This window comes from Lysinibacillus sp. NPDC096212, from assembly GCF_044763105.1.
Taxonomy (GTDB): domain Bacteria; phylum Bacillota; class Bacilli; order Bacillales_A; family Planococcaceae; genus Lysinibacillus.
In genome coordinates this window covers 83,664-141,334 of record NZ_JBIWFQ010000002.1, presented here as the reverse complement: position 1 = coordinate 141,334, position 57,671 = coordinate 83,664, and the positions used below count along the sequence as shown (strand labels likewise).

The window sequence follows — 57,671 nt, the reverse complement described above, 5'->3', positions numbered from 1 at the left end:
CAAAACCAAAAACACGGGCAACATCTCTAGCAACCGCCTTAGCAGATAAAGTGCCAAACGTAATAATTTGCGCTACATTTGCCTTCCCATATTTTTGAGTGACATAATGGATAACTTTTTGTCTTTTACTGTCGACAAAATCGATATCTATATCTGGCAGTGTAACACGTTCAGGGTTTAAAAACCGTTCAAATAATAAGCCGTAAACTAATGGATCTACTTGCGTAATAGATAAGCTATAAGCAACAAGAGAACTTGCCGATGAACCACGACCAGGACCTGTTAAAATACGATTTTCTTTAGCAAAACGCATGAAATCTGCAACAATTAAAAAATAATCTGCAAAGCCCATTGAACAAATAATTTCAAGCTCATATTGAAGTCGCTCCCGATAAACTTGAGGAATTTCAGTTTGCTTTAAACGTTCTGCCAATCCTGCAAAAACCTCTTTGACAAGCAAGCTTTCAGCCGTTTCCCCTGTTGGCACAGGAAATTTAGGCATTTGAACGTGCATTTCAGGAATTTCCGCCGTACAGCTAGCAAGCATCATTGCACTAGACTCAAGCCATTCTGGATGATCAGCAAACCAACTTCGCCATTCCTCTTTCGTTGGAGCGAAATAACCTTGTAAATGAGCTGATAACATTGTATCGGTAATCTTGTCACCTGAATCTATCGCTCTTGCAACCTCAAAGGCAAAATGATCTTCTGGGCGTAAAAAATAGCAGCTCTGAGAGGCAACCAGTGTTATGTTCATAGTTTCACACCATGCTACATACGTTTCCTCTTTTTCAGTTATCATCCCTGCAGGTCTTGCTATCCCCATAAACAAACGCTTACCAAACACCTTGTTTAGAGCACTTGCTACTTCTGTCCAATCCTCAATTTCTATTAAGTCATCCGAAGAAAGTAATGCCACACAGCCCGCTGCATATCCTTCAAGCCATTTCCAAGGAAGTGCATCGTCCTCTCGAATTGAAACTGCGCTACTAATCTTTAAAAGATGCTGGTAGCCTTCTTGGGTCTGAGCATAGAGCACAAGTGGAACCTTTCTTGCTTGCCACTGTACATTTATCGCGAGCCCTAATACAGCATGAATGTTCGCTTGCTGCAATGCTTTACAAAAAGGCAAAAGCCCGTACAATTTTGAATTGACGATTGCACAGGCCTGAGTATTTTGCTCTTGTAAAAAAGGGATCAATTGTTCAAGCCGAATCGTACTTTTCAATAAATCCGCACTCGTATGCATTTTCGTGTATACATGTGTCAAATGAATCCCTTCCTTTCTAGGTATTAAAAAATGTTAATTTCAAAGCTTTATTATTATGGTAGAAGCACGTTCTTATTCTATTGAGTTTACAAATCATCGCCAAATATTGGATAATCACCATAATGAGAGGTTGATTTCCGTTCCGGCTGGGCGCTTTCCTGGGGGCGTCCGATGAGCCGCTTCGCTTCGCTGCAGGGTCTCATCTGTGACGCTAATCCCCAAGGAGTCGCCCAGCCTCCACTCCAATCAACTTATATATGGCATACGTTTAACAAATGTCATCCATAAATTTTAGTGATGAGCCCAAATAATCATGTTTATTGATATGCCTTACAAATTTCCTGTAATCTCGTTATAACATGCTCTGCTTCTTCCCATGTGTAAGCTGTAGCCCCAGATGCAAGCGGATGTCCTCCACCGTTAAATTCCTTCGCCAAAGTGTTAATGATAGGACCTTTTGAACGTAAACGCACACGAATTTGATCGGCCTCTTCAATGAAGACCACCCATGCACAAATACCTTTCACACTTCCAAGACAGCCAACTAACAGTGACGCCTCTGACGGTACAACATTGAATTCTGCCAGCAATTCCTTTGTCAGCTTGATATGTGCTGCTCCATACTCATCCATTTTGAAATTTTGATAAATATAGCCCTGTAAATTTAATAGCTTTTGCTCCATTTCATACATTCCATCGAAAATTTGATTTCGATCAAAATTATATGTAATAAGCTCTCCTGCAATTTTAAACGTTTTTACGGTCGTGCTAGGGAATTGGAAACGTCCTGTATCCCCTACAATACCGGCAAATAATAATCTAGCGGAGGCATCAGGTAGAATCCAGTTTGCTACTTGTTTTCCTTCCTCAAAAAGCTCATAAATCATTTCGCTACATGAGCTCGCATTCGTATCCACCCAAAGTAAATCGCCATACGGATCATCATTTGGATGGTGATCTATTTTAATGATCATTTTACCTTTTGTATAGCGTTGATCGTCTACACGTTCAGTATTAGCCGTATCTGTCACAATAACTAAAGCATCGTCGTATTTATCATCCGTAATATGATCTGGATTTGCTAAAAATGATAAAGATTCATCATGCTCACCTACAGCAAAAACCTTCTTTTCTGGATAATTTGCTAAAATAAGCTCTTTTAACCCTTGCTGAGATCCATATGCGTCTGGATCTGGACGCACATGGCGATGAATAATGATTGTTTCATATGAAGCAATTGTGTCGATGATTTGTCTTTTCAAATTAATTTCCCCCAAAATGATAGTAATAACCGTTAGCATTTTTCTTTAATTATCGTTACAATAATGACTAGTTATGCTAGGAGGTTTACTATGCTCAATTTAATATTTGTGTTTACAATAATCATATCATTTGTTTTTTATTTTTATTTTAAAACAAAACAGTTTCGTTCTTCACTACCAATCGCTAAAAATTGGTACAAAAGTAAAGCTAATGTAAGTTTCGGTGCATTTATTCTTTTATTTGGTTTAAACCAAGCCTATTTATTCCCTGGGTTATATACATTTATTATTGTAGCAATTCTTGTCGTTTTAGGCATCTTTGTTGTTATGGAAAATATTAAAAGGGTTCGTCACTACGGTCAATTTGTTGACGAAGAGTACCGAATTAACCAATAAATAATCAAATATGCCTCCGACGGGTGTTTGGACACCCGCTGAAAGAAGTGAAAGGGATGGTCTAGCATTTACCCTAGACCATCCCTTTTTGTGTTTTCTTAACGTTCCAGTAGTTGGAACATCATCATAGCCTTCCCAACAAGCATTTGTTGATTAAACACTTCGAAGTCCATTTTCACAAACTTACGACTCATGTCTAATATTCGAGGCTTTACAGTAAGTGTACTTTCCATTTGCACAGGCTTGATGAAATAAATCGTCATGTTTTCGGCAACTGCATCCCCACGTTTACGGCGTTTTAATGCGAATGAGCCAACTTCCGCTAACAAAGTTGTAAATGCTCCATAAGAAATTGCCCCATATTGATTTGTCATTTGTGGTGTTACTTTAAATTCTACGATTAATTCTTCATCGCCAAGTACCTTCATCTCGTTTTTCACTAAATCATCAATCGTTTCACCATGCTGCGGTTGTCTTTGAGCAAGCTGAAGCGCTTTTAGTACATCTTGTCGACTAATCACACCTTGCAAAACATTGTCATCATCAACAATTGGTAATAGGTCAATCCCTTCCCAAATCATACGATGTCCTGCAGAGGCAACGCTCATTTTCATCGATCCAGCAATCGGATTTTTAGTCATAACCTTATCAATAAGCTCGTTTTCTTCTCGACCAATAACGTCTTTTACGGTAATCATCCCAACAAGCTTATTGTTTGCTGTCACAACAGGAAATGCACCATGAGTTGTTCGTTCATTTAACTTATGGAAATGTTGAATTGTTTCATCATTTCGAAGAACAGAAGTATCCGTCATTGGCACAAAAATATCTTCAATAAATAAAATATCTTTTTTGATTAATTGGTCATAAATTGCACGGTTAATCATTGTTGCCACAGTAAAGGTATCATAGCTTGTTGAAATGATCGGTAAGTCCAAAGAATCTGCGAGTAACTTGTTTTCCTCGGTTGTATCAAAGCCCCCTGTAATTAAAACAGCTGCACCAGCTCGCAGTGCATTTTCATGTGCTTTAATACGGTTACCAACGATGAGCAAGCTTCCTGCATCTGTATAACGCATCATATCTTCTAATTGCATGGCACCAATAACAAATTTCGTTAACGTTTTATGTAGACCTGTTTTTCCACCTAAAACTTGGCCGTCTATAATGTTAACTATTTCAGCGAAGGTTAATCGCTCAATATTTTCTTTCTTTTTCTTCTCAATACGAATTGTTCCAACACGTTCAATAGAGCTTACTAAACGGCGATTTTCCGCTTCTTTAATGGCACGGTATGCCGTTCCTTCACTCACTTGCATTTCCTTTGCAATTTGACGTACTGAAATTTTATCACCCACGGGTAATGATTCGATGTATTGCAAAATTCTCTCATGTTTTGTAGACAAAATATCACCTATTTCTCAAGCATCAAATTCTGCTCTTAGTGTACCATATTTTTTATAAAAATATTTAATATAAAGTGATGAATTTGTTTTACTTTTCCCATCGTTTCAACTACGCACGTGGTGCCAACTCATATAGTACAGCAGTGTCACTAATTAGGAACAGTTTACTTTTTCACCCGCTTTTAATATTTGAACCTCTGCATTTTGCACTAAATCCGCAAAAATTTGTGGATCCTGCTCGATTGGAGGAAATGTATTGTAATGAACTGGTACGACAATTTTCGGCTTCAAAAATGAAACTGCACAAGCTGCATCTTCTGGTCCCATCGTGAAATTGTCACCAATTGGTAAAAACGCAATATCAATAGGATGGCGTTCTCCAATTAATTTCATATCACTAAACAAAGCTGTATCCCCTGCATGATAAATTGTTAATCCTTCGATAAATAATAAAATTCCAGCAGGCATTCCCATATAAATAATTTCATTATTTTCTGTTACATATGACGAACCGTGGAACGCTTGAGTAAACTTCACTTTACCAAAATCAAATTCCTTAGCTCCCCCTATATGCATTGGATGCGCTTTCACTCCTTGCCAAGAAATCCAATTGGCTAGCTCATTTGGTGCAATGACCAGCGCATCTTTTTTCTTCGCAAGCTCCACTGTATCACCGACATGATCATTATGGCCGTGTGTCAGTAAAATGATATCTGGTGCTTCATCAGCTACCTTTAAATCTGTTAGCCCATTCCCATTAATGAATGGATCTATTAATATTGTTTTCCCATTTGATTGAATTTTAACAACTGAATGTCCATGATAACTAATTTCCATCTAAATTTCCTCCTAGCAGTACATATTGTGCTACATCATTTTTATTCGCTATCCATGCGATTTTTCCCTTTTTTTGATATGCTAGTACAGAGAATAATAGATTCTTTCCCAACAGAGGTATACCTTGTAGGAAACAATTATTCATTCCGTTGAAGCCCCATACCGGGGAGGCTATAAATTTAGCCAAGCACTTGAAATTTTTTTCAATGCAAAAAGAGGAGGAACTGTGTATGTCAAAGGTTGAAGAAATTCAAAACTATTTACAACAAAACCAAATTGATGCCGCTTTCGTAACGACACCTGACAATGTTTTTTACGTTTCAGGCTTTAAAAGTAATCCGCATGAGAGATTACTTGGCGTGATGATTTTTAAAGAGGCAGAACCTTTTTTAATTTGCCCCAAAATGGAAATCCCAGATGCGAAGGATGCAGGTTGGCCTTATGAGGTCATCGGTCACCAAGATACTGAAAATTCAATGGAAGTTCTTGCCCAAGCTATTAAAGCTCGTAATGTTAACCCACAAACGTTTGCTATTGAAAAAGCTCAGCTCATCGTAGAGCGTTTAGAAGCCCTACAACAATCATTCCCACAGGCAAGTTTTGTTCGTCTCGACGAAAAAATCAATGCTATGCGAGTAATTAAAGATGAAACTGAATTAGAAAAATTACGTAAAGCTGCAGAACTAGCTGACTATGCTATTGAAATCGGTTGTAAAGAAATCGCTGAAGGCAAAACAGAAATGGAAATCTTAACTGCGATCGAAAACGCTATTCAGGATAAAGGCTGCAAGATGTCCTTTGAAACAATGGTATTGAGCGGTCCCAAAACAGCTTCTCCACACGGTAAACCAGGTGCTCGAAAAATAGAAAAAGGCGATATGATATTATTCGACCTTGGCGTAATTTACGACGGTTATTGTTCTGACATTACACGTACGGTTGCCTTTGGTGAACCTAGTGAGGCACAAAAGGAAATCTACAACACAGTACTATCAGCTAACACAAATGCAATTGCAGCTGTAAAACCAGGTGTTCGCGCAATGGATTTAGATAAAATCGCTCGTGATACTATCGCAGACGCAGGCTATGGCGAATATTTCACACACCGACTTGGTCATGGACTCGGCATTTCTGTACATGAATTCCCTTCTGTTACAGGCGCAAACGAAATGACTATGGAAGAAGGCATGGTCTTCACAATTGAACCAGGTGTCTATAAATCCGATGTGACAGGTGTCCGTATTGAAGATGATGTAGTCGTAACAAAAGACGGAGTAGAAGTACTAACAAAATTCCCTAAAGATTTGATTGTACTGTAATTGAAAATATTTACTCAGGTAAAATGAAACTTTAATCAGTGGGGATTTTCTTCATCCTCACTGATTATTAGTCTTCACCAATCGGGCTTTTACGGGCAGTTAATCTCCACCTTACTTTACATACATAAAACATTTGTAGCTGACGCTTCGCTTTCGCTACATAAAATATTTGCTGAAAGAAGTTAAATTAATGCTCCTTAATGCGAAATAAAAAGGAAGCAACCATTATAGCAGTGGTGCTTCCTTTCGTTATGTTCATTTATTATTTTTCCAAATAATCAAGAGTTGCCTGTCCTAAAACATTTGCTGCAATGCGGAGCGAGCGTTCATCAATATCAAATTTAGGATGGTGATGAGGATATACCTCCGTCCAAGAAGGGTTTTGTGCACCTACAAAGAAGAATGCACCTGGTTTTTCTTCTAAATAGTAAGCAAAATCTTCTCCCCCCATCGTAGGATCGACAATTTCAACAGCTTCGACAATAGATATCTTTTCGGCTGCCTTGATAACATGCTCAGTTTCTGCTAGATGATTCACAACAGGTGGATAGCCTCTACGGTATTCATATTCATACTCAGCCTTTGTTAAATAGCAAGTAGCTATTAGTACTTCTTCAATTTCTTGTTCAAGGAGATCACGCTCTTCGTTATGAAATGTACGGACCGTTCCTTTCATATACACTTTATCTGCTATAACGTTAAATGGGTTGAGTGCCTCAATATGTCCAATTGACACTACAGCTGGGCGCAGCGGATTTACTCGGCGTGCTACAAGCTGTTGTAAATTCGTAATAAATTGTGCAGCTAGTACAATCGAATCTTTCGTTTCATTTGGAGTAGAGCCATGCCCACCCTTCCCTTTGATTGTTATATCAATAGAATCTGCCGCAGCCATAAATGGTCCAGATGCAATTTGCACTTTACCAAGTTCTGCAGGAGCCCATAAATGCGTCCCGAAAATAACATCAACACCTTCTAGACAGCCATCCTCAATCATAGACTTTGCTCCACCCGGCGCTAATTCTTCTGCGTGTTGATGGATGAAAACAATCGTTCCTGCTAAATCTGCTTGCATTTTGTTTAATGCCTTCGCTAATACAAGTAGTGTTGCTGTATGACCATCATGCCCACAAGCGTGCATTCGACCCTTGATTTTAGATTGGAATGGTAGCCCTGTCTCTTCCGTAATTGCTAATGCATCGAAATCTGCCCGAAGTGCCACTGTTTTACCTGGTTTGTCCCCAACAAGCTTTGCGACAACGCCATTACCCCCTACGCCTTCTCGCACCTCATGTCCTAATGCACGATGAAATGCGGCAATTGTTTTAGGGGTTTCTACCTCTTCAAAAGAAAGCTCTGGATTTTCATGAAAATGACGACGCAGTGTAATCATTTCCTCCTCAAATTGTTCAAGTAATGTTGAAAGCTGTACGTGTTGTGCAATCATTCAAACCCCTCCTATTATTATCAATTATGCCTTGTCCTAATTGCATCACTCAGTCGTTCCCACAGGACGTGGCGTTCTTAGAGTGAGTTCCTCTATTTCAGCAAATGTCTTTTGTACCGAAAGCGTAGCGACAGGTACAGGTGTTTGGACACCAGCTGAAAAGTAACTTAAACCACCTATAGAGGTGGGATTCTGTTACTTAATGAATATTAATGTAATCTCCTGGTCCAAGTGGTAATCCCAATAAGAACCAAATGGCAAATAATATAATCCAACCAATAGCAAAGAATATAGTATATGGGAATAACGCCGAAATTAGCGTTCCGATTCCGATATTTTTATCGTAACGTCTTGCAAATGCTAATAAAATAGCAAAATATGCAAGCATCGGTGTAATAGGATTTGTAATCGAATCTCCTACCCTATACGCTACTTGTGTAACTGCTGGTGAATAATCAAGATACATAAACATTGGTACAAAAATCGGCGCTAATAATGCCCATTTTGCAGAGGCACTCGCAATCAGTAAATTAACGAGTGCACAGATCACAACAAATCCAATAATCATTGGTAAACCTGTGAAATTCAATGCCTGTAAAAATTCTGCTCCTTTAATTGCAACAATTGAGCCAATATTACTCCAGTTGAAGTAAGCAATCATTTGAGAAGCAACAAATGCAAGTACGATAAACGATGACATATCTGCAATTGATTTAAATATTTTTTCTGCTACATCCTTGTCACTCTTAACCTCTTTTGCTGCAATACCATATGCCAACGCTGGTAATAGGAAAAAGAACAGCATAATTGGTACAATACCCGTCATAAATGGTGAATTTAAAAAGCCGCCTGTTTCAGGATCTCGTAGTAGACCGTTTGATGGTATAACTGTATATGCAATAATTGCAGAATATATAATAGCAACAATCCCTGCCCACCTTAAACCACGCATCTCTAGCGGTGTTAATGGTTCGAGTACGCTAATTTCTCCTTTATAATCGCCAAAGCGGGGTTCTGTAAACTTTTTTGTCACCCATGTACCGATAAATATTAAAACAAATGTTGAAGCAATTAAGAAATAGTAGTTCATTGTAGCGCGGCCTGTATAATCTGGATCTACAATACGAGCAGCGGATTCTGTAATACCTAATAATAATACATCGAGTGAACTAATTAATAAATTTGCACTAAAGCCACCAGCAACAGCCGCATACGTCACAATTAAACCTACTAAAGGGTTACGTCCTATACTCATAAAAATAAGTGCCGCCACTGGAGGTAAAATAATGAAAGCCGCATCTGCAGCCAAATTGCCCACTAAACCTGTTAAAATAATCACTGGTACAATCAATTTCTGAGGTGCGCTCATAACAGTCTTTTTCATAATCGCAGAAATCAGACCTGTCTGTTCCGCCAAACCAATTCCAATCATTGACACAATAACTAAGCCAAGTGGCGGAAATCCTGTGAAATTACTTTGCATTTGTGTAACGATTAAAATTAAGCCCTCTCGACTCAATAAATTAACGACCTCTATCGTTTCATTCGTTCCTGGTTTTACAGCCAAAATACCCATAGCATCTAAAACCCAAGATAAGATGAGTACTAATAATGCCATAATAACAAATAATGTAATCGGATCCGGCAATTTATTACCAGTACGTTCAATTGTGTCGAGCATCTTATCGACAAACGATTTTTTTTGAGTTATTTCATGTTGCATACATATTTCATCCTCTTTAACTTTCAATAATTTATCTAAAACATCAATTAATTTAAATATTCTGTTTTTTTGTATGTACTAAACGATTCACTATACGCTCTTTTAAAGGGAGGAAATCTATTAGTATTGGAATATTATATTGAAATGCTAGAATAATAAGGGAGCGTATCAAATTGAACCGCTCCCTTATTTGCATTTATTGAATTAATTCATCAACATTTATATATGGTAGACCTTGAGAATCTGCAACAGCCTTGTAAACAAGATGTCCATCTATAGTATTAACACCTTTTTTCAGTGCTGCGTTTTCAACACATGCTTGTTTGTAACCCTTATTCGCAATTTGAAGTGCATAAGGAATTGTATTATTTGTTAAAGCAATTGTTGATGTACGTGGTACAGCTCCTGGCATATTTGCTACTGCATAATGCACAACTCCGTGTTTTACATAAGTTGGATCATCATGTGTCGTTACTCGATCAGATGACTCAAAAATACCGCCTTGGTCAATAGCAATATCGACTACTACTGAACCTGGTTGCATTGACTTAATCATTTCCTCAGAAACAAGCTTTGGTGCTTTAGCTCCAGGAATTAAAACTGCCCCAACTACTAAATCTGAGTTTTTCACTGATTCTGCAATATTATAAGGATTGGACATTAATGTTTGAACATCACGGCCAAATAAATCTTCTAATTGACGTAAACGCTCTGGGCTTAAATCAATAACCGTTACATCAGCACCCATTCCGACAGCTATTTTCGCCGCATTAGTTCCAGCTATACCGCCACCAATTACTGTAACTTTACCGCGTGGTACACCTGATACGCCTCCTAGTAAAATACCTTTACCTTCATGGTTTTTCTCTAAGAATTGTGCACCAATTTGCGTTGCCATTTTACCAGCAACTTCACTCATTGGTGTTAAAAGTGGTAAGGAACCATTTGCTAATTGCACTGTTTCATATGCAACCCCTACAACTTTTTTATTTAAAAGTGCCTGCGTTAATTCAAGCTCTGGCGCTAAATGTAAATAAGTAAATAAGATTTGACCTTCATAGAAGTAATCGTATTCTGATGCTACGGGCTCCTTTACTTTCATAATCATTTCTTGTGCCCATGCTTCTTTTGCTGTCTCAACAATATGAGCACCTGCAGCAACGTAGTCTGCATCTGTAAAGCTTGAGCCTAAACCTGCTCCAGATTCAATGTACACTTCATGGCCTGCATTTGTTAATGTAACAACCCCTGCTGGTGTCATGGCTACACGATTTTCATTGTTTTTAATCTCTTTTGGAATACCAATCTTCATCTTCCCTATCCCCTTCCATTACCTAAAAAATAAGCACATTTTGTTACATACTCTTCGATGTATTGATGCACCCCTTGCATTTCCATATTACCAAACATAAACAAAAAATGCTTTAATTAAAATAATAATAGATAAAATTCCTAATATTCTAATAACGGCAAATATTCCAATTAACAAGTTGGTAATTTTCCAACATACAAAAATATAAGTTTATTATCGATTGATAAGAGATTTCCTGAAGAATGCCTTGTAAGAAACAAAAAAATGCTTTTTGATAGTAATATTTATTGTTGGGGTGAATGTAAATGCCTTCACTTCTTCACATTTTTTCTTCCGGAAAGTATTTCCTTTAGAAAATCATTTGGTATAATCAACATATACAAATCTGGGAGGTAATTCAAATGGCTAATAAATATAAAAGCATTGTAGTTGCAGTAGATGGTTCTAAGGAAGCTGAATACGCTTTCCGTAAATCGATTGATGTAGCAAAACGTAACGAAGGTGCTGTATTAAATTTAGTAAATGTTATTGACACACGTTCATTCGCTGCAATCGAAGCATACGATCGTTCAATTGCTGAGCGTGCTCAAGCATTCTCTGAAGAGCTATTAAATGGTTACAAAAAACAAGCTGAAGAAGAAGGCTTAACAAATGTTAACCTTGTAATTGAATACGGCTCACCAAAAAATATCATTACAAAAGAGCTTTCTAAAATTGTAGACGCAGACTTAATCATCTGTGGTGCAACTGGTCTAAATGCAGTAGAACGCTTCTTAATCGGTTCAGTATCTGAAGCAATTGTACGCTCAGCTAAATGTGACGTACTTGTAATCCGTACACCTGAAATTTAATTTTGTCTTACATAAAAGGTATCCAATTTCGGATACCTTTTTCTTATTGTTGAAAAACTATTATGTAATGATATTAAAGTTCCTATTAAATAAAGTATGGCTCTTCTGCAAAACGAGGGGTTGATTTCCGTTCCGACTGGGCGCTTTGTAGCTGACGCTTCGCTTTCGCTACAGAAAACATTTGTTGCTGACGCTTCGCTTTCGCACAGAGCAAAGCTTCCTGGGGGCGTCCGATGAGCCATTTGGGCCAACACGAGGTTGGTCACAAAGGCGTTATCACAGGACGTGATGGTTTTAGCCTTCGTTCCTCTATCGCTGATCCTCAAGAAGTCGCCCAGTCGTAACGAAGATCAACCAATGCACTTATTCTTTTATCAACAAACTAAAGAAGTATATTTTAAAGCAAAATTAAAAAATTTCACATTAGAAAAGCGCGAGAAATCATATTTCAAAATTGATTTCTCACGCTTTTTAAGGTTTTTGACCGGTTTTGCCCCAGCCTGTTTTATGCTTATTTCCCTTCTTGCCACATCTTCACTTTTTCAAAGAACATAGCAAGAGCTTGTTTATTTTGCATGTTTGGTACTTTTGCTAACAGTACTTCTTTTGGAGCATTGAATTCCTTACCTTGCTTTTGCAAAATGACAATGCTCTTTTCAAGTGCTTTATTGGCGAACATTGTATCTGGTAATTGAATAATGGCTTGAATCCAAGCATGCTTTTGAATGTATTTATGCAGTTGTTTCGACTGCTCAGACTCGAAGAGATGGGTTGGTGCTAAGAAAAATAAATAGCCTCCATCCTTCGTGTAATTAATGGACTGCTCAATAAATAAGTGATGTGCATAACTCATTCCTTCTGAAGCGCATAGTTCATAATCTAATGCGATATCTTCATTCGGATAATACCCGACCGGTAAATCACAAACAACAGCATCTGCAGGATTTACTAATAAATCTTGTAAAGCATCTTGACGGAATAAGGAAACTGGCTGCTCTGTCAAATCAGCTGTAGCTGCAGCTATACGAATAAGTAGCTCATCAACTTCTACACCTGTTGCTTCTGTTTTTCCGTCTAATAAATTCATAACTGTTAATAGTAAATTTCCTGTACCTACTGCTGGATCTAAAATAGATATTTTTTCTGTTTCTAGACGCTCCGCAAATAGTTGCTCCACAAAATAACCAACTAATAACCCAAGAGTATCAGGTGTCATTTGGTGATTCGGCTGAGAACCTTTTCTCATCCCCTTTAAAACAGCAATTTGAATCGCTTTGCGCACATCTTCCTTCGTAGCACCTTCTTGTGAAAAATTAACTTCCCCATCTAGCCATGCCTCTAAGCCATCTAAAATACCTTCTAGCAATGTAACATTATGTTCTTTTTCTATTTTTTCAGCATGTTCATTTAGCATACCAAATAACTTTTCGATATTTTCCATACACAACTTCCTTTCACGCAGAAAAGAGCCGTGACAAAAACTTGTCACAGCCCCTTTGTCTAGTAATATCTTAGCCTAAAATCAATAAATTATGCTAGTGCTTTGACAGCTGCAATTGCCGCTTCATAGTTTGGATGGTCTGTTGCTTCAGGAACATATTCCACATATGTCACTTTGTCATTTGCATCCACAACAAACACCGCACGTGTTAGAAGGCGTAATTCTTGGATGTAGACACCATATGCTTCACCAAATGAAAGGTCACGGTGATCTGATACTGTTTGAACAGCATCAATGCCTGCTGCACCACACCAACGTTTTTGAGCAAATGGAAGGTCAACAGATACAGTATAGATAACTACATTGTCACCTAAGTTTGCTGCTTCTTCATTAAAACGACGTGTTTGTGCATCGCAAACACCAGTATCTAATGATGGTACAACGCTAAACAAACGAATTTTCCCCTCTGAATCTTTTAATGTAACAGGTGATAGATCATTCGCTAATACAGTAAAGTCTGGTGCTTTGTCTCCAACTTTTACTTCGTTACCTACAAGTGTTACTGGGCCATTTTTAAATGTTACTTGTGCCATATAAACGCCTCCTAATCTTCATATGTACATAATATTACTAAATAGAGGGAATTAATTGCAACTCAGACAACTTATCAAAAATAGTTTTGAAAAAATCATTTCGAACCTATTCATCCATATTTGATTTAGGTTGCATCATTTTCCAAGCTTATCTCTATAATGTAGGGTTGATTTCCGTTCCGGCTTGGCGCTTTCCTGGGGGCGTCCGATGAGCCGCTTCACTCGCGTTGCTCGCTCCAGGGTCTCGGGCCAACAAGAGGTTGGTCACGAAAGCGTTATCACAGGACGTGATGGTTTTAGCCTTCGTTCCTCTATTGCTAATCCCCAAGGAGTCGCCAAGCCTCCACTACAATCAACTTTATCCATGGTATACGTTATTATAAATGCATCCTAATTATTGGATCTTTTTCCCAACGAACTAACTATTAATCACCTCTATCATCACTAAAATAAAGAGCTGTCTCACCGTAATGAGACAGCTCTAGTCATTATTCTTCGTTATGTTTCTCTAGCTTTTCAGGTTCTGATTTTTCCTCTAGAGGTACAGATTCAACCTTTTCCTCTTTGATTGGCAAAGATGGTTGCACAATATCTTTTTCAATATATATTTTTTCATGAACGACTGTTGTATCCGCAAAAAAATCATGTATACCTTGATTGTTCGGTAGAATGCCTACAAGAATATAAAGTGGCATAAAAATGCTGTTGATGATACGCCCAATCCAATCACGGAATAACACGTCTGACCATGTCAGCTTCTCATGTTTTAATGAAATAACACGTAATCCTAATATCATTTTCCCTAATGTTTGCCCAAAAAATTTCGTCATTAATACGAAATAACTGTAATAAAGAATAGCGGATATAATCGAAATCGGTGCATACCACACTGTGTCAGATAATGACCAATCCATTAAATAAAATATTGGGTTAACGAGAATTCCACCTACTGCTGCAATAATAATTCCGTCTATGAAAAATGCCCAAAAACGCATCCAAAAGCCTGCCGTTTTCAACGCATAATTTTTATTCGTAATTGGCTTATCTATTAGGAACGTATTCTCCATAGAGGGTGAACCTTGCATAACAATATCATTGTTTGTCATTGTACTCCCTCCTTAGTTTTCGCCATATAAGTACATCATTTTTGGTGCTTTATATTCTGCCATAATTTTCATCAGCATTTTTTCCTCTGCTGAGGGACCAAACATGGATCCAATTTTCATCCCAACATATGATGGCCAACCACCCGTATCATATGAATACTCAAATAATTCTGCGTCCTCTAAACCAAAGTCTTTACGCATTGCAGTAATTGCTGCTTCCTCATCGCCAAGCTCATCTACTAAGCCCGATTCAAGAGCCTTCTTACCACTAAGAATTCGACCATCGGCGACTTTTTTCACATCTGCTTCAGACATATTACGGCCTTTTGCCACAATATGAACGAATTCCTGATAAGTTTCATTAATCATGTCTTGCATCATAGCACGCTCTTCCGCTGTCACTTCACGCATTGGGCTAAGCATATCTTTATGTTCACCAGATTTAAACGTTTCATATTTAATACCAACTTTTTCTGCTAACGCCTGATAATTAATAGATTGCATAATGACACCAATCGAACCTGTAATTGTATCACGTTGCGCAAATATTTTATCTGCTGGCGCTGAAATATAATAACCACCTGAAGCTGCCATCGAATCCATAGTTACATAGATTGGAATTTGTCGCTCTTCTTTAATTTTCATGAGTTTTTTATAGATTTCAGCTGATTCCTTTACACCGCCACCTGGTGAATTAACACTTAAGACGATACCTTCCACAGTCTCGTCATTTAAAATATTATCTAATTGATCTAAGAAAAATTGGTGATCATAAGAAACCGATTGCCAAAATGTACTTGAGCCAACATTTTGAATCGTTCCATCAACCTTTAAGTATGCAATACGTTTATCCATATCGCCACCTTCTTTAACCTTTTCCATTACAATTAAATCGTTTCCATCCATTAAGCTATCAAAATTACTAAAGAAATTCGATTTAAATATTGCAAAGATAGTGTTGATCCCTAATGAAAACACTAATAGTACACCTGCAATTATTAAAGCTGTCCACCTTTTACCATTCATATCTTTCCATCTCCTCATAACGTTATACGATTGATATCCTAATTTGTTTCATACTTATTGCAATAATATGGCTTATCACCATAACATAGGGGTTGATCTCTGTTCCGTTTTAACAAATATCACTCCTTAATTTAAGTAAATAACCAATACTATGCAAAAGCTTTAACCAATTTAACCAACTCAACCTATTCAACTTATACTACATTATCTAATATTAAAAAAAAATCAAAGTTCATAAAAAAAGCAGGAACTTTGATTTTCGACATTATTTCCTAGGAAATTAACGATGATTAATATAATGGATTTTTTCTTGCTCACGTAATTCGACACGGCGAATTTTGCCTGATGTAGTCTTTGGTAGCTCAGTAACAAACTCAATAGCACGAGGATATTTATAAGGGGCTGTTAAAGTTTTCACATGGCTTTGTAGTTTTTTAATAAGCGTTTCATCACCAACTACACCATCAGAGAGCACAACAAATGCCTTCACGAGATTTCCACGAATTTCATCTGGACTCGCGACTACGGCAGTTTCTTTTACCGCTGGATGCTTCAATAACGCATCTTCTACCTCAAATGGGCCTATCGTATATCCAGACGAAATAATAACATCATCCCCACGTCCTTCAAACCAAAAATAGCCATCTTCATCTTTATATGCACGATCTCCTGTAATATACCAATCGCCTCTAAATTGTAAATTTGTACGTTCGGGATCGTTTAAATATTTCTTAAATAACGCGGGTGATTCACAGTGTACAGCAATATCTCCAACTTCTCCAATTACAGTGGGATTTCCAATATCATTAATAATTTCAACAGTATTACCCGGAGTAGGCTTACCCATTGAGCCCATTCTAGCCTCCATCCCTACCATTGTTCCAACAAGTAATGTATTCTCTGTTTGTCCATAACCATCACGTACTTGTAAATTAAAGACTTCGGAAAATACTTTTATCACTTCACTATTTAAAGGTTCACCCGCTGACACAGCCTGACGTATCGTACTTAAATTAAAGTCTTGCAAATTTTCAAGACTTGCCATAAATCTGTATTCGGTCGGTGTGCAACACAGAATATTTATATTAAATTTTTCAAGCAATGCAAGGTATGTTGCCGCATCAAAGTGACCTTTGAAAACAAATGCTGTTGCACCACTTCCTAAAGTAGCAAGGAACGGAGTCCAAATCCATTTTTGCCATCCTGGTGCTGCTGTAGCCCAAACAATGTCACCTTCTTGTACACCTAACCAATTTGGAGCAGTAGTTCGCAAGTGCGCATAACCCCAGCTATGTGTATGAACCGCTGCCTTTGGATTGCCTGTTGTACCACTCGTATAAGCTAAAAATGCAATGTCTGTACTCTTAGTCGGCGTAGAACTTATGTAAGTCGTCGGTTGATTTTGCATTTTTTCAAGCAGCGGCTGCCAAGGTTCCTGTGCATGACCAATGACAAATTGCTGTATTTCTTGTAATTTCCCCACATTATCGAATTGTTCAATATAAGGCTCAAATGCTACAACGCCTTTTGCATCGGCATGATTGATTCGATATTCAATATCCTTAGTTCTCAGCATTTCTGAGCTAGGTATAATGATTAAGCCTGCCTTTAAGGCAGCAATATAGACGATATATGCTTCAACTGATCTGGGCACCATGACCAAAATAACATCACCTTTTTTTAAACCTTGAGATGTAAATACATGTGCTGCCTGGTTCGCCTTTTCAAGTAAAGCTCGATATGTTAAGTACTGAATTTCCTCATCTTCGTTATAAACTAATAATGCATTTTTAGTAGAATCCTGTGCATATTTTTCAATTTCCTCTGAAATGTTATACCATTCTGGTGCGATTAAATCTTCTCTTTTCATGGCAAATGCCCCCTTTTGTACGCTCATTATAAAACTCAATTTTTATCATTTTCAATGGAATTCACTCCAATTCATTAAAGTCGTGACAACTATCATGTTCTGCTATATGGCATCAGTCACGTATTAGTACTATCAATTTCGACTTAGCTTTAGTGCCGTTTTCGCAATGAAGAAAAAAACTCCCTATTGAACACGAGTGAATAATATGGTACATTTTGGTCAACTAAAAGCAAGATTGCAGGGGGACTCATTTAGAGTTGAGAAGGTAAAACCTGACCCTTTGAACCTGTTAGTTAATACTGACGTAGGGAGCAACTCACATCTATTTACTGATGAAAGGCTCTTTTGCGTGTTTTTTTCTACACGAAAAAGAGCCTTTTTTGCACGCTTACGTCCATCCAACAAGGAGGACTTAAAATGGTATTTCATACTATCCGTAAACAAAATCCACTTATTCATTGCATTACTAATTATGTTGTGGCTAATTTTCAAGCAAATGGCTTATTAGCAATAGGCGCTTCACCAGTTATGGCAGATGACAGTCATGAGGTTGAAGAAATGGTCGCAATTTCCTCAGGCTTATTGATAAATATCGGTACCCTTAACGAGCGAATGAAAGAATCAATGTTACTTGCTGGAAAAAAAGCAAATGCCCTTGGTATTCCCGTCATTTTAGATCCTGTTGCTGCAGGTGCAACAACTTACCGGAAACAAACGGTACAACAATTACTTGAGGAAATAAATTTTGCGGCTATTCGTTGTAATATCGGAGAGCTTGCAGCTATAGCCGATGTAGAATGGCAACAAAAAGGCGTAGATAGTGGGAGTGGTTCAATTTCTTTAGAAGTTGAGGCACAAAAAGTAGCTCAACTCTACGATTGTATTGTTATTGTGACCGGTGAAAAGGATTTTATTACTGATGGCGAACATCAGCAATGGGTTACAGGTGGAAATTTTCAAATGACAGAAGTTACTGGAACAGGTTGCTTATTGAGCGCCATTTGTTGTGCATCCTACGTCGCAGGAAATAAACCATTCGACCAATTGGTAGAAACATTATCGCTTTATAAAAAAGTGGCTGAACAAGCCGCTTCTTCTACTTCATACATTGGCGATTTTCAAATTGCAGTATTGAACGAACTACATCGCCTTTCCAAGGGTGGTGAACAATAATGCATATTGTAACAACAATTGCTGGTTCTGATAGTGGTGGCGGTGCAGGCATACAGGCTGATTTAAAAACATTTCAGGAATTAAAGGTGTTTGGAACGTCTGTTATTACAGCTTTAACCGCTCAGAATACACTTGGTGTATCGGATGTCTTACCAATTGAAGTTAGTTTTGTTGAGAAACAACTCCAAGCGCTAGTCGAGGATTTTTCAATAAGTGCCGTTAAAACCGGAATGCTGTTTTCCTCTGAAATAATTCAATCAATTGCACAGATTTTAGCTGAAAGAAATATTCCGCTTATAGTAGATCCTGTCATGATTGCAAAAGGCGGTGAAAGTTTATTACAGCAAGAAGCAATTGAGGTATTACGCAGTTGTTTGCTTCCTTTAGCAACAGTCGTAACACCGAACATTCCTGAGGCAGAAACCCTTTCTGGAAGGACAATCAATTCTTTAACAGATATTAAAGAAGCAGCTAAGGTCTTATTACTAATGGGCGTTCAATGCGTCATTATTAAAGGCGGTCATTTAGAGGATAAATGTTATGCTACTGATTATGTATTTTTCCAAGATGGTCGATCATTTTCCATGCAGTCCACTCGTATTGCAACAAAAAATACGCATGGTACAGGCTGTACGTTTTCCGCTGCATTAACTGCTTTTATTGGTCAGGGACTACCTTTAGAAGAAGCGATTGAGGAAGCTAAAAAATTTATTCAATTAGCAATAACTCATAATTTATCTATTGGTAATGGCCATGGTCCTACAAATCATTTTGCTTATCAAAACTTGAAGGATTCCTGTGAGGTGATTATTCATGAAACGTGACGATCTACAGCTATATTTTATAATGGGTACAGGTAATGTTTTCAAACAAGAGCCATTAAACGTTTTAGAGAAAGCTCTGCAATCTGGAATTACTATGTTTCAATATCGTGAAAAAGGACCAAATACATTAACTGGGCAAGCATATGAAGATTTTGCTCGCAAATGTCAAAAGCTCTGTCAACAGTATGATGTTCCGTTTATCGTCAACGATGATGTCGAGCTGGCTATAAAACTTAGAGCGGACGGTATTCATATTGGGCAAGAGGATTTTCCTGTGTCGACGGTGCGTAATAAAATTGGCAATATGATTTTAGGTGTTTCTGTTCATTCACATGCTGAATTACAAACTGCTCTACAATATGGTGCTGATTATGTAGGAATTGGTCCGATTTTTTCAACCACTTCTAAAAGTGACGCCAATCCTCCTAGTGGGACTGATTTTTTACAGCAAGTTAGGATACAATATCCTGAACTCCCTATCGTTGCAATTGGAGGCATAAACTGCTCGAATGCTCCTACGGTATTTAAAGCAGGTGCGGATGGAATAGCAGTTATTTCTGCCATTTGCCAAAGTGAGGATATTTCAAATACAGTCTCTACATTTAAATCATTTGTAGGATAAAGTGAACGTTTTTACCCCACTGATTATTAGTCTTCACCAATCGGATTTTTACGGGCAGTTAGCCTCACCTATTTCTTTGCTCTCATTGAATTGAAATGGGAGGACCTAACGTTTCTCTTTTGATATAGATAAATTACTGCCCGTTAATACGGGATAAAAATTAAAAAATTTAAACAAACTAAAACCAGTGCCTTTTACGGTCACTGGTTTTAATTTTTTGCTGATTAAGCAATTATTGGTTGTTTGGCATACCTTTTAATTGTGATTCAGCCATTTGTACAAGACGTTTAGTGATTTCACCGCCAACGGAACCGTTAGCACGAGCTGAAGCGTCAGCTCCTAATTGAACACCAAATTCTTGTGCAATTTCGTATTTCATTTGATCTAGAGCGTACTCTACACCAGGTACTGCAAGTTTGTTTGAACTGCGATTTGTTGAAGTCATGTGTCTCTCACCTCCTTGTGAATATAGAATGTGCGATATTAGATTTTTAATACAAAAATTTTAAAGGTAAATTGTACCTCCGAAGGAAATGAACAAAAAAAAGCCAACTCAAGACTTTGAGTCGGCTCATTAGCTTACGAAATCGCAAGTTTCTTCTATAGAAGATCTGCAAATTTATCGGCTTCTTGCTCTTTTTTCGGGAAAATATAAACTTCACGGTTTTTCACTGCTCGTTCGATTAGTTCATCAAAATCCGAGAAGCTTTCATAATGCTCAACCTTTTCAAGCTTTGGCTTTGTTTTTGGACTTGCTGGAGTAAAAATTGTACAACAGTCTTCAAATGGCTGGATAGACGTTTCGTATGTGCCTATTTTCTCTGCAATATCGATAATTTCTAATTTATCTGATGAGATTAATGGACGTAAAATTGGTGTGTTAGTTACGGCATTAATAGCTGTTAGACTTTCAAGGGTTTGACTCGCTACTTGTCCAAGACTTTCACCTGTAACAATTGCTAGCGCACCAATTTCTTCACGTACTTTGTCAGCAACTTTTAGCATCATTCGACGAGTTGTTGTCATCGATACATTAGAAGGTACTTTTTCTTTAATAAGAACTTGGATTTCAGTGAAAGGAATAACATGTAAACGAATACTAGCGCCAAATTTCGTTAATTCATTAGCAAGCACCTTTACTTTTTCCAATGAATTTTGGCTTGTATAAGGTGGACTAAAGAAGTGAATCGCTTCTAAGCGCACTCCTCGTTTCATCATTAAATAACCAGCAACAGGACTATCTATTCCACCAGAAAGCATTAATAAAGATTTACCATTCGAACCTACAGGCATTCCACCTGCACCTGGAATAACTTGTGCCATCATATATGTTGCGTCATGACGCACTTCTACACGAAGTTCGATATCAGGCTTTTTCACCTTTACTGATAAATTTTGATATTGTGGTAATACATAACCACCGATTTCGCGTTGAATGGCATGTGATTCTAATGGAAATGTTTTATCAGTACGCTTTACTTCTACTTTAAAAGTAAGCTGCTCATTTTTAAATGTATCCATAATTGTTATAGCAAGTTTTTTCATGGCCTCCATGTCTTTTTCACATGCTGCCACTGGACTAAATGATTGGATACCAAAAATTTTAGGTAATCCTTTTAATAGAACGTCCATTTGTGTTTCATCTTGAATGGCGATAAACATACGGTCGCGCTCTGTACGAATGTGTAAATGCCCTAAATCTGCAAATGCATGACGAATGTTCTCACGTAAACGACGAATAAAATCCATCTTGTTGCGACCTTTTGTAGAAAGCTCTCCATATCGAATTAAAATTTCTTTCCAAATCATTTTTAAAATTCTCCTTTAAGTTCCATCAATACTTCATCTAACACTTGTTTAAACTTTACTATATCTTCATTTGTTACATGTGCGCCAAAACTTATACGAATAACACCCTTTTTAAAGTGCTCATCAATATTTAAAGCTTCAACAACATGGCTTGTTTTTGTCTGTTTCGATGAGCACGCACTCGATGTCGATACAATTACATTGCGTTTTTGCAATGCATTAATAATGACTTCACCTTTTAAGTCGCGAATACTAAAAGATAAAATATGTGCCGCACCTTGTGGGGTTGATAAAATATGCGCTGCATCTCCATAGCCACGTAGTTGCGTGCATATTTCTTCATTCCATTGACGATATTTTTTTGCACGATCATTCATCGTCTCTACTGCTATTCGGGCTGCTTTAGATAAGGCTACTGCTTGCGGTACAGCTACTGTTCCACTACGCAAACCAAACTCCTGCCCTCCGCCAAGTGCATATGGTTGCCATTTCATTTTTTTACGAAATGCTAGTACACCTGAACCTTTAAAGCCATGAATTTTATGGCCAGAAATTGAAATACAGTCTGGTCCATCATCATCGTTAAATGATATCGGTAACTTTCCAAAGCTTTGTACAGCATCCACGTGAAAAGCTGCGCGACTTGATTCATGAATAATTTTTGCAGCTTCAAAAATTGGTTGGATAGCACCCATTTCATTATTTACATGCATCATACTTACTAAAATGGTATCCTTGCGCACTTTTGTACGAAGCTCCTCTAAAGAAATAACTCCATTTTTATCGGCTTGTAAGTATTCAACATCAAAACCCTCTTGCTCAAGTTGCTTAACAGCTTCTAGAACAGATGGATGTTCAACTTCAGTTGTTAAAATATGATTTCCTTTATGTGTATTGCTACGTGCTAAACCAAATATAGCCGTGTTATTGGATTCAGTACCACCTGATGTAAATAGCACATTTTTTGCTTCTGTCTGCAAAATATCTGCTACTTGCTCACGTGCACGCATTAACAATTCGTTTGATTCAACACCCATTGCATGAATGGAAGCAGGATTGGCATAATACTGCTCATTCACTGCCATAAATGCTTGCATAACCTCTTTTAAAGGTTTTGTTGTTGCACTGTTGTCTAAATAGATTGTATTAACTTCCATTAATATTCACACACTTTCAAAACGTTGATTTAACGGTATTTATCATAACGCAATCTTCAGCAATTGACTACTAACTTTAACAATTATCCTAATTTAATCACTTATTTGTTTGCTTTTAATGTGAAAAACCACCCATTAAGAGTGGCATATTAAAATTTACTATGAACGTTTCCTGAGTATAAAAATTTGGGTTTTGCATTGTTAGGCTTATTACTATAACGTGAAGTTGATTTCCGTTCCGGCTGGGCGCTTTGTAGCTGTCGCTTCGCTTTCGCTACAGAAAACATTTGTTGCTGTCGCTTCGCTTTCGCTACAGAAAACAGTTGTTACTGACGCTTCGCTTTCGCTCAGAGCAGAGCTTCCTGGGGGCGTCCGATGAGCCGCTTGGGGCAACAGGATGTTTTTTGCGCGAAAGCGTAGTGCTAACGTAGCGTCAGCAGCAGGATGTTTTTTGCGCGAAAGCGTAGTGCTAACGTAGCGTCAGCAGCAGGATGTTGGTCACGAAGGCGTTATCACAGGACGTGATGCTTTTAGCCTTCGTTCCTCTATTGCTGATCCCCAAGGAGTCGCCCAACCTCCACTCCAATCAACTTATATACATGACATATGCTTTAAATAAATGCCATCCTCAACTTTCAGCAGCCATATTTATACTATATTTTACCACCATATTGAAGGCGGACTTCACCACAATATACCTTAGTCAACACGCTTATTTTTAACCTTTTTTCATTGTTATAAATTCTGTTGAAGCTGTAAATTCCATGACTTTTGTAAAACCTAATTTTTCATAAAGATGAATGGCTCTTGTATTAAATGTAGCTACTGTTAAACGAATAGGACTATGATTTTCTTGTTGTAGCTGATTTAAAATAAATGAAAAAAATTCTGAACCGCAACCTTTTCCTGTTAGCTCAGGCTTCATCCCTATCCCCACATCAATGCACTCGTCTAAATACGCACCATAATCACGTCCTTTAGGTACTTGTGCTGATGTTCCTGTACAGAAAAAACCAACTAGCTCTTCTTGATCATTGACAATTGAATAATACGGACTTTCAAGAATTTCTTTTAGAGATTCATCGCATAGATCATTGTTATAAAAATCATATGGTTCTTCATATTTCCAATTCAAAATATCAGTCGCAAAAATTTCATTCATTTCCCGAATATAAAATTGCATTATGACCACCTCTATTAGTTTTTAATCAAAATCGTAGTGAGACATCATGTGAAGCTTCCCGCTCCATTTCCCTTTTATCACGAATGCGTAGCTTCCTCAAACATTTCAAGGCGCTAAAATCGTAGGTTTAGAGAAATTTTGCATCTTAATAACAAAACTGTCTAAAAAGTAATAACTATACCTTTTAGACAGCTGATGTATTTTTTTATTATACTTGACTATTTAGTTATTGTTTCTCTGCTACAAGTTCTTGAATTCGCTTTAAAGCACCTGGCTCCATTTCTTCAACTGCCGTTCCAGCCTCTTCTAATGCCTTGGAATAGCGGAATTGATTAAAGGATTTTTCTGCTTCTCTTAAACGAGTATGCAATTTTGGATTTGTTGCACGATGACGATTACCATACTGAATAATACGTTCAATCAGCATTACATTTTCAATCAATTCATTCGCCTTCGCTTTTACATCCTCTACGCAAAGTGTTGCAGCATTTAAATTGTTATGGACTGTTCCCATATTGAGTGGTACCTCTTGAAGGCTTTGCATAACTACATAAATATGCTCTGCTGCCTCATCTAGACGGGCATCCATCTCTTCAGGAATACCTGGAATATTAGCCTTATTCAATAGCCGATCTGTTTCTTGTAACGTTTTCTTTAAGCTTTCTACTTGTGCACGAGCCTTGTTTTCATCAATTCGGAGCTTCTTCATCGTATTTGATAAATGGCCTTGCTCCTCATGAATATGTTCAAGTTCCTCGTTAATTTCAATCAATTCTTCCTGCAAACTTGAGTATGCGGATTTTTCCTCTCTAACACGCATCGCTAATAAATCATAGCGACGTTGTAAAGCCTCTAATTGCTTTAACGCAGCTTTTGGAATTTCTGCATCTTTTTCATTTAAACGGTAGCTTTGCTGCACAAAAGTTGCTTCATCACTTACTAATCTTGTTGAACTAATAACATTAGTAATTGAGCTTAATAAACGATCACAATTTTGGTCAACATAATTTTTAGCAATAACTTCTTTTTCAAGTAGATCGTAAAAGTGATCAATCTCTTCATTTATTTCAGCTACACGTGGTTTAACAACGGTTAAATTAAGCTCTGCTAATTCATTTTTTAATGTCGCAAATTCTTCATCAAATTTATCGAACCCCTTAGTTAGCTCTAAATGCTGTAAATAGTAGGATTGCTCCTCCATTTCACGCTGGCCACTACGTAATTCCTGTACCGCGCCTGGTAGTTTTACTTGCAATTCAGTCAAAATTGCTGGGACATCATTAATATATTCAAATGTCTGTTGTGATTCTTGATTCAAGCCAATAACAATTTCTCGAGCCTGCAAATAATTCCCTTCGCTAGTAAGCACATCGAATTCCTCAAACTTTTGAACAAACATCTCCAGCTTTTTCTCCAGAGCCGGTAATGCTACACCAAATGAATGTTGGTGAGCTAACAATGTTTTACGTGCAGAGCGATAGTATTCTTTTAATTGTTCAATTTCAATACGATTTTTTTCTTCGCTGCCAATTAATTCATTTAGTTCTTCTAAGATTTTATCTTTATCTTGTTCACATTTTTGAATGTAATCTTCTATCTCACGTTCAATTAACGTTGCTTTCTTAAAACGAAGTCTATTGATTTGATCCTCTGCATCAAATAAAAGTGAATCAATTTTTGTCATATGTACATCGATGACTTCATCCCAGCTATTTCGCCATCGTTCAAACATCTCTTCCGTTTCACCGTTCATGTTCAAAGATTTAACTTTTGAAATTTCCTCATTTATGGGATTGTTTTGTATTTGTGATTTTTCATTTTCAAGTTTAGCAATGATTGTTGTATGTTTTCGTCGCATCATAAATCCTACTATCGCTAAAATTAATAGTAGGATAACCGGAATGATGATATACTCCATCGTAAGCCTCCTATTCTACAATAAACGAATTGGCTAGTTGTATTTATTATATACTATGTTATCGCCTTTTGTACTAAAATTTGAGTGTTTTTTATGTATTTACGCCTTTCAAGAATAACACCTACTTAAATTCTGAACAATTTGCGCAAATAAAAGTGTTTGATCCAAAAGCTAAAGGAGTGGTAATTTTATGAAATGTGACGGCCATGTTCATAGTCCGTATTGTCCACATGGTACTTCTGATTCATTTAAGCAATATATTGAAAAAGCAATTTCTCACAACTTTACAGATATTACCTTTACAGAACACGCACCATTACCTTTGAATTTTACTGACCCTACACCTCAGCAAGATAGTGGTATGAATCCAGAATTTTTAATGCCTTATTTTGAAGATTTACAGTGCCTTCAAAAGGAGTACGCACAAGACATTCGCATTCATATCGGTCTTGAGGTTGACTATATTCAAGGCTTTGAACAAGAAACTCGTCAATTTCTTGATACATATGGACACTTTTTAGATGACTCTATTTTATCAGTCCATTTTTTACAATGGCAAAATATCTTTGAATGCATAGACTTTTCTCCAGAAAGCTTTATGGCTTTTTCAAAAAAAGTGGGCTCTATTGAACAAGTGTATAATTTATATTACGATACCGTCCTACAATCCATTAAAGCAGATTTAGGGCAATACAAGCCTAAACGCATTGGGCATCCTTCACTTATTCACAAATTTCAATTAGCACATAAAATGAAAATTGATGATTCTACGCGGATTCGAGAAGTATTAGATTTAATGAAAGCAGAAGGCTATGAGCTAGATTTAAATAGCGCTGGTTTAAGTAAAACATATTGTCAGGAACCTTATCCACCATTTACCTTTATCGATTATAGTAAATCTATTGGGCTACCAATTGTTTTTGGTTCAGATGCTCATAGTGTTGCTGATTTACATCAACACTATAATGTTATATATCCAAAATAAATAACTTTCAAACGAGGTGCTATTATGTTTACACAAATTAATTATGAAGGGCCAATTGCCGAGCAATATAATACATTAGCAAAACAGTTAGATGCCCTACTTACTGGAGAAAGCGATCGCATTGCTAATTTAAGCAACGCCTCTGCTTTACTAAATCAATTCCTACCGAACATTAACTGGGTTGGTTTTTATGTATTACAGGGGGATGAACTTGTATTAGGGCCATTCCAAGGCTTACCTGCCTGCGTCAGAATACCAATTGGACGCGGAGTTTGTGGAACAGCTGTAGGCAAAGCAGAAACTATAGTGGTAAAAGACGTACATGACTTCCCAGGGCATATTGCTTGTGATGCCGCATCCCAATCCGAAATTGTTATTCCCTTAATAAAAGAAGGACAGGTCATCGGTGTTCTTGATATCGACAGTCCAATCACAAACCGCTTTTCAAAGGAAGATCAAGAGGGGTTAGAGGTATTCGTAAAAACCTTACTTCTCCATTTATAAAAAATACCCTGAAATGATTTATTGTCATTTCAGGGCATTTCAGCGCATAAGGCTGATGTTTTATTTTCAAAACCAACTTTTTTTATTACATTATAAATTGTTTTGATAAGATCGATCATGAATACAAAATCGATTTTTACCACTGTTTTTCGCTTCATAAAGCGCTGTATCTGCATGTAGGAAAACAGATTGAAACGCTGGATGGTACTGTTCGTCCCATGTTATGAGACCTGCTGAAATAGTCACCTGAGGATCTGTTGTATTTGGAATTATTGCAACGATTGTTGCTGCTAATTCGATTGCTTCTTTCTCATCAATATTTGGGATATACACAGACATTTCTTCTCCACCCCAGCGTGCACAAATACCACGAACTCCAATCATTTCTTTTAACTGTACCGCAATTTGCTTAAGAATCTTATCACCAATTTGGTGACCATACGTATCATTAATGCGTTTAAAATTATCAATATCAATGAGTAAGAACATCCCTGATTGATCATTTTTAAGAGACTTTTCTACATATTGGTCTAAATAACTTCTTGCATATAATTTCGTTAAATGGTCCAAATCTACCATTTCTTGAAGTTGATTACGTAGTATTGAGTTTGCAATTGCTAAAGAAGAGTGATGGATTAATGATTGCATTAATTTAAAGCTATCAAATGAAAAGAAATATGGCTCCTTGTGTAACACAATACTAAAGCCATTAATTTTTTCTTCCATTAAAATCGGGATTGCCATAATTGAACGATATTCAATTTGATTAGGGGTTAATCGACTGAAATCGGCAATAAATAGTGGATCGTTGGAATGTTCAAAATGATGTTCAACATGTTTTATATATGTTTGACCCTTCTCTGCATTGAAAAAGGCTGTACTCGCATCCGTCACTTTAAAGGTGTCATTATGTTTAAAAGCGAAACAAACTTCCATTGGTTGAAAAGATTTCATTAACTGTTTTTGGAGGAAAAGTAACATTTCATTTATGTCAATCCTCATATTTAAACGATGCGATGTTTCATTGATGAGTTGTAAATCACTTACAAGGCGATGTGATTGATGATATAATTTTGCATTTTCTAGTGCATTTCCAGATGCTTGTGCTAGCATTCGTACAAAATCTTTTTCAGTCGTTGAAAAAAGATATGTTGTAGGTGCACTTACTTGTAAAATACCATAAATAGCTTGTCTCCCTTTTATAGGGGCGTTTAATAATCGACAATTCAAATCGCTTGCAAGCTCCGTCGTCAGCTCTCCTGAGACAAAAGCCTCAATTGTCGCAGGTCTTTCAGATAAGTAATCAAATAGCTTAATATCGATAGTCGTATGGCGGTCTTGATCATTCGATAGTATAAGCTCCACATTAAACTCCGGGAAATTATCCTTAATATTTTTCAAGACATTTTCTAAAATTAAATCAATATCCATAGTGGAATGAAATAAATCTGTCATATTGTACAATTTTCTATATTGGTCTTCATTCACTTTTACTTCGAAATTTTCTCTAATGATCTGAAAAGCCTTCGTGAGCGTTTCGACAAAATTTTCTCCGTAATCCGAAGTCATAAAGTCTGTCCAAGCATCGGTTGCCTCAACGAGTAGCACACCAATTGGATTTTTGCCTTCTGCTTGTAAAAGCACCATATCTGTCATCATCGTATATGCTTCTTTTTCTTTTAATATATAAGGGACTTTTACCAACTTCTGTTGATAAAAGCTAGCTTCAATCATTAACCATGACACAGCATTTAGTTTTGTTTCAATTGTTACAGTAGCCATTTCTTCAACAGGTATTAAAGAATTACCTTCTAAACCGAGAAACGCCACATTTACAATTCCAAAGTGCTTCTTTAGACACCGTTCTAATGGGTGAAAATACCCATTAAAACCGGCTTGTTCCTTAGAACTCACCCAAATGCTCAAAACATCTGATTTTATATATTTTAGCGTTTGTAAATGGTCTGTCATGAAATCACCTTTTCTATATAACGTCCAAATCAATACTATTAACTTATAGTATAGTATACATAATTTGTGTCATTTTGACTATGTTATTCTATTTTACTTTTACATTTTACATTCCACACTGTACCATTAACTACTCTTATATATCGAAATATGTATAAAGAGGAAATTTATACTATTACACTTTTACGAAAATAGTTAGTCTAATAATTGACGTCTATGTAATAAGCCGTTACAATGGAGTTTGTGTAAAATAAACGCAGCAGTGGTATGAGCTTATTACTGTATTTTATTCCTCTATTTTATTTAGAATAACTAAACAGATTCTAAACAAATAGACGGTGTATTGCGTAACCTAACGGCTGCATAGGCGAAAATACATGAAAATAAAATACGTATAAGAATGGGTACTACTGGTTTTTGTTTTACAACAAAAAAACCAAATTTAAAGGAGGAGACAACAATATGTCTCGTTATACAGGTCCATCTTGGAAATTATCACGTCGTCTTGGTATCTCACTAAGCGGTACAGGTAAAGAAATCGAAAAACGCCCTTACGCACCAGGTCAACACGGTCCAAACCAACGCAAAAAATTATCAGAATACGGTTTACAACTTCAAGAAAAACAAAAACTTCGTCACATGTACGGCATGAACGAACGTCAATTCCGTACTCTATTTGACCGCGCTGGTAAAATGAAAGGTGTACACGGTGAAAACTTCATGGTTCTTCTTGAAACTCGCCTTGACAACCTAGTTTACCGTTTAGGTTTATCTCGTACTCGTCGTGGATCTCGTCAATTAGTAAACCACGGCCACATCTTAGTAGATGGCAAACGCGTTGATATTCCTTCATACAGCGTAAAACCAGGTCAAACGATTTCTCTTCGCGAAAAATCTCAAAACCTTGCTGTAGTAGCAGAAGCAATCGAAGTAAACAACTTCGTACCTGACTACTTAACATTTGACGCTGACAAAAAAGAAGGTACATTCACTCGCCTTCCAGAGCGTTCTGAATTATCAGCTGAAATCAACGAAGCATTCATCGTAGAGTACTACTCTCGTTAATTAAATTGCTCTGCAAAGAGTAGTTTAGAAAACCCTAGAAAACCTTTTATATCAAGGTTTTCTAGGGTTTTTGCTTTTTTATCGACAATGCACAATCATGCATTAAATATTGTTATTTTTGGGCTGACATTGGGGGAAGATTGGTGCTAATAAATTACGGTGAATGTGTGTATAGGAATGCGTGAGTAGGATTGAGGCTAATTGCTTCAATCTTTTTTTCGGGTTAACTAGTGATCCGAAGAATAAAAGAAACTATCTGTTTAGTCGATAGCCTCTTCGATAAAAAATCGGATTAAACTTTTGTTTTCCCTGTACTTTTTCTTCCAAAATTTCACCTCCTACTATTTCTCTTATTTAATACGTTTATCAATGGAAAAAGTTTTAATTTCCTATTCATTTAATTAAATATTTATTCTCAAACAAACGTCAAGAAATCATTTTATGCGATTGATACTATATCCATTAATATGCTAGCAGAAACGATTAAACGACCTGAGCCTTTAAAATCCCGGGCTCAAGCCGCTTCATACATGTTTATTATTCTCCTTGACCTAGCACAGTTCAGCATTCTAAATTTTTCTTATTTCATTTGTTGTTGCAATAGAACTCAAAATACCTATTGTCCCGAGAACTAACAACGATTTCGATGGACCAATAATTCCCAATGTTAATCCTCCTACTCCTACGACAGTTGTGAAATACCTACTATATTTCAGTTTTGATTTTGTTACTTTTGGCGTTTTCACATTTACCCTAACCATCTTATTTACCTTACTCAGAGCAGTATCTAATTGTTTAATCATTTTAGTTTACCTCCGTTAGAATTAATTGAATAAAAAATCAATAGCGGGATTTACTAATAGCAAGAAACTGGAAATCAATACATATACGCCATATTTTTTCTTTTTTAAAATACAAAGCAATCCAATAATAAACACCACAAGTGCAAGCCCAATTGATATGTAGCTGAATATTCCTATAGAACTATTTTGTTGCAAGATATCTAATATTAAATTTCTCAAAGCAAATCCCCCAATCTTAATGTTTGTTTCAGTTAGTTTACACAATGGTCATTAGTAAGATTTTTGTTTGCTAAAGAAAATGAATTTGTAAAAATTTGATATATTGAACTATCGAGTAGAAAATTGAATATTTCGCATTTGTTACAAACTAAATCTTTTTTCATCGCTGCGGTATATAAAAGTGTGCTAAAGATCCCATATGCTTTTTCTCTTGAAATTTTCACATCTAGATTTGAACGCTCTAAAACTTCATCAAAAAAATTCTTATCATTTTCTCTTAGACTTTCAATTTTTTCTTTAGGTAGCTTTTTTAAAAACAAATGATAATCTGGATTGTTGAAATTATATAATGTAGGATGCTTTACATACTCTTCAAAAAGCCAGTTCATAGCTTTTTTAAACCCTTCTATACCTGAGTTAGTCTCTATCATAGAGTGCCATTGTTCTTTCAATTGATTTTGAATCATCGACAGTACTTCTAGAAAGAGCTCTTCTTTTGTTTTATATAGCCTGTAAAAAAATTCAGTTGATATGCCAACTTCATTAGTAAGTGTATCGATGCTAGTTAATTTGTATCCTTTCGTTTTCCAACTCTGAGCACAACTTTCACGTAACTTTTGTTTAACTAATGGAATATCTTCCTCAGTAAAATTTTTAATCATTAGATCAGTTCCTCTAATTAGTATCATTTAGATCAGCCCCTTTCATTTCATACTTTAATTGTACGAATCGATTGTCTCTTTTTTCTTACTCATTCCTTACAAGTTTATTAATTTTATAAAACTTAAGATGAAACAAATGCAAAAGTAGAAATGGCTTAATCATGCTGAAAAAAGCCCTCCACGGTGCCGCACCCTAGAAGTTAGAATTGAAAATCTAACTTTTGGGGTGTTTTTTTCTGACAAAATATAGGGATGAATTTAAATTAAAAGTTGTTAAAGAATATTTAGAAGGTACTTTAGGCTATAAATTATTAGCTATGAAATATGGTATTCCTGCTGAATCTCAACTAAAAAATGGGTACGTGAATTTCCCTCTCCAACTTTTTTCGTTTAGTTCGCAATAAAAGCCCTACCATTAGGTAAAGAATTGTAGTAATAATGCCTGCCGTTGGAGAAACAAGAAATTCTTTTCCCTGAGAAATTTTAATATATCCATCAAGAATAAGTGGATTCACAAGCGCATCTTCTGTCATATGCATAAGGACAAGTGGCCAAATACTTTTCGTCATTAAATAAATTTCTGTATACATTACTGTCCAGCAAATCATCGTCACAATACCTATCAACGCAAATAGCCACCTATTTACAGGAAGTACACTAAAGATGTCACTTTCTGATAAGAACACTAAAAAATACGGGATATGCCAAGCTCCCCAAACACCACCAGCAATAAGATACAACCAAAAATCATTTACCTTTAACGTTAAAAGTTTACTTGTCAAATAACCTCTCCAAACGGATTCCTCAAAAAAGTTTTTAACAAATTGGATCAGTAAACCACCAACAAAAACTGAAATTAATGCATCCAAATTAAAATCCGAAAAATCCATCCAGCCAAATATATAGCTTACTAACAAAACTATAGTAGTGATGACAGGATAGACTAGGAGCGAGACAATATACCATTTTATGTTGCCTTTCAAATTAGGTAATAAGCCTATATCTCGCCACCCATCTCCTGCAAAGACACGTAACAGTATAGTTGTCAGCAGCGGAAATACTAGCCAAATTCCCATCCCAAGCGTGTCACCTTTAGGCTGTTCAGGGATGGAGCGATCTACAAAAACACCAAGCCAACCACATAGCAAAACAACAACTATAAAGATTATTAAGTTCCGTGTAGTTTTCACTTTTAATTCGCCTCCCTGTTTTCAAGGATTGAAATAACCCACATTGAATTGGGACAAGGAGTTTCGGGATGCAGCGCAATGTATTGGGCGATTCCTTGTATAGAACACCAAAATGCTACCGCAAGTGCCTCAGCATTTCCCTGTTTAATTTCTCCTAGTAATTGCCCCTTCTCTATTAATGAAATACTCTTTTTTATTAATTTATCTGCTTCCGTAAGCATTTCTTTTAAATCTTCCGACAAGGAATCAAGATGCTGTGCATTTTCCATTAGCACAAACATTTTTGCTGCAGATGGGTTTGTACGGATCGTGTCAAACAAATCCTCAGCAGCCGTTGTAAAAATTGCCAATGGCGATTCATTCATAAAATTAAAATCCAACTTGAGTCTTTCACACCCTATGCGAATTAACTCTTCATAAAGCTTTTCCTTAGAGTCAAAATAATGAAAAAGTAGCCCCATGCTCATATCAGCAGCTTTAGCAATATCAGCAACTTTCGTTTCACCGTACCCCTTCCGAATAAACAAATCTAATGCAGATTGTAAAATTAAAGCCCTTCGTTGTTCTTTTTGTTCATGTCTAATTGACATTTTTACCCATCCTTTTATTGAAAATATTTTCATTGAAATTGTATTCAATAAAATTGCAAATATCCCTGAAAAGTGCCCTAAAAATGAAAACTTTAATAAGTTTTCATTCCCTTTTGTAAATATCAATAAAAAAGGAACCTTTTATCTTTATGAAAGTCTAAATGGGAAATATCGGAATAAAAGAGGAAATAATGGGGGTTTCTGAACTTACTGTGATGGTAAAAACATCAAAGCAAGGGAATTAAGCGTCCAATTACTTTTAAAGAAAGTCTACTGCATATCACTTCTCATAAAAAGGCTTCACTAGCTCTCCTATTATTAGGCTTTTTGCTAGTAGCTATTTGGTTCGGATATGAGCAGGAGGTATATCATTTTAATGCTCACAGTGGTTATCCTCCTATAAGTTTAGGTTCAAAAGCAATTGTCTATATGTGCGCATTACTTGGATATACGGTCATTCCTTATTTACTGCTTGCATTATGGCTCTCCTTAAACATTTCAAAAAGAAAAAGAATTTAATTTAAATATTCTGTAAATTATGACTATTTTATGTACTTTAAAATAGTAATTACTCAATAAAAAAACGACTTAACCACTACTATTATAGTAAAAACAAAATATCAGTTATTTACTATTCAATACTTCTTTAAAATAGAACACATTTCCCAAAAATATATTTTACTTTCATAGGAAAACAATTCTTAAACCATTTTAAAATCAATATCCCTAGACAATTCAACCTTCCTCCAATCAAAAAACAAGGCTAACTTTTTTGTAAAATAATAACACGATTAAAATTAACAATTTTAATAAAAATACGAGTTGAACTTTTACAAAAAATAGAATACTATGAATTTCGAAAGGTGGTTCGCCATCATTCAAGCAATAACAATTTTTTTAAAGGGGTTGGAAATATGTCAGACGTTCTAAAGCAATTTGTTATGCCGAAAACAAACTTATTTGGACCTGGAGCAATTCAAGAAGTTGGTAAACGCTTAAATGATTTAGAAGTGAAAAAGACATTAATCGTAACAGATGAGGGCTTACACAAACTAGGTCTCTCTGAACAAATTGCTAACATCATTATAGCTGCTGGAATTGATGTAGCAATTTTCCCGAAAGCAGAACCAAATCCAACAGATCAAAACATTGAAGATGGGATTACAGTGTATCATGCTGAAAACTGTGATTCGATCATTTCTCTTGGAGGAGGTAGCGCACACGATGCAGCGAAAGGTATCGGACTTATTGCTTCGAATGGTGGACGCATTCATGATTACGAGGGCGTTGACAAATCACAAAACCCATTGGTGCCATTAATCGCTATTAACACAACTGCTGGTACAGCAAGTGAAATGACTCGCTTCACGATTATCACGGATACAACTCGTAAAGTGAAGATGGCCATTGTAGACAAACATGTTACTCCACTACTATCAATTAATGACCCAGAGCTAATGATTGGCTTACCTCCTGCTCTAACAGCGGCAACTGGTTTAGATGCATTAACACATGCAATTGAATCATTTGTATCGACAAACGCAACACCAATTACTGACGCTTGCGCTGAAAAGGTACTTCAGCTAGTTCCTGAATATTTACCACGTGCCTATGCAAACGGTGCTGATTTAGAAGCGCGTGAACAAATGGTTTACGCACAATTTTTAGCAGGCATGGCGTTTAATAACGCTTCACTTGGCTATGTACATGCAATTGCTCATCAATTAGGCGGCTTCTATAATCTACCACATGGTGTATGTAATGCTATTTTATTGCCTCATGTTTGCCGCTTTAACTTAACAGCACGTACTGAGCGTTTTGCAAAAATCGCTGAATTGTTAGGTGAAAACGTTGAAGGATTAAGTAAACGTGATGCTGCCGAGAAAGCAATTACAGCAATTGAAAATCTTTCTAGCGATTTGAACATTCCAAGTGGCTTCCGCGAATTAGGTGCGAAGGATGAGGATATTGAAATCTTAGCGAAAAATGCAATGTTAGATGTATGTGCTTCAACAAACCCACGTAAAGCAACGTTAGAAGACATTAAACAAATTATTACAAATGCGATGGGTCCTGTAGCAAAAAAAGAAGAATCACTCGAAGCTATCGCACTTTCTTAATAAGTAATCAGAAGGCATGTCTCTTGGCATGCCTTTTTTATTGAGGAAAACATTCTGTCATTGTATGTGACTCCAACACTCGCTATACTTTTCTTAAAAAGAATTGGAGATAAGAAGATGCGTTTAATATCAATATGTCCTAGTAATACCGAGCTTGTTGCTTATTTAGGTCTGACTGATCAACTTGTTGGTGTCGATGATTTTTCGGATTGGCCATTAGCAGTAAAAAACTTACCTCAGCTTGGCCCAGATTTATCAATTGATATGGATGCATTAGAGGCATTGCAGCCTGATCTTGTACTCGCATCCTTAAGTGTCCCTGGCATGGAAAAAAATATTGAAGCGTTACAAGCTAGAAATATTCCCCATATCGTTTTTAATGCTAATTCATTAGAGGAAATCGCACAGGATCTCCATACTTTAGGTAAAGCCTGTGGAGTTGAAGGGCGTGCAAAAGAAATCTCTGAGGAATATTTACAATGTATCGATCGTCTTCGCACAATTGCTAAAACGATTCCTAAAAAGCCTACTCTCTATTGGGAGTGGTGGCCAAACCCTATCTTTACGCCAGGTAAAATAAATTGGCTAACTGAAATTAGTGCCATTGCTGGTGGGCAAAATCTGTTTCAAGATGTAGAACTAGCAAGCGTGCAAACTGATTGGGCAGATGTAGTAAAGCGCGACCCAGACTATATTATGATGGCTTGGGTAGGAGTTGCTTTTGAGCGTATTCAACCGGCTAATTTATTGAAGCGTGCACATGCGCAGGAGCTTCAAGCCGTTAAAACGAAACAGCTTCACGTAATGGAGGAATGGCTTTATTGTCGCCCATCACCACGTCTTATAGAGGGTGCATTAAAGCTAGCGAATATGCTTCACCCCGAAGAATATAAGCACGTAAAGCTTCCTAGTTTTTTAGATAGCTAAAAGAAATGTCAACGAAGTCTTTGTTAATATTGTGGCACTTTAAATGAGAGTGATTTCGGTTCTATGCTACTCGCTTTCGCGCAGGTAAAACATTGATAGAGTTTCGTCTTATAACTATGACATGCCAGAAGATACATGCTATGTGAAGTGGTTGTTTGGAGTGGAGACCGGGCGACTCCATAGGGATTAGCAATAGGGGAACGAAGGCTAAAACCATCACGTCCTGTGATAACGCCTTCGTGACCAACATCCTGTTGGCCCGAGACCCTGCAGTGAAGTGAAGCGGCTCATCGGACGCCCCCAGGAAAGCGCCCAGCCGGAACGGAAATTACCCCCTCGTTTTGCCGAGGTGCCATACTTTATTTTCAACAAAACGAAACATCCCCTCAAATATTGAGGGGATGTCTTGTTGTATAAGTCTGAGTTAAACAAACTTCACCATATGGTATTTTTTCTTGCCGCGACGAACAATGCTGAATGCATCTTCTAAACGATCTTTGCCGTCGATTACATATTCTAATTCAGTGACTTTTTCACCGTTCACGCTAATCGCACCATTTGTTACGTCTTCACGAGCTTGACGTTTTGAAGGTGAAATACCCGCTTCCACTAATAAGTCCACAATGTTTTTATCTTCTTTCGCCAATTCAATAGAAGGAACATCTTTAAACGCATCTTTCATTTCATCAGCAGAAAGTGCTTTTAAGTCTCCAGAGAATAAAGCAGCTGTAATGCGGATCGCTTGGTCTAATGCTTCTTGACCATGAATTAAGCGAGTCATTTCTTCAGCTAGTGCTTTTTGCGCCTTACGTAAATGTGGTTCCTCTTCTACAGATACTGCTAATGCTTCAATTTCTTCACGAGAAAGGAATGTGAAGATTTTTAAGTATTTTACAACGTCAGCATCCGCAGCATTAATCCAGAATTGGTAGAACTCGTATGGAGATGTTTTCTTACTATCTAACCATACAGCACCACCCGCTGTTTTACCAAATTTCGTACCGTCTGCTTTCGTTACTAACGGAATTGTGATACCGAAGGCTTTTGTCTCTTCCTCATGTGTTTTACGAATAACTTCTAAACCTGTTGTAATATTCCCCCACTGGTCAGAGCCACCTACTTGAATACGGCAGTTGTAATGGTTGTATAAATGATTGTAATCAATACCTTGAATTAAAGTATACGCAAACTCAGTAAATGAAATCCCTGTATCAAGGCGTGATGCAATCGTATCCTTTGCTAACATGTAATTCACGTTAATTAATTTCCCGTAATCACGTAAAAACTCAATCGTATTTATATTGCCAATCCAGTCACGGTTATTCACTAATTGTGCACCATTACCATCTTCTGCAAAATCAAAAATACGCTCTAATTGACTACGGATACCTTGAACATTTTTATCAATTTGCTCAACTGTTTGTAATTGGCGTTCTTCAGAGCGACCAGATGGATCTCCAATCATACCAGTCGCACCACCAACTAATAAAATTGGACGGTGACCTGCTTTTTGGAATCGACGTAGCGTTAAAAGAGGCACAATATGCCCAATATGCATAGAATCCGCAGTTGGATCAACACCACAGTACAAAGATACAGATTGTTCATCTAATAATTTCGTCATACCTTCAGCATCAGTTTGTTGGTACAACAATCCGCGCCATTCTAAGTCTTGTAATAATTCGTTCGTCATTTTTATTCCTCCTAAGTGTTTAATAATTCCGTGTAGGGAGAAACAAAAAAGTCCCTACACGCAAAACATTGCATGCAGGGACGTTATAAACTAACGCGGTACCACCCGGCTTGAAGATGTCATCCATCTTCCTCTTCATTCAACCGCCTTTATCGCAGGCGCGCACGTCTAAGCTCCAAGCACGTAATTCGTCTCTACATTATGACCAGCTTTCACCAACCGCCGGCTCTCTAAACAGGGAATATAGACACTACTGCAAGCTCTTCTTCGCTAGAAAACTATAAGCATTATTCTAAACGATTCTTTTTCATTGTCAATAATTATGTTCGACCTAAATCAATATGTGCTATAATAGACAAGATTTTAGGAGGTCGATACATTGAAAGATTGGATTGAGAAAATCAATGCAAAGATCGATGAATTAATTCAACAAAAATGGATGAAGAAATTACGTATTTCAGGAAGTGTTACCTGGAACTTATTTTTACTATTTTTAGTCTTTGCATTGGTAGGTACTGTATTTGCCGGTTCAGTTGGCGCTGGCTATTTTGCGTCACTTGTAAAAGAAGAGCCACTACGCTCAAAGCAAGAATTACGAAATGAAATTTTCAACTACGATTCAACAAGTGAGATTTATTTTGCTAACGATATTTATATCGGAAAATTACGTACAGATTTAGACCGTCGAACAACAACATTAAACAATATCGCACCTGATGTTATTAATGCGGTATTAGCGACAGAGGACGAGTATTTCCGTGAACATAGCGGAATAGTTCCAAAAGCTGTCATCCGAGGGCTACTTCAAGACGTCACAAACTCTTCCACTCAAACTGGTGGTTCTACACTAACACAGCAACTTATAAAAAACCAAGTATTAACAAACGAAGTATCTTATGAGCGAAAAGCAAAAGAACTTTTACTTGCGATGCGTTTAGAGCACTTTATGAAAAAGGAAGAAATTTTAGAGGCCTATTTAAACATAATTCCTTATGGGCGTAACTCTTCTGGTCGAAACATCGCAGGAGTTGAAACAGCTGCTGAAGGTATTTTCAATGTAAAAGCAAAGGATTTAACGCTTCCTCAAGCAGCGTATATAGCTGGTATTCCTCAAGCACCTTTTACTTACACACCTTTTACAAATACGGGTGCACTTAAAAGTAAAGAAGCTCTTCAACAGGGTATTGATCGTATGAAAACTGTACTTTTTCGCATGAAAGACGCAGGTTACATTAACGAGGCTCAATATAAAGAAGCACTCGCTTATGATATTACTGCTGACTTCCGTTCACCAGAGATGCGAGCGGAAGATCGCTACCCATGGCTAACATATGAGCTTGAAAGTCGTGCGACAGAAATTATTGCTGAAAAACTAGCAGTAGAAGATGGTATTGATCCAGAACGCTTAAAAAATGAAAAAAAATTAAAAGATAAGTATACGATCCTAGCAGATCGTGATGTCCGCTCAAAAGGTTATCGCATCTATTCAACTATTAATAAAGATATGTACGATGCGATGCAAAAAGCAGCGGAAAACTTTCAAAATTACGGTCATACTTACACCGTCAAAGACAAAGACCCTGTAACAGGTGAAGAAATTGATGTTCAAATGCCTGTACAGGTTGGAAGTATTTTAATTGAAAATACTACCGGACGTATTTTAAGCTTTGTCGGTGGTCGTGACTTTGAATTGAAAAAATATAACTATGCTACACAGGCAAAACGTTCAAATGGTTCAACAATGAAGCCACTACTCGTATATGCACCTGCCATAGAATACGGTGTAATCGGTGCAGGTAGCCCATTAGTCGACGTAAAATTCTCTATTCCCGGATGGAGCCCAACAAACTATAATACTAATGATGAACGAGGACTAATCCCTGCACGTGAGGCATTAGCAGATTCACAAAACTTATCAGCTATACGTCTATATTATAGTATTCTTAACAGACGTCCTGCCGATTATTTAGTAAAGATGGGAATCACAACCTTAAAGCCTAAGGACTTCACAAACCCTGCAGCTAGTATTGGGGCCATAGAAGAAGGTATTACTGTTGAAGAGAACACCAATGCCTTTGCAACTTTTGCAAACAGCGGACAATTCATTGACTCTTATATGATTGATAGAATTGAAGACCAAAATGGAAATATTATATATAAACACGAAGTTAAACCTGAACAAGTGTTTAGTCCTGAAACTTCTTATATCGTTACAGATATGTTACGAGATGTGTTAACAAAAGGTACTGGTACAGTTGCAAGAAATACACTTAAATTCTCTTCTGACTTTGCTGCTAAAACAGGTACTTCACAAAATTATAAAGACGTTTGGTTTGTTGGTTATAACCCGAATGTTTCTCTTGGTGTATGGATGGGTTATGATAAAAATGAAACACTAGATGCATTTAATAATACGTATCAACGGCCTAGCGTGCGAATTAACAAGCTATGGGGAACATTAATGAATTCTGTGTATGATGTCGATCCACAATTAATTGCCCCTAAAACTAGATTTACGCAACCGAAAAACGTTGTTACAGCATCATTCTGTGGTATTTCTGGTTTAGCGCCTTCAGCAGCATGTGCTAATGCTGGCCTCGTGCGCTCTGACTTGTTTAACGCAAAAGTATTTTTACCTTCACAGCCTGATGATAGCTTAGCTTCCGCAAGCGTTGTTACGATTAAAGGTAAAACCTATAATGCACTTCCTAACACACCATCAGAATTTGTAAAACCAGGTGGTGCAGGTATTAATCAAGCATTCATTAAACGAATGTTAGGCAGACTTGGTGGTAACCCAGCCAGCCTATTACCAAAAAATTCAACATTATCGAATTCATCGGTATCAGCCGTTGATTTCCCGGCAGATAACAATGCGCCAGCAGCAGTAACTGCTTCAATTAATGGTAATACATTATCTTGGACAGGCTCTTCAAATGATGTAGTCGGTTACCGAGTTTATAAAGTAACAAACGGCGGTAGAACGCTTGTCGGATCAGTGCTTGAATCATCACAAAGCATGACTGTAGCAAGTGGGCAAGCCTATGTTGTTGTCGCTGTAGATATTACAGGTTTAACTTCAGCGCAATCCAATGTCGTTTCTACTGGTGGTAGTGCGAATGAAAAACAACCTGAAAAAGACAAGGAAGAAAATGTTCCACCAACTACCCCACCTACTAACGGCGAAGACTCAAACCAAAACGGAAACGGTTCGGAAAATGGCAATGGGTCAGATGGTAGTAACGGGAATAGCTCAAACAATGGAAACGGCTCGAATAACGGTAGTGGTTCTGGAAATACCGGAAACGGCTCGAATAACGGCAGTGGTTCCGGAAATACCGGAAACGGCTCGAATAACGGCAGTGGTTCCGGAAATACCGGAAATGGCTCAAATAACGGTAATAGTTCAAATAACGGTAATGGTTCCGGAAACACCGGAAATGGCTCTAACGGAGGAGACAACGGAAATACAACTCCACCGACTAATCCACCACCTACCCAATAATAAACAGGCATGGCATACTACAAAGTAATTGTAGTATGCCTGTTTTTTTGTCATTATAAAGGGGACTACTAATTTGAAGGGGTGGAAATAATTGAACATTTTAGTTTTAGGAGGCACTCGTTTTTTTGGTAAAAAGCTTGTTGAACTCTATCTTCAAAATGGGCATAGCGTAACTATTTTAACACGTGGACAAAGTGGAAATCCTTTTGGCACAAAGGTGAAGCAGCTAATTGTTAATCGAGATGATGCCGATTCGTTGTCACAGGCACTATCAGGTACAACATGGGATATTGTCTATGATAATATTTGCTATTCTCCTAACGAAGCTCATAAAATATGTGAAATTTTAGAAGGTAAAACGAAAAAGCTCGTTTTCACATCTACTCTATCCACCTACGAAATAGACAGCATTGTCAAAACTGAAGAAGATTTTAATCCATATGATTATGAAGTTCGGATGGGGAATCGTGAAGATTTTTCGTATGGTGAGGGTAAGCGTCAAGCAGAGGCAGTACTTTTCAAAGAGGCCACGTTCCCTGTTGTCGCTGTACGTTTCCCGATTGTTATGGGGGAGAACGACTATACACGCCGTTTACATTTTCACATTGAACGAATTTTACAGGACCAGCCTATTTCATTACCAAATATTGAAGCAAAGATGAGCTTTATTACGGATGACGAAGCAGCAGCATTTTTATATTTTGCTGGCATTACACCAATTGAAGGACCTTATAATGCAACAGCTACGGGTGCAATTTCATTAAAGGATTTGCTGGGGCTTATTGAAGAAACAACCGGAAAGCATGCGAAAATTTCACTAGTAGGTGGTGATGAAATGTCGCAGTCACCGTATGGAGTTCCTGCAGATTGGTATATGACAACTACAAAGGCGGAGGCTGCAGGCTTTGCATTTAGTCAACTTCATGATTGGCTCCCTACTCTAGTGAAAACATTAGTAAAAGAATTACAATAGGATTTCACTAAATAAAAAACTTATCACCATAATGTGAGGTTGATTTCCGTTCCGACTGGGCGCTTTGTTGCTGACGCTTCGCTTTCGCGCAGAGCAGAGCTTCCTGGGGGCGTCCGATGAGCCGCTTCACTCGCGTTGCTCGCTCCAGGGTCTCGGGCCAGGGTCTCGGGCCAACAGATGTCTTTTGCGCGAAAGCGTAGTGCAACGAAGCGACAGCAACAGCACCGATGTTGGTCACGAAGGCGTTATCACAGGACGTGATGGTTTTAGCCTTCGTTCCCCTATCCGCTAATCCCCAAGGAGTCGCCCAGCCTCCACTCCAATCAACTTATTCATATGGCATTTGTTTTAACAAAATGTCATCCCAAACTTCCGATGATAAGCCATTAAAAATCTGCTAGACTTCTCCAAAGAAAGTCTAGCAGATTCATTTTCATCGTAATTAATTGACCTAATACTATAACAGTATCGTTTTTAATATTGCAACTGCTTCATCGATCTCTGCTTTTGAAACGGTTAATGGTGGTAGTAGACGAATAACATTTGGTCCTGCTCCTACTAATAATAAGCCGTTTTCCTCTGCTGCAGCTATATACGAGGCTACCTCAGTATCGCCACAACCAATGCCAAGAAGTAAGCCCTGACCCTGTACCGTATACGTAGTCGGTAGATTCTCTTTCAACTGCTTAACAAAATACGAAGATTGCTGCTGCACATTTTGTAAAAAAGCAGGTTCAAAAACATGATTAAGCACGGTTTCAGCAACACTCATCGCAAGTGGGTTCCCACCGAATGTTGTCCCATGTGTGCCAGGACCAAATGAATCATATAGCTCGGCTGTTCCAAGCATCCCACCGACTGGGAATCCACCACCTAGCCCTTTTGCCAATGTCACGATATTTGGCTTTAAAATCGTTTGCTCATAGGCATATCTTGTTCCTGTTCGTCCAATACCTGTTTGAACTTCATCGATGATTAGTAATATTCCTTTGTCGTCACAGACTTTAGCGATTGCTGCTGCGAATTCTGGTGATACACTGTTAACACCGCCCTCACCTTGAATCATTTCTAGCATAATTGCCGCAACAGAATCGTCAATCGTTGCTTCAAGTGCTGACACATCATTAAAAGGAAGAATCGTAAATTTTTCAACAAGCGGTCCGAAGCCATTATGTATATTGCTCTGACCTGTTGCGGACATCGCTCCAAAAGTTCGCCCATGAAAAGATTTTTCAAAAGTAATAATATGATTTTTCCCTGTATGCTTACGAGCAAGCTTAATGGCCGCTTCATTTGCTTCCGCACCACTATTACAGAAAAATGCATAAGAAAAATGTGTATCTGCTATTAATTTTTGCGCAACCTTCTCCTGACCGGGAATATCAAATAAATTAGAAATATGCAAAAGCTTTTTACTTTGATCATGAACAGCCTCCACGATTGCAGGATGTGCATGACCAAGACTCACTACAGCAATTCCACTTGTAAAATCTAAATATTTTTTCCCAGCCGAATCTTCTACAACAGTTCCTTGCCCTTTGACAATTTGGGCGCGGCGTTTGCCATAGTTTCCAAATAAAGCACTCATTTTATCAACTCCTACTAATTTTGGCTATAACAATCTTCTTCTCTAAATAACTATATTGCTACCTCTATGCCATTGAAAGGTCACTCTTAAACTATAAAGAAGAATGACTTTTACTAATTTGCTTTCTTCATCCCCCAGATAAAATCGTCGTACCTACTAAGGATTCTCCAACAATTTGCACTGATGGAATGCCTGCACTTAAGCATTCGAGAGCTCCATTAACTTTAGGTATCATCCCTCCATAAATATGCCCCTCCTCAATCCATTGATTGATGAAAGAAGGTGTTGCTTTCGATTGATATTCATCGTTAATGCGAATACCACTTACATCCGTTACAAGTAATAAGCTATCTGCATCTATTGCTAGCGCTATTTCACTTGCTACCGTATCTCCATTAATATTTAATGCCTGACCATGTTCATCTGATCCCACGCAAGCAATAACCGGTACAACCCCAGCACTAATTATTGCTTCTAGCAAAAATGTGTTGACGGTTTTCACTTCACCAACAAAACCGTATACGTCTTTATCTAGATAATCCGCTACAATTAACTGACCATCGAAGCCGTTTAATCCAATCGCAGCAATGCCAGAAGTCGTTAATTCATGAACAAGCGCAGGATTGACCTTTCCTATTAACGTTGACTGTACAATATCCATTGCAGCTTCACTCGTGACACGAATACCATTTAAAGCATGTGATTCTATTCCGCGCACCGCTAGTTCACGGTTAATAGCTGGACCACCACCATGGGTAATAATAAGCTCTATGCCGCTTTCTTGGAGTTTTTTAAAATTCTCAAAAAACGACTCATTTAAGCCCTCTAACGTACTTCCACCAAGCTTAATGACCATTCGTTTACGAGCGGTATGAGGCATTGATTTGAACGTAGTCATAAGTTAGATCACATCCCCAAGCATGCCCCTTGCCTTCCCCAATACCAAGCGACACATAGATTTTCACTTCATGCATTTTTAAAATTTGAATTAACCCATCCTCCGAAAATGGAATCGGCTCACCGTTTTCAACCATCGTAACACCGCCAATTTGGATCGTAATTTTTTCTGGATCAACTGTTGCGCCACTATAGCCTACAGCGGCAATAATACGTCCCCAGTTTGCATCACAGCCAAATACTGCCGTTTTCACAAGTGGTGAACCAACTACCGTTTTAGCAATTTTACGTCCTTCTTCATCCGAAAACGCCCCTTCAACTTCAACCTCAATTAGCTTCGTTGCCCCCTCACCATCTTTGGCAATCATTTTCGCTAAGTCTTCAGCTACTGTTTTCAATGTATAATAGAAGTTTTGCCAATCTGGATGGTCAGGAGTTAAAGCTACATTTCCTGCTAAGCCGTTTGCCATTACAACTACTGTGTCATTTGTAGATGTATCCCCATCCACTGTAATTGCATTGAAAGTCATATTTGTTATATCAGATAAGGTAGCCTGTAGCACATCTGATTCAATATTTGCATCTGTCGTAATAAAACCTAGCATCGTTGCCATATTTGGTTCAATCATACCTGACCCTTTTGCAACACCAGCGATAATAATCTCTTTGCCATCAACAATAGTACTGTAACTTGTGTTTTTCATAACCGTATCTGTTGTCATAATCGCTTGTGCAAAATCAATAGCACTTTCTAAATTATCCTTTGGCTCTAACTGATAAATCCCATTTGCCAGTGGCTCCATATTCATAATTTCACCGATGACACCCGTTGAGCAAACACCTACTAAATTTGCCCCGATACCTAGCTTTTCTGCCATGAGGGCCTGCATTGTTTGTGCATCCTTCGCTCCTTGCTTTCCTGTACAAGCATTTGCATTTCCGGAGTTGACAATCATCGCCTGCATTTTCTTCGTTGTATACACAACCTCTTTCGTTACTTTTAATGGTGCTGCCTGTACAGCGTTCGTTGTAAAGACACCTGCTACACTTGCGGGTACTTCACTAACTAACACAGCTAAATCTTTTTTCTTATGCTTTAAACCACAATGTAAACCCGCAGCTTTAAAGCCCTTTGGTGAAACAATATTTTTACTTGATAATTTTTTCATAATACTCGTGGATGCTATTAATGTCATAAAATTTTTCCTCCTTAGTTAATCAATTTTCCTTGGCATATAAAGAGTAGCTGACGCTCTGCTTTCGCTACATAAAAGATTCGCTGAAATAAGTTACAGAAAGAACGGAACGACATCTAATCCTGTCGTTTGTGGTAAATCAAATTGAACGTTCATATTTTGAATGGCTTGCCCTGCAGCCCCTTTGACTAAATTATCGATAACGCCAACAATTGTGGCACGATTCGTACGGCTATCAACTTTCACCGAAATGTCGCAATAGTTCGAACCTTTAACGCGGTTTGTTCCTAGACTATTTACATCTGTAACAATCCGCACAAACGGATGCTTTTCATAGGCACTCTGTAAACAAGCAACTAGCTGCTTCTCTGTAACACCAGACATAACAGGTGCATATGAGGTAGATAAAATCCCTCTAGTCATTGGCACTAAATGAGTATTAAAAGATATGGTTGTATCAACCCCCGCGAACATTGAAATGGCCTGCTCGATTTCCGGTATATGCTGATGTGTATTCGTTTTATAGATTGAAAAGCTTTCGTTGGTCTCACTAAAATGCGTTGTTTGCGATGGTTTATTCCCAGCCCCAGAAATCCCACTTTTCGCATCAATCACTAAAAAGCTCGAATCAATCAATCGTTCTTTTAGCAATGGTAACAACGAAAGTAAAACGGCTGTTGGATAACACCCTGGATTTGCGATAAGAGGAGCATGTTGAACATTTTCTGCATTCCATTCAGTTAAGCCATATACACTTTGTTGAATAAATTCTAATGGCGCAGCTTTTTTACCGTACCATGCTTTATAACTCGCTGGATCTTGTAAACGGAAGTCACCAGACAAGTCTATTAATTTAGGACCTTTCCCTACCAATGGAGGTAATAACTCACTTGTCACCCCTGAAGGTGTACTTGTAAAAACAACATCAAATTTCTCCAAAGCCCCATAATCAATTTTTTGTAAAGGTGTATCGGCAATATTAACAAGATGACCAAACTTAGAAGAAAAATTTACGCCTTCTTCTGAAGATGTGAATAAATCGATCCGTTCCACCGCTTTATGATTATGTAAAAATCGAATAAGTTCTAAGCCACCATATCCGGTTGCACCAACAATTCCTACTTTCAATGCACTCACCTCTGAAATAAGTTAAAATTAGTATACGTCTGCATATTTATTAAGTCAACTGAATTTTTATTTATATCTGAATTTTTCGCAATATTTATTGAGTAATTGATTTTAAGACAAAATTTGAAGAACTAGACGAGTATTTGGCATGGTCTAATTTCTTGGATTCATTTGCGTTTGATTCTGATGAACATTCTTTTCGTGCATTTGCGGTGGAAAATTGCTTATACCCAATAAAGATACCATTAAGAAAAAAATGATAATAACAAAGTTTTTGGGAATATTTGTAGAATGATAATATATAATGAAAGAAACATAAGTAACCTTGGTTAATAAAAGGACGGGATTATGAAAAAGGGGAATATAAATTTGAAAAAAATTTTTTTAATATTGAGTTTGTTATTATTAGTTGCGTGTTCAAATGATGAAGTTAAATATGATGGAGCACCTTTAAAAATTGCTGTAGTTGGTGATATTCCTGAATTAAATAACGAAAAAATTCATTTCGAACCAATTTCATTAGATGATTTTAGTGAAGATACATTGCATATTTCAACAAATTTTGATGCTGTTATGATAACACCAGTGATGTTTGAAGAAGCATCAGATGATAGATTTGTTAAAGTTTATAATAATTCTAAAATGCCAATTATTTTTTTTGATTCAACAAAACGTCATTTTCCATTTACAAGAGAAGGGGTTACCTATGAAACAGCTCATTGGGAATCATTAAATAATAGATCTCATACAACAATTTATTTATCTGATAACGATGCAAATAGAGAAGATGCTTGGTATTTCTATTTAAAAGGTGAAAAAGAGTTAGATATCCTTTACAAAGATATTTTCCAAAAGATCGAAACATTATAAAGGTATATTTTCATGTATTTTCCATCAGAAAACCAGCGTATTCGAAAATTCTCGAATACGCTTTTCATTTGAGAAAAAAATACTCAAGTTAAACAGCGCTTTTTAAAAAAGAAAGCAGGAATTTTTCGTCGACCGAATAAATTCCTGCTTCATATAATTAATCTTCCATCGTAGATAAATCACCAGTTGGTAAATTTAACTCCCACGCCTTTAACACACGACGCATAATCTTACCACTGCGTGTTTTTGGTAGCTTATCCTTAAATTCGATTTCACGTGGTGCTGCGTGTGCAGATAAGCCCTTCTTAACAAAATTACGAATATCCTCTATCAATGCATCTGAAGGTTCAACTCCCTCACGTAATGATACAAAGGCTTTAATAATTTCACCTCGGACAGGATCTGGCTTTCCAATCACCCCTGCCTCTACTATATCGGGGTGCTCTAGTAGCTTACTTTCTACCTCGAAAGGACCTACCCGCTCACCAGCTGTCATAATAACATCATCTACACGCCCCTGGAACCAGAAGTAGCCATCATCATCCATATAGGCAGAGTCCCCAGACACATACCATTCACCTTTTAAGAAATAGGATTCATAACGCTCTGGATTTCCCCAAATTTGACGCATCATTGCAGGCCAACCACGTCGAACCGCTAAATTCCCCATTGTAAAAGGTGGTACTTCATTACCCGCATCATCAACAATCGTCGCATGAATACCTGGTAATGGTTTACCCATTGAGCCTGGCTTAATATCCATAGAGGGATAGTTACAAATCATATGCGCACCAGTTTCTGTCATCCACCACGTATCATGAATGCGTTGACCTAACTCATCAGTCCCCCAACGAATTACCTCTGGATTTAACGGCTCACCAACAGATAAAATGTGACGTACCGAAGATAGATCATAGTTCTCAAGCATACCACTACCAGCACCCATTAACATTCTGAAAGCAGTTGGTGCACTATACCAAACTGTTACACTATAATCCTCAATAGCTTGGTACCAAGCTTGTGGTGAAAATCTCCCACCAACAATTAGCATTGTGACACCATTTAACCATGGACCAAAAATGCCATACGCTGTGCCTGTCACCCATCCTGGATCAGCTGTACACCAGTAAATATCGTCTTCACGCAAATCTAATACCCATTGCGTTGATTGGTATTGTTGAAGCATTGCATTATGAACATGCAATACGCCCTTTGGTGCTCCAGTTGATCCAGAAGTATAATGAAGAATCATACCATCCTCTCTGTCCATCCATTCAATATCAAATTGAGAAGATGCTTCTTTCAAGCGTCTATTAAAATCTAAAATTTGTGTTGTTTCCTCTATTTCAGATCCTACTAAAAAGACGTGCTGCAAATGCGGTAGCTTTGCTAAAGGTACACGTTCAAGTAACTCTGGTGTTGTCACTAATACTTTAGCCTCGCTATCTGCAAGTCTGTCATAAACAGCTCCTTCCATGAATGCCTCGAATAGTGGACCTACAATCACACCCATTTTCAATGCGCCTAATAAAGAAAAATAAAGCTCCGGTGAACGTGGCATAAAAATAAATAATCGATCACCTTTTTCCAAATTTGTTGCTGCCTTAAAAACATTTGCGGCTTTATTCGTCAGCTTTTTCATTTCATTGAAAGAATAAGCCTCTTTACGCTTTCCATCATTAAAATAAAGTGCAACTTTGTTTTTTCGATGCGTTTCTGTATGACGATCAATTGCCTCGTATGCCATATTTACAAGCCCTGTTTCATACCAACTGAATCCCTTTTCTGTCTCTGTCCAATCATGTGTTGCCGCTGCTTTCTCATAATCAAGCAAATTATATTGCCCCGGTAAAGCATTCAACTTCTCCAACATTTTCATCCCCATGAAACTACCCCTCTCTTTGCGATCGCCTTAGTATATTAGTAAGCAAATTTTCAATTATGCCTCGGCATAATTGCGTCCGGAATCGGCTTAGTGCTTGCACAAAGCCGATTTCATGACATCCGCCGGAGGCTTTAACTTCTTTCAGCAGGTGTTTGGATACCCGTTGAAAAGTAACTTAATTCAGCATCAGCATTCTTCTCACCATCTATAGAAGTGGGAGACTTCTGTACCTGCCGCTACGCTTTCGGTACAAAAGTGATTTGTAACTGCCGTTTCACTTACGTTACAAAAAACATTTGTAGCTGATGCTTCGCTTTTGCTACAATAGACATTTGCTGAAAGAAGTTAAATCGTAATTTCATTAATTCCCCCTTAAAAATCCGCCACCTTCTCCAAAGACAACTACGTTATGTAGCACTTGTTATACAACAGTTAAGGTAGTGTAAAATTAGTGAATGCTTATTCACACTACATTCATCTGTTGAATAACAGATGCAATATACATATATTTTACACGAAATCACTAAGAATGTCTTAATATTTTCACTTTTCTAAAAACACAGGTATATTTTGCAAAAAGTAGCGTTTTTCCGCAGGAAATCAGCTATAATGGAACTATTAAACTCAGGTGGTGTAATTATGGAACACAAAAAAACTTTTTTTTCTGTCACAAAGGAAACAAAGCATGGTACTGTGTATGTGGAAGGACCTGTTCCTCCAGAAAAATTAGCGACATATTCATTCCACGAAGGCTTGGTTGCTTTTAGACCTCCAAAGCAACAGCAGCAAGCCATTATAGAAATTGCAGGACTTCCTGAAGGACGAATTATTATTATTCGAAATGAAAACATTATTGTAGGCTACGTTACTTATCTATATCCCGATCCACTCGAACGCTGGGCGGAGGATCGTATTGATAACATGATTGAGCTAGGTGCTATTGAAGTCATTCCAGACTATCGTGGTACAGGTGCTGGTAAAGCACTACTAGCCGTATCTTTTATGGGAGATGAAATGGAAGACTATCTTGTTATCACTACCGAATATTATTGGCATTGGGATTTAAAAGGGACTGGTTTAAACGTTTGGGATTATCGCAAAATGATGGAGAAAATGATGGGCTCTGCCACCTTCGAATATTTTGCTACAGATGACCCTGAGATCACATCACATCCTGCTAACTGCCTGATGGCACGTGAAGGCAAACGCGTGCCTCCTGAGACAATGGAAAGATTCGATAGACTTCGCTTTAAAAATCGCTTCATGTATTAAAACCAACACAAAGGGGATGAGTATATGATCGTAGAAGAAATTATGAATAATGAGCCCTACACGTTGGCTCCGACAAATACAGTGGTTGAAGCGCTGAAGTTCATGCGTGAGAAAAAAGTACGTCATTTACCAGTTGTAGATGAGGAGCATCATGTTCTTGGGGTGATCACTGAAAGAGATATTAAAGAGGCATTGCCTTCCTCGTTACGGGATGAGCCTAATTCACCAGTTTTTAATGCAAAAGTGGAAGAGATTATGATTAAAAATCCAATTGTCGGTCATCCTCTTGATTTCGTAGAGGAGGTTGCTCTTACTTTTTATGAATCTAAAATAGGCTGTTTACCAATTGTCTCCGGAGGAAAATTAGTTGGGATTGTCACTACCACAGATTTACTCTATACATACATAGAGTTAACTGGTGCCACTGAACCTGGCTCAAAAATTGAAATTCGTGTATCCGATACGCCAGGAATATTATTTGAGATTACTAAAATTTTTCGTAAACATCATGCAAATGTCCAAAGCGTCTTAGTTTATCCTGACTCTGAAAATACGCAAAATAAAATTTTAAGTATCCGAGTAAAAACTCTCAATCCACTAGCTATGATTGAAGAACTTCGTAAAGAGGGCTTTGATGTATTATGGCCTAATTTACCAGGTGTTTCATTACAATGAAAAAAGCAGTATTTGTGTACTCGCCAGAGCAACTCGGATATAAATTTTCAGATACCCATCCTTTCAATCATAAACGCTTGACGCTTACAATGGATTTGTTAAAGAATATTGATGCTCTTGATGATTTGGATATCGTTCCAGCTCGTGTCGCAACAGAGGAAGAACTTTTACTTGCACATGATCCAAAATATATTGAAATCGTTAAAAGAGCAGGACATGGTGAGCTTTCAGAGGCACAATGTGAAAGCTACGGCATAGGCACCGAAGATACACCCATTTTTGAAAATATGCACGAAGCAAGTGCACAGCTTGTCGGTGGAACATTAACAGCTGTCGATTATGTAATGGAAGGAAAAGCCGAGCACGCCCTCAATCTAGGGGGAGGGCTACACCACGGCTTCCGCGGCCGTGCATCAGGTTTTTGTATTTATAACGATAGTACAGTAGCTATTCGCTATTTGCAGGAAAAATACAATGCTCGTGTACTTTATGTAGATACCGATGCCCATCATGGAGATGGGGTGCAATGGAGTTTTTATGAAGATCCAGATGTTTGTACATTGTCTATTCATGAAACAGGGCGCTATCTTTTCCCCGGAACTGGTAATATTACGGAACGCGGGAATGGACAAGGCTATGGCACTTCTTTTAATTTTCCAATTGATGCTTTTACAGAAGATGAGAGTTTCCTAGACATATATGAAAAGGCTATGCGAGAAGTCTTTGAATTTTTCAAGCCGGATGTTGTGTTAACGCAAAACGGCGCAGATGCACATTATTTTGATCCATTAACACATTTATATGGAACAATGAACATTTATAGAGAAATTCCAAAGCTTGCGCATAAATTAGCACATGAATATTGTGGGGGGAAATGGATTGCCGTTGGCGGTGGAGGCTATGATATTTGGCGTGTTGTGCCTCGCGCGTGGTCGATGCTATGGCTTGAAATGACAGATCAGCAATTACCAACAGGCCCCCTACCACAAGCTTGGTTAGATCGTTGGCAGCCTGAAGCACCAGTGCCTTTTATTCCAACTTGGGAGGATCCAAATCCATTGTATGAGCCAATCCCTCGAAAGGCTGAGATTGAAGAAAAAAACGCGCAAATGCTAACCAAAGCGCTTCATATTATTCGCAATGAAAAACACGTTTAACACTATGCCTCACGACAATCGTGAGGCTTTTTATTTTCACCTTAGTCCTCTATCGGTTACTTTCGGCTTTCAATCTCTCTATAAAAAAACACGCAAATCCATTATCAGATTAACGTGTTAATTACTGTTATTTACTTTTGACAGACTGTCGATGTTCTATACGATGAGGTAAAATAACCGCTTCGTCCTCAACAGGCTCTTTGCTCATCAATTTAGTTAGCAAGCGCATTGCGACAGCTCCGATATCATACAGCGGTAATGCGACACTTGTTAGCTGTGGACGAACCATGCGTGCTAATTTTGAATTTTCAAAGCTGATCACTTCGATATCCTCAGGTACATCTTTACCTGCATCCTGTGCACCATGAATCAATCCAATTGCTAATTCATCACTACCTGCAAAATAAGCAGTTGGAGGATTTTCAAGTGAGGATAATGATTCCCACGCCTCTAAGCCCATATCATAGCTCGATTCTTCTGCAGCGATTAGTGATTCATCTATAGGTAAACCTGCGTCTTGTAAGGCTTTTTTATAAGCTTCAAGTTTGAATTTTCCATTAATAGTATACGTAAGCGGACCTGTTACGAAAGCGATTCGCTTATGGCCATTTTGAATGAGTAATGTAATCGCCTCATAGGCTGCTTGGAAATAATCAATGTTAACAGTCGCAATTGTTTGCGATTCATCTACTGAACCTGCAAGCACAATTGGTACCGGTGAATGATCCATAGTTTGTTGCATTTTTTCAGTCACTTCATCACTCATCATAACAATACCGTCAACCTGTTTTCCTAGCATTGTATCCAGTAGCTGAAGCTCTTTATCTTCATGTTGGTCTGAGTTGGCTAAAATAATATTGTAACGATACATTGTTGCAATATCCTCTACACCACGTGCCAGCTCCGCATAAACATTATTTGCAATATCCGGGATAATCACGCCAACTGTTGTTGTTTTCTTACTTGCTAATCCACGCGCTACTGCGTTTGGACGATACTCTAATCGTTCAATTACTTCTAATACTTTTTTTCGTGTTGCCGGTTTTACGTTTTGATTACCATTGACTACACGAGAGACCGTTGCCATAGAAACATTTGCTTCTCTTGCAACATCATAAATTGTAACAGTCATCGTACGTGCCTCCCTTTTTTCCTTTTATAGCCTTATCATACGATAATTTTCATATTCTTTTCAAGAAGCAGTATGTACATGAAAAGAAAAACCAAGTACAAATAGTACTTTTCTAGTCATTATTTTGTCACTATATAGTAAACACCGCCTGCCGATTAAAGCAAGCGGTGTTTATCAACATATCAATTATGCCCCGGCATAATTGCGTCTGGAATCGGCTTTGTGCTTAGGCCTACGTGATGCAGGTCAGTTAGCTGTTATCGCAAGGATGCGATGGTTTTAGGCTAACATCCCCTAAGAACTCCTTTCCGATTCCGTGACATCCGCCGGAGGCTTTGGGCCAACAGATGTTTTTTGCGCGAAAGCGTAGTGCAACGTAGCGACAGCACCGATGTTGGTCACTCAGTCGTGTGTTGTTGCTGTCGCTTCGCTTTCGCACAGATAAAACCGTGTTGCTGTCGCTTCGCTTTCGCACAGATAAAACCGTGTTGCTGTCGCTTCGCTTTCGCACAGATAAATTGCCACAGGACGTGGCGTTCTTAGACTGAGTTTCTCTATTTCAGCGGGTGTTTGGACACCCACTGAAAAGTAACTTAAATCTGCATTCATCTCACCACCTATAGAGGTGGGAGACTTCTGTACCTGCCGCTACGCTTTCGGTACAGAAAATAATTGCTGAAAGAAATTATGCATTGATTTCATGGCTCTTCATGAATTTTTGTAGTGTATCGTAGAAAGCATCAAATGTTGGAATATCCATTTGTTGTTGTGAATCAGAAAGTGCTACAGATGGATCTGGATGCACCTCTGCCATAACGCCATCAGCTCCAATAGCAATTGCTGCCTTAGCACATGGTAATAGTAAATCACGACGACCTGTTGAATGCGTTACGTCTACAAATACTGGTAAATGCGTTTCTTGTTTTAAAATTGGTACAGCAGAAATATCTAATGTGTTACGAGTTGCTTTTTCGTAAGTACGAATACCACGCTCACAAAGAATGATGTTCTCATTTCCTTTAGACATAATGTATTCTGCAGCGTGAATGAATTCATCAATTGTCGCCGCTAAGCCTCTTTTTAAAAGTACAGGTTTATTTGTTGCACCCGCAGCTTTTAATAATTCGAAGTTTTGCATATTACGTGCACCAATTTGGATAACATCGATGTAATCTAAAGCTTCCTCTAAATGACCTGGTGTAACGATTTCCGTAATAACGCCTAAACCGTATTCCTCTGACACACGTTTTAAAATTTTAAGTCCTTCTAATCCAAGACCTTGGAAGTCATATGGAGAAGTACGTGGTTTATAAGCGCCGCCACGAATTAACTTTTCACCTTTTGCTTTAATAGATTCTGCTACTGCCGCTACTTGTTCGTATGATTCTACAGCGCAAGGTCCAAATACGAAAGATGGTTTTCCTTGGCCAATTAGCTCACCATTCACATTAATGACAGTATCTTCTGATTTTTTCTTACGGGAAACAAGTAATTCTTTTTTCTTATCCGCTTCAAGTTGTTTTAAAGCTGTTTTAAAGATTTGCTTAAATATATAATCAACCGTCATTTGGTTTAATGGACCTTGATTGTGCTCTTTAATAAGATCAAGCATATGGCGTTCACGTAACGGGTCATAGCGATTCACACCTTGTTTTTCTTTAATCTTACCGATTTCATCAACTACTGCTGCGCGTTCGTTAATTAGACGAAGAATTTCTAAGTTTAAACCGTCTATTTGACTACGTAAGCTTTCTAAATCTTTTTGGCTCATTTTTCTTGCTCCTCTCCTCATGACAGACACTTTCAGAACTCTGAAATGTATGTTACATTTTTAGATATTAGCAACATTATAATCAATGTTGCACAGAATGTCACGCATTTTTAATTTAGCGCTTCAACTCGCTAAATTATATTAACATATTACGAGAAAGGAAGCGAGTATAAAGAACTCCTTTCCGTTTCGTGACATCCGCCGGAGGCTTTGGGCCAACAAATGTTTTTTGTGCGAAAGCGCAGCGACAGTAACAAATGTTTTTTGTGCGAAAGCGTAGCGTCAGCAACAAATGTTTTTTGTGCGAAAGCGTAGCGTCAGCAACAAATGTTTTTTGTGCGAAAGCGT

At 37.7% G+C, this 57,671-nt stretch carries 51 protein-coding genes, 1 riboswitch and 1 other annotated feature (1 of these 53 only partly in view); of the genes, 18 read left to right on the top strand and 33 right to left on the bottom strand.

Features of this window, described 5'->3' with window-relative positions:
* A protein-coding gene (dnaE, locus tag ACIQ7T_RS02370; RefSeq protein WP_402868374.1) for a DNA polymerase III subunit alpha crosses the window boundary here: on the bottom strand, positions 1–1,270 show its 5' end (the start). Its footprint begins 1,814 nt before the window's first position; the window shows 1,270 of its 3,084 coding nt (coding positions 1–1,270); the start codon lies at positions 1,268–1,270; its stop codon lies beyond the left edge, outside the window.
* 317 nt (positions 1,271–1,587) lie between these two features.
* Positions 1,588–2,532 (bottom strand): DHH family phosphoesterase, encoded by a 945-nt coding sequence (locus ACIQ7T_RS02365; RefSeq protein ID WP_370075695.1) that lies wholly within the window; start codon positions 2,530–2,532, stop codon positions 1,588–1,590.
* A gap of 90 nt (positions 2,533–2,622) precedes the next feature.
* Between ACIQ7T_RS02365 and ACIQ7T_RS02360 the strand changes: the two genes are divergently transcribed.
* Positions 2,623–2,928, top strand: a complete 306-nt coding sequence (locus tag ACIQ7T_RS02360) for a YtpI family protein (protein ID WP_370075697.1) — start codon at positions 2,623–2,625, stop codon at positions 2,926–2,928.
* A 98-nt stretch (positions 2,929–3,026) separates the two neighbouring features.
* Here the strand turns inward: ACIQ7T_RS02360 and ACIQ7T_RS02355 are convergent, their stop codons facing one another.
* From ACIQ7T_RS02355 to ACIQ7T_RS02345, 3 genes are all read right to left on the bottom strand, one after another.
* Positions 3,027–4,334 carry a DRTGG domain-containing protein gene (locus ACIQ7T_RS02355; RefSeq protein WP_370075699.1) on the bottom strand — a complete coding sequence of 436 codons (1,308 nt, stop codon included), beginning with the start codon at positions 4,332–4,334 and terminating at the stop codon, positions 3,027–3,029.
* A 153-nt stretch (positions 4,335–4,487) separates the two neighbouring features.
* Positions 4,488–5,171, bottom strand: coding sequence for a metal-dependent hydrolase (locus ACIQ7T_RS02350; protein WP_370075701.1), 684 nt, complete (start codon positions 5,169–5,171; stop codon positions 4,488–4,490).
* The gene (locus ACIQ7T_RS02345; protein WP_402868371.1) at positions 5,161–5,316 is read right to left on the bottom strand and encodes a hypothetical protein; all 156 of its coding nucleotides are present in this window, start codon (positions 5,314–5,316) and stop codon (positions 5,161–5,163) included. The genes ACIQ7T_RS02350 and ACIQ7T_RS02345 overlap by 11 nt, the downstream gene beginning before the upstream one ends.
* A gap of 85 nt (positions 5,317–5,401) precedes the next feature.
* Between ACIQ7T_RS02345 and ACIQ7T_RS02340 the strand changes: the two genes are divergently transcribed.
* Complete coding sequence (locus ACIQ7T_RS02340) at positions 5,402–6,490, top strand: M24 family metallopeptidase (RefSeq protein ID WP_370075703.1); 1,089 nt, start codon at positions 5,402–5,404, stop codon at positions 6,488–6,490.
* A gap of 262 nt (positions 6,491–6,752) precedes the next feature.
* On the opposite strand, the gene ACIQ7T_RS02335 is transcribed toward ACIQ7T_RS02340, so the two are convergent.
* The 3 genes from ACIQ7T_RS02335 to ald all read right to left on the bottom strand — a co-directional run bounded on the left by ACIQ7T_RS02335 (position 6,753) and on the right by ald (position 10,972).
* Positions 6,753–7,937, bottom strand: a complete 1,185-nt coding sequence (locus ACIQ7T_RS02335) for an amidohydrolase (RefSeq protein WP_402868369.1) — start codon at positions 7,935–7,937, stop codon at positions 6,753–6,755.
* 199 nt (positions 7,938–8,136) lie between these two features.
* The gene (locus ACIQ7T_RS02330) at positions 8,137–9,660 is read right to left on the bottom strand and encodes an AbgT family transporter (RefSeq protein WP_402868367.1); all 1,524 of its coding nucleotides are present in this window, start codon (positions 9,658–9,660) and stop codon (positions 8,137–8,139) included.
* Between the two features lie 196 nt (positions 9,661–9,856).
* A complete protein-coding gene (gene ald, locus ACIQ7T_RS02325) occupies positions 9,857–10,972 on the bottom strand; it encodes an alanine dehydrogenase (protein WP_402868365.1) in 1,116 nt (371 codons plus the stop codon).
* A gap of 401 nt (positions 10,973–11,373) precedes the next feature.
* Between ald and ACIQ7T_RS02320 the strand changes: the two genes are divergently transcribed.
* On the top strand, positions 11,374–11,823 hold the full coding sequence (locus tag ACIQ7T_RS02320) for a universal stress protein (protein ID WP_100544912.1): 450 nt from the start codon (positions 11,374–11,376) through the stop codon (positions 11,821–11,823).
* A gap of 511 nt (positions 11,824–12,334) precedes the next feature.
* On the opposite strand, the gene ACIQ7T_RS02315 is transcribed toward ACIQ7T_RS02320, so the two are convergent.
* Together ACIQ7T_RS02315 and tpx are read right to left on the bottom strand one after the other, a co-directional pair.
* Positions 12,335–13,264, bottom strand: coding sequence for a class I SAM-dependent methyltransferase (locus ACIQ7T_RS02315; protein WP_370075711.1), 930 nt, complete (start codon positions 13,262–13,264; stop codon positions 12,335–12,337).
* Between the two features lie 89 nt (positions 13,265–13,353).
* Positions 13,354–13,857, bottom strand: coding sequence for a thiol peroxidase (tpx, locus tag ACIQ7T_RS02310; RefSeq protein WP_337989065.1), 504 nt, complete (start codon positions 13,855–13,857; stop codon positions 13,354–13,356).
* 208 nt (positions 13,858–14,065) lie between these two features.
* Between tpx and ACIQ7T_RS02305 the strand changes: the two genes are divergently transcribed.
* The gene (locus tag ACIQ7T_RS02305; RefSeq protein ID WP_402868363.1) at positions 14,066–14,251 is read left to right on the top strand and encodes a hypothetical protein; all 186 of its coding nucleotides are present in this window, start codon (positions 14,066–14,068) and stop codon (positions 14,249–14,251) included.
* A gap of 94 nt (positions 14,252–14,345) precedes the next feature.
* On the opposite strand, the gene ACIQ7T_RS02300 is transcribed toward ACIQ7T_RS02305, so the two are convergent.
* From ACIQ7T_RS02300 to mbcS, 3 genes are all read right to left on the bottom strand, one after another.
* Entirely contained in the window at positions 14,346–14,963 is a 618-nt protein-coding gene (locus ACIQ7T_RS02300) for an RDD family protein (RefSeq protein ID WP_370075713.1), read from the bottom strand.
* A gap of 12 nt (positions 14,964–14,975) precedes the next feature.
* The gene (gene sppA / locus ACIQ7T_RS02295) at positions 14,976–15,989 is read right to left on the bottom strand and encodes a signal peptide peptidase SppA (protein ID WP_370075715.1); all 1,014 of its coding nucleotides are present in this window, start codon (positions 15,987–15,989) and stop codon (positions 14,976–14,978) included.
* Positions 15,990–16,269: 280 nt separating this feature from the next.
* Entirely contained in the window at positions 16,270–17,859 is a 1,590-nt protein-coding gene (mbcS, locus tag ACIQ7T_RS02290; protein WP_402868360.1) for an acyl-CoA synthetase MbcS, read from the bottom strand.
* Between the two features lie 229 nt (positions 17,860–18,088).
* A riboswitch (TPP riboswitch) is annotated at positions 18,089–18,187 on the top strand.
* Between the two features lie 89 nt (positions 18,188–18,276).
* Here mbcS and thiM point away from each other — a divergent pair.
* Genes thiM through thiE form a run of 3 tightly spaced genes read left to right on the top strand, consistent with a single transcriptional unit; the run spans position 18,277 to position 20,478 of the window.
* Positions 18,277–19,032, top strand: coding sequence for a hydroxyethylthiazole kinase (thiM, locus tag ACIQ7T_RS02285; protein ID WP_370075719.1), 756 nt, complete (start codon positions 18,277–18,279; stop codon positions 19,030–19,032).
* The gene (gene thiD / locus ACIQ7T_RS02280) at positions 19,032–19,856 is read left to right on the top strand and encodes a bifunctional hydroxymethylpyrimidine kinase/phosphomethylpyrimidine kinase (RefSeq protein ID WP_402868358.1); all 825 of its coding nucleotides are present in this window, start codon (positions 19,032–19,034) and stop codon (positions 19,854–19,856) included. The genes thiM and thiD overlap by 1 nt, the downstream gene beginning before the upstream one ends.
* On the top strand, positions 19,846–20,478 hold the full coding sequence (gene thiE, locus ACIQ7T_RS02275) for a thiamine phosphate synthase (protein ID WP_402868356.1): 633 nt from the start codon (positions 19,846–19,848) through the stop codon (positions 20,476–20,478). Before thiD ends, thiE begins: the two co-directional genes overlap by 11 nt.
* Positions 20,479–20,710: 232 nt before the next feature.
* Here the strand turns inward: thiE and ACIQ7T_RS02270 are convergent, their stop codons facing one another.
* From ACIQ7T_RS02270 to ezrA, 5 genes are all read right to left on the bottom strand, one after another.
* Complete coding sequence (locus ACIQ7T_RS02270; protein ID WP_049667479.1) at positions 20,711–20,923, bottom strand: alpha/beta-type small acid-soluble spore protein; 213 nt, start codon at positions 20,921–20,923, stop codon at positions 20,711–20,713.
* Between the two features lie 155 nt (positions 20,924–21,078).
* Positions 21,079–22,287, bottom strand: a complete 1,209-nt coding sequence (gene thiI / locus ACIQ7T_RS02265) for a tRNA uracil 4-sulfurtransferase ThiI (protein WP_370075725.1) — start codon at positions 22,285–22,287, stop codon at positions 21,079–21,081.
* Between the two features lie 2 nt (positions 22,288–22,289).
* Positions 22,290–23,444, bottom strand: coding sequence for a cysteine desulfurase family protein (locus tag ACIQ7T_RS02260; protein WP_370075727.1), 1,155 nt, complete (start codon positions 23,442–23,444; stop codon positions 22,290–22,292).
* Positions 23,445–24,162: 718 nt separating this feature from the next.
* Positions 24,163–24,627 (bottom strand): GNAT family N-acetyltransferase, encoded by a 465-nt coding sequence (locus ACIQ7T_RS02255; protein WP_370075729.1) that lies wholly within the window; start codon positions 24,625–24,627, stop codon positions 24,163–24,165.
* A gap of 226 nt (positions 24,628–24,853) precedes the next feature.
* Complete coding sequence (gene ezrA / locus ACIQ7T_RS02250) at positions 24,854–26,545, bottom strand: septation ring formation regulator EzrA (protein WP_370075731.1); 1,692 nt, start codon at positions 26,543–26,545, stop codon at positions 24,854–24,856.
* 190 nt (positions 26,546–26,735) lie between these two features.
* On the opposite strand from ezrA, the gene hisJ reads away from it, so the two are divergent.
* The gene (hisJ, locus tag ACIQ7T_RS02245; protein ID WP_402868353.1) at positions 26,736–27,530 is read left to right on the top strand and encodes a histidinol-phosphatase HisJ; all 795 of its coding nucleotides are present in this window, start codon (positions 26,736–26,738) and stop codon (positions 27,528–27,530) included.
* Positions 27,531–27,554: 24 nt separating this feature from the next.
* The gene (locus tag ACIQ7T_RS02240; RefSeq protein ID WP_402868352.1) at positions 27,555–28,034 is read left to right on the top strand and encodes a GAF domain-containing protein; all 480 of its coding nucleotides are present in this window, start codon (positions 27,555–27,557) and stop codon (positions 28,032–28,034) included.
* A 90-nt stretch (positions 28,035–28,124) separates the two neighbouring features.
* Here the strand turns inward: ACIQ7T_RS02240 and ACIQ7T_RS02235 are convergent, their stop codons facing one another.
* Entirely contained in the window at positions 28,125–30,005 is a 1,881-nt protein-coding gene (locus ACIQ7T_RS02235) for a sensor domain-containing diguanylate cyclase (protein ID WP_402868350.1), read from the bottom strand.
* 462 nt (positions 30,006–30,467) lie between these two features.
* On the opposite strand from ACIQ7T_RS02235, the gene rpsD reads away from it, so the two are divergent.
* On the top strand, positions 30,468–31,070 hold the full coding sequence (gene rpsD / locus ACIQ7T_RS02230; RefSeq protein WP_370075739.1) for a 30S ribosomal protein S4: 603 nt from the start codon (positions 30,468–30,470) through the stop codon (positions 31,068–31,070).
* 569 nt (positions 31,071–31,639) lie between these two features.
* Here rpsD and ACIQ7T_RS02225 read toward each other — a convergent pair.
* The 5 genes from ACIQ7T_RS02225 to ACIQ7T_RS02205 all read right to left on the bottom strand — a co-directional run bounded on the left by ACIQ7T_RS02225 (position 31,640) and on the right by ACIQ7T_RS02205 (position 34,534).
* On the bottom strand, positions 31,640–31,873 hold the full coding sequence (locus ACIQ7T_RS02225; protein ID WP_370075741.1) for a hypothetical protein: 234 nt from the start codon (positions 31,871–31,873) through the stop codon (positions 31,640–31,642).
* Positions 31,874–31,894: 21 nt separating this feature from the next.
* The gene (locus ACIQ7T_RS02220) at positions 31,895–32,092 is read right to left on the bottom strand and encodes a hypothetical protein (RefSeq protein WP_370075743.1); all 198 of its coding nucleotides are present in this window, start codon (positions 32,090–32,092) and stop codon (positions 31,895–31,897) included.
* A 32-nt stretch (positions 32,093–32,124) separates the two neighbouring features.
* The gene (locus ACIQ7T_RS02215; RefSeq protein ID WP_402868348.1) at positions 32,125–32,754 is read right to left on the bottom strand and encodes a TetR/AcrR family transcriptional regulator; all 630 of its coding nucleotides are present in this window, start codon (positions 32,752–32,754) and stop codon (positions 32,125–32,127) included.
* Between the two features lie 347 nt (positions 32,755–33,101).
* Entirely contained in the window at positions 33,102–33,944 is an 843-nt protein-coding gene (locus tag ACIQ7T_RS02210) for a CPBP family glutamic-type intramembrane protease (protein WP_370075747.1), read from the bottom strand.
* A gap of 2 nt (positions 33,945–33,946) precedes the next feature.
* Positions 33,947–34,534 (bottom strand): TetR/AcrR family transcriptional regulator, encoded by a 588-nt coding sequence (locus tag ACIQ7T_RS02205; protein ID WP_370075749.1) that lies wholly within the window; start codon positions 34,532–34,534, stop codon positions 33,947–33,949.
* Positions 34,535–35,448: 914 nt separating this feature from the next.
* On the opposite strand from ACIQ7T_RS02205, the gene ACIQ7T_RS02200 reads away from it, so the two are divergent.
* Both ACIQ7T_RS02200 and ACIQ7T_RS02195 read left to right on the top strand, forming a co-directional pair.
* The gene (locus ACIQ7T_RS02200) at positions 35,449–36,654 is read left to right on the top strand and encodes an iron-containing alcohol dehydrogenase (RefSeq protein WP_402868346.1); all 1,206 of its coding nucleotides are present in this window, start codon (positions 35,449–35,451) and stop codon (positions 36,652–36,654) included.
* A 117-nt stretch (positions 36,655–36,771) separates the two neighbouring features.
* Entirely contained in the window at positions 36,772–37,581 is an 810-nt protein-coding gene (locus ACIQ7T_RS02195) for a cobalamin-binding protein (RefSeq protein WP_402868344.1), read from the top strand.
* A 424-nt stretch (positions 37,582–38,005) separates the two neighbouring features.
* Here ACIQ7T_RS02195 and tyrS read toward each other — a convergent pair whose 3' ends face one another.
* On the bottom strand, positions 38,006–39,274 hold the full coding sequence (gene tyrS / locus ACIQ7T_RS02190; protein WP_370075755.1) for a tyrosine--tRNA ligase: 1,269 nt from the start codon (positions 39,272–39,274) through the stop codon (positions 38,006–38,008).
* A 73-nt stretch (positions 39,275–39,347) separates the two neighbouring features.
* Positions 39,348–39,551: a binding site (T-box leader), on the bottom strand.
* A gap of 102 nt (positions 39,552–39,653) precedes the next feature.
* Here tyrS and ACIQ7T_RS02185 point away from each other — a divergent pair.
* Both ACIQ7T_RS02185 and ACIQ7T_RS02180 read left to right on the top strand, forming a co-directional pair.
* Positions 39,654–42,779 (top strand): transglycosylase domain-containing protein, encoded by a 3,126-nt coding sequence (locus tag ACIQ7T_RS02185; RefSeq protein ID WP_370075757.1) that lies wholly within the window; start codon positions 39,654–39,656, stop codon positions 42,777–42,779.
* 91 nt (positions 42,780–42,870) lie between these two features.
* Positions 42,871–43,752, top strand: coding sequence for an NAD-dependent epimerase/dehydratase family protein (locus ACIQ7T_RS02180; protein ID WP_402868341.1), 882 nt, complete (start codon positions 42,871–42,873; stop codon positions 43,750–43,752).
* 457 nt (positions 43,753–44,209) lie between these two features.
* Here ACIQ7T_RS02180 and ACIQ7T_RS02175 read toward each other — a convergent pair whose 3' ends face one another.
* The 4 genes from ACIQ7T_RS02175 to argC form a co-directional block, all read right to left on the bottom strand.
* A complete protein-coding gene (locus ACIQ7T_RS02175) occupies positions 44,210–45,340 on the bottom strand; it encodes an acetylornithine transaminase (RefSeq protein ID WP_402868339.1) in 1,131 nt (376 codons plus the stop codon).
* A 127-nt stretch (positions 45,341–45,467) separates the two neighbouring features.
* Positions 45,468–46,238, bottom strand: a complete 771-nt coding sequence (gene argB, locus ACIQ7T_RS02170) for an acetylglutamate kinase (protein WP_370075763.1) — start codon at positions 46,236–46,238, stop codon at positions 45,468–45,470.
* Positions 46,201–47,433 (bottom strand): bifunctional glutamate N-acetyltransferase/amino-acid acetyltransferase ArgJ, encoded by a 1,233-nt coding sequence (argJ, locus tag ACIQ7T_RS02165; RefSeq protein WP_370075765.1) that lies wholly within the window; start codon positions 47,431–47,433, stop codon positions 46,201–46,203. The genes argB and argJ overlap by 38 nt, the downstream gene beginning before the upstream one ends.
* A gap of 93 nt (positions 47,434–47,526) precedes the next feature.
* A complete protein-coding gene (gene argC / locus ACIQ7T_RS02160; RefSeq protein ID WP_402868337.1) occupies positions 47,527–48,561 on the bottom strand; it encodes an N-acetyl-gamma-glutamyl-phosphate reductase in 1,035 nt (344 codons plus the stop codon).
* Between the two features lie 369 nt (positions 48,562–48,930).
* Between argC and ACIQ7T_RS02155 the strand changes: the two genes are divergently transcribed.
* Positions 48,931–49,431: an amino acid oxidase gene (locus ACIQ7T_RS02155; RefSeq protein WP_370075769.1), complete on the top strand. Its 501-nt coding sequence runs from the start codon at positions 48,931–48,933 to the stop codon at positions 49,429–49,431.
* Between the two features lie 157 nt (positions 49,432–49,588).
* On the opposite strand, the gene acsA is transcribed toward ACIQ7T_RS02155, so the two are convergent.
* Positions 49,589–51,316: an acetate--CoA ligase gene (acsA, locus tag ACIQ7T_RS02150; protein WP_402868334.1), complete on the bottom strand. Its 1,728-nt coding sequence runs from the start codon at positions 51,314–51,316 to the stop codon at positions 49,589–49,591.
* Positions 51,317–51,955: 639 nt separating this feature from the next.
* Between acsA and ACIQ7T_RS02145 the strand changes: the two genes are divergently transcribed.
* From ACIQ7T_RS02145 to ACIQ7T_RS02135, 3 genes are read left to right on the top strand one after another with little or no spacing between them, the layout of a single operon-like run.
* On the top strand, positions 51,956–52,588 hold the full coding sequence (locus ACIQ7T_RS02145; RefSeq protein WP_370075773.1) for a GNAT family N-acetyltransferase: 633 nt from the start codon (positions 51,956–51,958) through the stop codon (positions 52,586–52,588).
* A 24-nt stretch (positions 52,589–52,612) separates the two neighbouring features.
* On the top strand, positions 52,613–53,263 hold the full coding sequence (locus ACIQ7T_RS02140; RefSeq protein WP_370075775.1) for an acetoin utilization AcuB family protein: 651 nt from the start codon (positions 52,613–52,615) through the stop codon (positions 53,261–53,263).
* A complete protein-coding gene (locus tag ACIQ7T_RS02135) occupies positions 53,260–54,420 on the top strand; it encodes an acetoin utilization protein AcuC (protein ID WP_370075777.1) in 1,161 nt (386 codons plus the stop codon). The genes ACIQ7T_RS02140 and ACIQ7T_RS02135 overlap by 4 nt, the downstream gene beginning before the upstream one ends.
* 127 nt (positions 54,421–54,547) lie before the next feature.
* On the opposite strand, the gene ccpA is transcribed toward ACIQ7T_RS02135, so the two are convergent.
* From ccpA to ACIQ7T_RS02120, 3 genes are all read right to left on the bottom strand, one after another.
* Positions 54,548–55,552 (bottom strand): catabolite control protein A, encoded by a 1,005-nt coding sequence (ccpA, locus tag ACIQ7T_RS02130; protein ID WP_370075779.1) that lies wholly within the window; start codon positions 55,550–55,552, stop codon positions 54,548–54,550.
* Positions 55,553–56,237: 685 nt separating this feature from the next.
* Positions 56,238–57,323, bottom strand: a complete 1,086-nt coding sequence (locus tag ACIQ7T_RS02125) for a bifunctional 3-deoxy-7-phosphoheptulonate synthase/chorismate mutase (protein ID WP_370075783.1) — start codon at positions 57,321–57,323, stop codon at positions 56,238–56,240.
* Between the two features lie 136 nt (positions 57,324–57,459).
* The coding region (locus tag ACIQ7T_RS02120; RefSeq protein ID WP_402868331.1) for a hypothetical protein at positions 57,460–57,671 on the bottom strand (212 nt) is incomplete at its 5' end.

Excerpts from the sequence above, each read along its gene's own strand:
- ACIQ7T_RS02360 (WP_370075697.1), top strand. The coding sequence starts at position 2,623 with ATGCTCAATTTAATATTTGTGTTTACAATAATCATATCATTTGTTTTT.
- ACIQ7T_RS02350 (WP_370075701.1), bottom strand. The coding sequence starts at position 5,171 with ATGGAAATTAGTTATCATGGACATTCAGTTGTTAAAATTCAATCAAAT.
- ACIQ7T_RS02345 (WP_402868371.1), bottom strand. The coding sequence starts at position 5,316 with ATGAATAATTGTTTCCTACAAGGTATACCTCTGTTGGGAAAGAATCTA.
- ACIQ7T_RS02340 (WP_370075703.1), top strand. The coding sequence starts at position 5,402 with ATGTCAAAGGTTGAAGAAATTCAAAACTATTTACAACAAAACCAAATT.
- ACIQ7T_RS02335 (WP_402868369.1), bottom strand. The coding sequence starts at position 7,937 with ATGATTGCACAACACGTACAGCTTTCAACATTACTTGAACAATTTGAG.
- ACIQ7T_RS02330 (WP_402868367.1), bottom strand. The coding sequence starts at position 9,660 with ATGCAACATGAAATAACTCAAAAAAAATCGTTTGTCGATAAGATGCTC.
- ald (WP_402868365.1), bottom strand. The coding sequence starts at position 10,972 with ATGAAGATTGGTATTCCAAAAGAGATTAAAAACAATGAAAATCGTGTA.
- ACIQ7T_RS02320 (WP_100544912.1), top strand. The coding sequence starts at position 11,374 with ATGGCTAATAAATATAAAAGCATTGTAGTTGCAGTAGATGGTTCTAAG.
- ACIQ7T_RS02315 (WP_370075711.1), bottom strand. The coding sequence starts at position 13,264 with ATGGAAAATATCGAAAAGTTATTTGGTATGCTAAATGAACATGCTGAA.
- tpx (WP_337989065.1), bottom strand. The coding sequence starts at position 13,857 with ATGGCACAAGTAACATTTAAAAATGGCCCAGTAACACTTGTAGGTAAC.
- ACIQ7T_RS02305 (WP_402868363.1), top strand. The coding sequence starts at position 14,066 with ATGAGCCGCTTCACTCGCGTTGCTCGCTCCAGGGTCTCGGGCCAACAA.
- ACIQ7T_RS02300 (WP_370075713.1), bottom strand. The coding sequence starts at position 14,963 with ATGACAAACAATGATATTGTTATGCAAGGTTCACCCTCTATGGAGAAT.
- sppA (WP_370075715.1), bottom strand. The coding sequence starts at position 15,989 with ATGAATGGTAAAAGGTGGACAGCTTTAATAATTGCAGGTGTACTATTA.
- mbcS (WP_402868360.1), bottom strand. The coding sequence starts at position 17,859 with ATGAAAAGAGAAGATTTAATCGCACCAGAATGGTATAACATTTCAGAG.
- thiM (WP_370075719.1), top strand. The coding sequence starts at position 18,277 with ATGGTATTTCATACTATCCGTAAACAAAATCCACTTATTCATTGCATT.
- thiD (WP_402868358.1), top strand. The coding sequence starts at position 19,032 with ATGCATATTGTAACAACAATTGCTGGTTCTGATAGTGGTGGCGGTGCA.
- thiE (WP_402868356.1), top strand. The coding sequence starts at position 19,846 with ATGAAACGTGACGATCTACAGCTATATTTTATAATGGGTACAGGTAAT.
- ACIQ7T_RS02270 (WP_049667479.1), bottom strand. The coding sequence starts at position 20,923 with ATGACTTCAACAAATCGCAGTTCAAACAAACTTGCAGTACCTGGTGTA.
- thiI (WP_370075725.1), bottom strand. The coding sequence starts at position 22,287 with ATGATTTGGAAAGAAATTTTAATTCGATATGGAGAGCTTTCTACAAAA.
- ACIQ7T_RS02260 (WP_370075727.1), bottom strand. The coding sequence starts at position 23,444 with ATGGAAGTTAATACAATCTATTTAGACAACAGTGCAACAACAAAACCT.
- ACIQ7T_RS02255 (WP_370075729.1), bottom strand. The coding sequence starts at position 24,627 with ATGCAATTTTATATTCGGGAAATGAATGAAATTTTTGCGACTGATATT.
- ezrA (WP_370075731.1), bottom strand. The coding sequence starts at position 26,545 with ATGGAGTATATCATCATTCCGGTTATCCTACTATTAATTTTAGCGATA.
- hisJ (WP_402868353.1), top strand. The coding sequence starts at position 26,736 with ATGAAATGTGACGGCCATGTTCATAGTCCGTATTGTCCACATGGTACT.
- ACIQ7T_RS02240 (WP_402868352.1), top strand. The coding sequence starts at position 27,555 with ATGTTTACACAAATTAATTATGAAGGGCCAATTGCCGAGCAATATAAT.
- ACIQ7T_RS02235 (WP_402868350.1), bottom strand. The coding sequence starts at position 30,005 with ATGACAGACCATTTACAAACGCTAAAATATATAAAATCAGATGTTTTG.
- rpsD (WP_370075739.1), top strand. The coding sequence starts at position 30,468 with ATGTCTCGTTATACAGGTCCATCTTGGAAATTATCACGTCGTCTTGGT.
- ACIQ7T_RS02225 (WP_370075741.1), bottom strand. The coding sequence starts at position 31,873 with ATGATTAAACAATTAGATACTGCTCTGAGTAAGGTAAATAAGATGGTT.
- ACIQ7T_RS02215 (WP_402868348.1), bottom strand. The coding sequence starts at position 32,754 with ATGATTAAAAATTTTACTGAGGAAGATATTCCATTAGTTAAACAAAAG.
- ACIQ7T_RS02205 (WP_370075749.1), bottom strand. The coding sequence starts at position 34,534 with ATGTCAATTAGACATGAACAAAAAGAACAACGAAGGGCTTTAATTTTA.
- ACIQ7T_RS02200 (WP_402868346.1), top strand. The coding sequence starts at position 35,449 with ATGTCAGACGTTCTAAAGCAATTTGTTATGCCGAAAACAAACTTATTT.
- ACIQ7T_RS02195 (WP_402868344.1), top strand. The coding sequence starts at position 36,772 with ATGCGTTTAATATCAATATGTCCTAGTAATACCGAGCTTGTTGCTTAT.
- tyrS (WP_370075755.1), bottom strand. The coding sequence starts at position 39,274 with ATGACGAACGAATTATTACAAGACTTAGAATGGCGCGGATTGTTGTAC.
- ACIQ7T_RS02175 (WP_402868339.1), bottom strand. The coding sequence starts at position 45,340 with ATGAGTGCTTTATTTGGAAACTATGGCAAACGCCGCGCCCAAATTGTC.
- argB (WP_370075763.1), bottom strand. The coding sequence starts at position 46,238 with ATGACTACGTTCAAATCAATGCCTCATACCGCTCGTAAACGAATGGTC.
- argJ (WP_370075765.1), bottom strand. The coding sequence starts at position 47,433 with ATGACATTAATAGCATCCACGAGTATTATGAAAAAATTATCAAGTAAA.
- acsA (WP_402868334.1), bottom strand. The coding sequence starts at position 51,316 with ATGGGGATGAAAATGTTGGAGAAGTTGAATGCTTTACCGGGGCAATAT.
- ACIQ7T_RS02145 (WP_370075773.1), top strand. The coding sequence starts at position 51,956 with ATGGAACACAAAAAAACTTTTTTTTCTGTCACAAAGGAAACAAAGCAT.
- ACIQ7T_RS02140 (WP_370075775.1), top strand. The coding sequence starts at position 52,613 with ATGATCGTAGAAGAAATTATGAATAATGAGCCCTACACGTTGGCTCCG.
- ACIQ7T_RS02135 (WP_370075777.1), top strand. The coding sequence starts at position 53,260 with ATGAAAAAAGCAGTATTTGTGTACTCGCCAGAGCAACTCGGATATAAA.
- ccpA (WP_370075779.1), bottom strand. The coding sequence starts at position 55,552 with ATGACTGTTACAATTTATGATGTTGCAAGAGAAGCAAATGTTTCTATG.
- ACIQ7T_RS02125 (WP_370075783.1), bottom strand. The coding sequence starts at position 57,323 with ATGAGCCAAAAAGATTTAGAAAGCTTACGTAGTCAAATAGACGGTTTA.